General features: G+C 71.3%; 48 protein-coding genes (2 of these 48 running past the window's edge). 16 read left to right on the top strand and 32 right to left on the bottom strand.

Annotation, left to right across the window (positions count from 1 at the left end):
- The 3 genes from AB0C75_RS20400 to AB0C75_RS20390 form a co-directional block, all read left to right on the top strand.
- On the top strand, positions 1-1,695 hold the 3' portion of the coding sequence (locus AB0C75_RS20400) for an SDR family NAD(P)-dependent oxidoreductase (RefSeq protein WP_362892708.1). 4,290 nt of this gene lie to the left of the window's left edge; 1,695 of the gene's 5,985 nt are visible here — the last part of the coding sequence; its start codon lies off the left edge, out of view; its stop codon occupies positions 1,693-1,695.
- Between the two features lie 114 nt (positions 1,696-1,809).
- Positions 1,810-9,624, top strand: a complete 7,815-nt coding sequence (locus tag AB0C75_RS20395) for a beta-ketoacyl synthase N-terminal-like domain-containing protein (protein WP_362892706.1) — start codon at positions 1,810-1,812, stop codon at positions 9,622-9,624.
- 233 nt (positions 9,625-9,857) lie between these two features.
- Positions 9,858-10,610, top strand: a complete 753-nt coding sequence (locus AB0C75_RS20390) for a dienelactone hydrolase family protein (protein ID WP_362892704.1) — start codon at positions 9,858-9,860, stop codon at positions 10,608-10,610.
- Between the two features lie 305 nt (positions 10,611-10,915).
- Here the strand turns inward: AB0C75_RS20390 and AB0C75_RS20385 are convergent, their stop codons facing one another.
- The 4 genes from AB0C75_RS20385 to AB0C75_RS20370 form a co-directional block, all read right to left on the bottom strand.
- Complete coding sequence (locus AB0C75_RS20385) at positions 10,916-11,413, bottom strand: ATP-binding protein (RefSeq protein WP_362892702.1); 498 nt, start codon at positions 11,411-11,413, stop codon at positions 10,916-10,918.
- A gap of 135 nt (positions 11,414-11,548) precedes the next feature.
- On the bottom strand, positions 11,549-12,196 hold the full coding sequence (locus AB0C75_RS20380; RefSeq protein ID WP_362892700.1) for an iron-sulfur cluster-binding domain-containing protein: 648 nt from the start codon (positions 12,194-12,196) through the stop codon (positions 11,549-11,551).
- 5 nt (positions 12,197-12,201) lie between these two features.
- The gene (locus AB0C75_RS20375; protein WP_362892698.1) at positions 12,202-13,761 is read right to left on the bottom strand and encodes an FAD-binding oxidoreductase; all 1,560 of its coding nucleotides are present in this window, start codon (positions 13,759-13,761) and stop codon (positions 12,202-12,204) included.
- Positions 13,762-13,772: 11 nt separating this feature from the next.
- Positions 13,773-14,537 (bottom strand): siderophore-interacting protein, encoded by a 765-nt coding sequence (locus AB0C75_RS20370; RefSeq protein ID WP_362892696.1) that lies wholly within the window; start codon positions 14,535-14,537, stop codon positions 13,773-13,775.
- Positions 14,538-14,684: 147 nt separating this feature from the next.
- Between AB0C75_RS20370 and AB0C75_RS20365 the strand changes: the two genes are divergently transcribed.
- Positions 14,685-15,305 (top strand): TetR/AcrR family transcriptional regulator, encoded by a 621-nt coding sequence (locus AB0C75_RS20365; protein ID WP_362892694.1) that lies wholly within the window; start codon positions 14,685-14,687, stop codon positions 15,303-15,305.
- A gap of 16 nt (positions 15,306-15,321) precedes the next feature.
- Here the strand turns inward: AB0C75_RS20365 and AB0C75_RS20360 are convergent, their stop codons facing one another.
- Positions 15,322-15,936, bottom strand: a complete 615-nt coding sequence (locus tag AB0C75_RS20360) for a TetR/AcrR family transcriptional regulator (protein ID WP_362892692.1) — start codon at positions 15,934-15,936, stop codon at positions 15,322-15,324.
- 102 nt (positions 15,937-16,038) lie between these two features.
- Here AB0C75_RS20360 and AB0C75_RS20355 point away from each other — a divergent pair, with 102 nt between their 5' ends.
- Positions 16,039-16,692, top strand: coding sequence for a CatB-related O-acetyltransferase (locus AB0C75_RS20355; RefSeq protein ID WP_362892690.1), 654 nt, complete (start codon positions 16,039-16,041; stop codon positions 16,690-16,692).
- Between the two features lie 190 nt (positions 16,693-16,882).
- On the opposite strand, the gene AB0C75_RS20350 is transcribed toward AB0C75_RS20355, so the two are convergent.
- Positions 16,883-17,545 (bottom strand): class I SAM-dependent methyltransferase, encoded by a 663-nt coding sequence (locus AB0C75_RS20350; RefSeq protein WP_362892688.1) that lies wholly within the window; start codon positions 17,543-17,545, stop codon positions 16,883-16,885.
- Positions 17,546-17,573: 28 nt separating this feature from the next.
- Positions 17,574-18,710: an NAD(P)/FAD-dependent oxidoreductase gene (locus AB0C75_RS20345; RefSeq protein ID WP_362892686.1), complete on the bottom strand. Its 1,137-nt coding sequence runs from the start codon at positions 18,708-18,710 to the stop codon at positions 17,574-17,576.
- Positions 18,711-18,806: 96 nt separating this feature from the next.
- Here AB0C75_RS20345 and AB0C75_RS20340 point away from each other — a divergent pair, with 96 nt between their 5' ends.
- Together AB0C75_RS20340 and AB0C75_RS20335 are read left to right on the top strand one after the other, a co-directional pair.
- Positions 18,807-19,481 carry a TetR family transcriptional regulator gene (locus AB0C75_RS20340; RefSeq protein WP_362892684.1) on the top strand — a complete coding sequence of 225 codons (675 nt, stop codon included), beginning with the start codon at positions 18,807-18,809 and terminating at the stop codon, positions 19,479-19,481.
- A gap of 41 nt (positions 19,482-19,522) precedes the next feature.
- Positions 19,523-20,179 carry a maleylpyruvate isomerase N-terminal domain-containing protein gene (locus AB0C75_RS20335; RefSeq protein ID WP_362892826.1) on the top strand — a complete coding sequence of 219 codons (657 nt, stop codon included), beginning with the start codon at positions 19,523-19,525 and terminating at the stop codon, positions 20,177-20,179.
- Between the two features lie 14 nt (positions 20,180-20,193).
- Here AB0C75_RS20335 and AB0C75_RS20330 read toward each other — a convergent pair whose 3' ends face one another.
- From AB0C75_RS20330 to AB0C75_RS20310, 5 genes are all read right to left on the bottom strand, one after another.
- Complete coding sequence (locus AB0C75_RS20330) at positions 20,194-22,680, bottom strand: FUSC family protein (protein ID WP_362892682.1); 2,487 nt, start codon at positions 22,678-22,680, stop codon at positions 20,194-20,196.
- A 113-nt stretch (positions 22,681-22,793) separates the two neighbouring features.
- On the bottom strand, positions 22,794-23,264 hold the full coding sequence (locus tag AB0C75_RS20325) for a MarR family transcriptional regulator (RefSeq protein WP_362892680.1): 471 nt from the start codon (positions 23,262-23,264) through the stop codon (positions 22,794-22,796).
- A 78-nt stretch (positions 23,265-23,342) separates the two neighbouring features.
- Positions 23,343-24,521, bottom strand: coding sequence for a MalY/PatB family protein (locus AB0C75_RS20320; protein ID WP_362892678.1), 1,179 nt, complete (start codon positions 24,519-24,521; stop codon positions 23,343-23,345).
- Positions 24,522-24,523: 2 nt separating this feature from the next.
- The gene (gene malX / locus AB0C75_RS20315) at positions 24,524-26,149 is read right to left on the bottom strand and encodes a maltose/glucose-specific PTS transporter subunit IIBC (RefSeq protein WP_362892676.1); all 1,626 of its coding nucleotides are present in this window, start codon (positions 26,147-26,149) and stop codon (positions 24,524-24,526) included.
- 603 nt (positions 26,150-26,752) lie between these two features.
- Complete coding sequence (locus AB0C75_RS20310) at positions 26,753-27,460, bottom strand: DUF2470 domain-containing protein (protein ID WP_362892675.1); 708 nt, start codon at positions 27,458-27,460, stop codon at positions 26,753-26,755.
- 153 nt (positions 27,461-27,613) lie between these two features.
- Here AB0C75_RS20310 and AB0C75_RS20305 point away from each other — a divergent pair, with 153 nt between their 5' ends.
- Entirely contained in the window at positions 27,614-28,279 is a 666-nt protein-coding gene (locus tag AB0C75_RS20305; protein WP_362892674.1) for a class I SAM-dependent methyltransferase, read from the top strand.
- A gap of 2 nt (positions 28,280-28,281) precedes the next feature.
- Here the strand turns inward: AB0C75_RS20305 and AB0C75_RS20300 are convergent, their stop codons facing one another.
- The 10 genes from AB0C75_RS20300 to AB0C75_RS20255 all read right to left on the bottom strand — a co-directional run bounded on the left by AB0C75_RS20300 (position 28,282) and on the right by AB0C75_RS20255 (position 38,173).
- Positions 28,282-28,947, bottom strand: a complete 666-nt coding sequence (locus tag AB0C75_RS20300; RefSeq protein WP_362892672.1) for a 3-oxoacid CoA-transferase subunit B — start codon at positions 28,945-28,947, stop codon at positions 28,282-28,284.
- Entirely contained in the window at positions 28,947-29,696 is a 750-nt protein-coding gene (locus tag AB0C75_RS20295; protein ID WP_362892670.1) for a CoA transferase subunit A, read from the bottom strand. Before AB0C75_RS20295 ends, AB0C75_RS20300 begins: the two co-directional genes overlap by 1 nt.
- A gap of 4 nt (positions 29,697-29,700) precedes the next feature.
- Positions 29,701-30,915 (bottom strand): fumarylacetoacetase, encoded by a 1,215-nt coding sequence (gene fahA / locus AB0C75_RS20290; RefSeq protein ID WP_362892668.1) that lies wholly within the window; start codon positions 30,913-30,915, stop codon positions 29,701-29,703.
- A 16-nt stretch (positions 30,916-30,931) separates the two neighbouring features.
- On the bottom strand, positions 30,932-31,789 hold the full coding sequence (locus AB0C75_RS20285) for a hypothetical protein (RefSeq protein ID WP_362892666.1): 858 nt from the start codon (positions 31,787-31,789) through the stop codon (positions 30,932-30,934).
- A complete protein-coding gene (locus AB0C75_RS20280) occupies positions 31,786-32,988 on the bottom strand; it encodes a cupin domain-containing protein (RefSeq protein ID WP_362892664.1) in 1,203 nt (400 codons plus the stop codon). Before AB0C75_RS20280 ends, AB0C75_RS20285 begins: the two co-directional genes overlap by 4 nt.
- A gap of 40 nt (positions 32,989-33,028) precedes the next feature.
- Positions 33,029-34,375, bottom strand: coding sequence for an MFS transporter (locus tag AB0C75_RS20275; RefSeq protein ID WP_362892662.1), 1,347 nt, complete (start codon positions 34,373-34,375; stop codon positions 33,029-33,031).
- A gap of 35 nt (positions 34,376-34,410) precedes the next feature.
- Positions 34,411-35,832 (bottom strand): FAD-dependent oxidoreductase, encoded by a 1,422-nt coding sequence (locus AB0C75_RS20270; RefSeq protein WP_362892660.1) that lies wholly within the window; start codon positions 35,830-35,832, stop codon positions 34,411-34,413.
- Positions 35,832-36,602 (bottom strand): SDR family NAD(P)-dependent oxidoreductase, encoded by a 771-nt coding sequence (locus AB0C75_RS20265; protein WP_362892824.1) that lies wholly within the window; start codon positions 36,600-36,602, stop codon positions 35,832-35,834. Before AB0C75_RS20265 ends, AB0C75_RS20270 begins: the two co-directional genes overlap by 1 nt.
- A gap of 79 nt (positions 36,603-36,681) precedes the next feature.
- The gene (locus AB0C75_RS20260; protein ID WP_362892658.1) at positions 36,682-37,536 is read right to left on the bottom strand and encodes an SDR family oxidoreductase; all 855 of its coding nucleotides are present in this window, start codon (positions 37,534-37,536) and stop codon (positions 36,682-36,684) included.
- A gap of 181 nt (positions 37,537-37,717) precedes the next feature.
- Positions 37,718-38,173 carry a nuclear transport factor 2 family protein gene (locus tag AB0C75_RS20255; RefSeq protein WP_362892656.1) on the bottom strand — a complete coding sequence of 152 codons (456 nt, stop codon included), beginning with the start codon at positions 38,171-38,173 and terminating at the stop codon, positions 37,718-37,720.
- 201 nt (positions 38,174-38,374) lie between these two features.
- Here AB0C75_RS20255 and AB0C75_RS20250 point away from each other — a divergent pair, with 201 nt between their 5' ends.
- Entirely contained in the window at positions 38,375-39,037 is a 663-nt protein-coding gene (locus AB0C75_RS20250; protein ID WP_362892822.1) for a helix-turn-helix domain-containing protein, read from the top strand.
- A 145-nt stretch (positions 39,038-39,182) separates the two neighbouring features.
- Positions 39,183-40,649 (top strand): L-fucose/L-arabinose isomerase family protein, encoded by a 1,467-nt coding sequence (locus AB0C75_RS20245; RefSeq protein WP_362892654.1) that lies wholly within the window; start codon positions 39,183-39,185, stop codon positions 40,647-40,649.
- 39 nt (positions 40,650-40,688) lie between these two features.
- Here AB0C75_RS20245 and AB0C75_RS20240 read toward each other — a convergent pair whose 3' ends face one another.
- Positions 40,689-42,029: an MFS transporter gene (locus tag AB0C75_RS20240; protein WP_362892652.1), complete on the bottom strand. Its 1,341-nt coding sequence runs from the start codon at positions 42,027-42,029 to the stop codon at positions 40,689-40,691.
- Between the two features lie 55 nt (positions 42,030-42,084).
- On the opposite strand from AB0C75_RS20240, the gene AB0C75_RS20235 reads away from it, so the two are divergent.
- The gene (locus AB0C75_RS20235; RefSeq protein WP_362892650.1) at positions 42,085-42,846 is read left to right on the top strand and encodes an AraC family transcriptional regulator; all 762 of its coding nucleotides are present in this window, start codon (positions 42,085-42,087) and stop codon (positions 42,844-42,846) included.
- Between the two features lie 35 nt (positions 42,847-42,881).
- Here the strand turns inward: AB0C75_RS20235 and map are convergent, their stop codons facing one another.
- Positions 42,882-43,655 carry a type I methionyl aminopeptidase gene (gene map / locus AB0C75_RS20230; protein WP_362892649.1) on the bottom strand — a complete coding sequence of 258 codons (774 nt, stop codon included), beginning with the start codon at positions 43,653-43,655 and terminating at the stop codon, positions 42,882-42,884.
- 118 nt (positions 43,656-43,773) lie between these two features.
- Here map and AB0C75_RS20225 point away from each other — a divergent pair, with 118 nt between their 5' ends.
- Positions 43,774-44,742, top strand: coding sequence for a MerR family transcriptional regulator (locus tag AB0C75_RS20225; protein WP_362892647.1), 969 nt, complete (start codon positions 43,774-43,776; stop codon positions 44,740-44,742).
- Here the strand turns inward: AB0C75_RS20225 and AB0C75_RS20220 are convergent.
- The 6 genes from AB0C75_RS20220 to AB0C75_RS20195 all read right to left on the bottom strand — a co-directional run bounded on the left by AB0C75_RS20220 (position 44,724) and on the right by AB0C75_RS20195 (position 51,340).
- Entirely contained in the window at positions 44,724-45,335 is a 612-nt protein-coding gene (locus AB0C75_RS20220; RefSeq protein WP_362892645.1) for a dihydrofolate reductase family protein, read from the bottom strand. The genes AB0C75_RS20225 and AB0C75_RS20220 overlap by 19 nt on opposite strands.
- Before the next feature lie 126 nt (positions 45,336-45,461).
- The gene (locus tag AB0C75_RS20215) at positions 45,462-46,565 is read right to left on the bottom strand and encodes a serine hydrolase domain-containing protein (RefSeq protein WP_362892641.1); all 1,104 of its coding nucleotides are present in this window, start codon (positions 46,563-46,565) and stop codon (positions 45,462-45,464) included.
- A gap of 150 nt (positions 46,566-46,715) precedes the next feature.
- Positions 46,716-48,524, bottom strand: a complete 1,809-nt coding sequence (locus AB0C75_RS20210) for a SpoIIE family protein phosphatase (RefSeq protein ID WP_362892639.1) — start codon at positions 48,522-48,524, stop codon at positions 46,716-46,718.
- Positions 48,525-48,711: 187 nt separating this feature from the next.
- The gene (locus AB0C75_RS20205; protein WP_362892637.1) at positions 48,712-49,926 is read right to left on the bottom strand and encodes a thiolase family protein; all 1,215 of its coding nucleotides are present in this window, start codon (positions 49,924-49,926) and stop codon (positions 48,712-48,714) included.
- Complete coding sequence (locus AB0C75_RS20200; protein WP_362892635.1) at positions 49,923-50,570, bottom strand: CoA transferase subunit B; 648 nt, start codon at positions 50,568-50,570, stop codon at positions 49,923-49,925. Before AB0C75_RS20200 ends, AB0C75_RS20205 begins: the two co-directional genes overlap by 4 nt.
- Entirely contained in the window at positions 50,570-51,340 is a 771-nt protein-coding gene (locus AB0C75_RS20195) for a CoA transferase subunit A (protein WP_362892633.1), read from the bottom strand. The genes AB0C75_RS20200 and AB0C75_RS20195 overlap by 1 nt, the downstream gene beginning before the upstream one ends.
- Positions 51,341-51,486: 146 nt before the next feature.
- Between AB0C75_RS20195 and AB0C75_RS20190 the strand changes: the two genes are divergently transcribed.
- The 4 genes from AB0C75_RS20190 (at position 51,487) to AB0C75_RS20175 (ending at position 56,037) form a co-directional block, all read left to right on the top strand.
- Positions 51,487-53,151: an IclR family transcriptional regulator C-terminal domain-containing protein gene (locus tag AB0C75_RS20190; RefSeq protein WP_362892631.1), complete on the top strand. Its 1,665-nt coding sequence runs from the start codon at positions 51,487-51,489 to the stop codon at positions 53,149-53,151.
- Between the two features lie 141 nt (positions 53,152-53,292).
- Positions 53,293-54,090 carry a thymidylate synthase gene (locus AB0C75_RS20185; protein WP_362892629.1) on the top strand — a complete coding sequence of 266 codons (798 nt, stop codon included), beginning with the start codon at positions 53,293-53,295 and terminating at the stop codon, positions 54,088-54,090.
- Complete coding sequence (locus AB0C75_RS20180; RefSeq protein ID WP_362892627.1) at positions 54,087-54,596, top strand: dihydrofolate reductase; 510 nt, start codon at positions 54,087-54,089, stop codon at positions 54,594-54,596. The genes AB0C75_RS20185 and AB0C75_RS20180 overlap by 4 nt, the downstream gene beginning before the upstream one ends.
- A gap of 316 nt (positions 54,597-54,912) precedes the next feature.
- Complete coding sequence (locus tag AB0C75_RS20175; protein WP_362892626.1) at positions 54,913-56,037, top strand: NAD(P)/FAD-dependent oxidoreductase; 1,125 nt, start codon at positions 54,913-54,915, stop codon at positions 56,035-56,037.
- A 36-nt stretch (positions 56,038-56,073) separates the two neighbouring features.
- On the opposite strand, the gene AB0C75_RS20170 is transcribed toward AB0C75_RS20175, so the two are convergent.
- Positions 56,074-57,222, bottom strand: coding sequence for an NAD(P)/FAD-dependent oxidoreductase (locus tag AB0C75_RS20170; RefSeq protein ID WP_362892624.1), 1,149 nt, complete (start codon positions 57,220-57,222; stop codon positions 56,074-56,076).
- Between the two features lie 50 nt (positions 57,223-57,272).
- A protein-coding gene (locus AB0C75_RS20165; protein ID WP_362892622.1) for a TetR/AcrR family transcriptional regulator crosses the window boundary here: on the bottom strand, positions 57,273-57,372 show its final stretch. 584 nt of this gene lie beyond the right edge of the window; 100 of the gene's 684 nt are visible here — the last part of the coding sequence; its start codon lies off the right edge, out of view — the gene reads right to left on this strand; it ends in the stop codon at positions 57,273-57,275.

Below are 57,372 nucleotides of genomic sequence, written 5' to 3'. Positions count from 1 at the left end.
CGTACCACCCCTGTCGTGATTCCGGCACCGGCCGAACCAGGCAGGGCCACGCACATCGGCACCGACTCGGTCATCGTCGCCACCGGCGGAGCCCGCGGGGTGACGGCCGCCGCGCTGCTGGATCTCGCCAGGGCTCACAGGCCCCGCATGGTGCTGCTCGGCCGCACCGAGCTCGCCGATGAACCGCACGGCCTGGCGGGCGCGACCGACGAGGCCGCACTCACCCGGGCCCTCGCCGAACGCTCGGACGGAGCCACCCCCACCGTGATCGGCGCCGAGGCCCGACGGATCCTGGCGGCCCGTGAGGTCCGGTCCACCGTGGCGGCACTCCGGAGCGCCGGCTCCGAGGTCCGGTATCTGCCGGTGGACGTCCGGGACGGGGAATCCCTGCGCGGGGCACTGGAGGAGGTACGCCGCGACTGGGGGCCCGTCACCGGAATCGTGCACGGTGCCGGCGTACTGGCGGACAAGCTGATCGCCGACAAGACGGACGCACAGATCGACCAGGTCCTGGCCACCAAGACGGGGGGCCTGCGCGCGCTGCTCACGGCGACCGAGAAGGATCCGCTGGACACGATCGTCCTGTTCTCCTCCGTGGCCGCGGTATTCGGCAACGCCGGACAGAGCGACTACGCCATGGCCAACGAGGTGCTCAACCATGTGGCGTGCGCCGAGCGCGCCAGGAGGCCCGACTGCCTGGTGCGGTCGATCGCCTGGGGCCCGTGGCAGGGCGGCATGGTCACGCCCGCGCTCGCGGAGCACTTCGGCCGCTCCGGGGTGCCGCTCATCCCCGTCGGACAGGGCGCCGAGGCCTTCACCGCCGAGCTGGGCGCTCCGGGCACCGACACCAGGGTGGTCGTCATCGCAGCCGCGGACGGTCCGGACTCCCCATTGGCAGTGGCCACCGGACCGGTCGCCGCGCAGATGCGCGTCGACGGGCGTACGCACCCCTACCTCGCCGATCACGACATCGCCGGCGTCCCCGTCCTGCCGGTGGCGATGGCCCTGGACCGGTTCGTCGGCGCGGCCACGGCGTGGCGGCCGAACGCCGGCCACCTGGTGCTGCGGGACCTCCGCGTCTTCAGCAAGGTCGCCCTGCCGTACCTGGACGGCGCGGGCCACCGGCTCACCCTGACCGGTCGTCGGGCGGCGACCGGCTCGCCCTCCGCCCTGGAGGCCGAACTCGTCGGGGGCGAGGGCACACCGCACATCCGGGTCCAGATGGAGTTCGAGCCGACCCGGCCACGACCGGCGAGTTGGGACACCCCCTCAGGGCTCACCGCGTCGCAGGGCACCGAGATCTACGACGGCCGGGTGCTCTTCCACGGTCCGGGCTTCCACGCCCTTCGCGCTGTCCACGGCGTCGGCGCGGACGGCGCCGAGGCGACGGTGGCCGGCCTGACCGAGCTCGGCTGGGGCGGTGACCACTGGCAGCTCGACGCGGCTGCCACCGACGGTGCTCTCCAACTCGCCCTGCTGTGGGCGGACCACGCGCTCGGCGACGCCACCCTGCCGATGGGGGTCGCGGAGTGCCGGGTGCACAGGACCGGCCCCCTCCAGGGCACCGTGCGGTGCGTGGTGCGGGCCAGGAAGGTGCACGACACGGGAGCCCGCTGCGACGCGGCCCTCCTCGGCCCTGACGGTCTCCCCTCGGTGGAGCTGCTCGGCGTGGAGCTCGTACGACGCCCCTCCTGAGCCCGCGCCGACGCACCACCGCGGCCACTCACGGCACCACTGCGCAACCGCACCACCGCGCAACCGTGCCGCCGCGTCACCCGGATCGTCCGTGTTCGTGAAATGAGACCGGTAATGGGATTCGACCCGATCGCCATCGTCGGCCGTGGCTGTGTCCTCCCCGACGCACTCGGCCCCGATGCCTTCTGGGACAACATCGCCGCGCGACGGTGCAGCCTGGCACCGGTCCCGGACGGCCGGTGGCGTCTGCCGCACCGATGGGCCATGGGCACGGTCGATGACCATCTCGACCGTACGTGGACCGATGTCGGCGGCTACGTACGGGACTTCGGGCCGGTGTTCGACCCGACAGGGTTCCAGGTCGCACCTGAGGAGATCCTCGGCCTGGACGAGCTGTTCCACTGGGTGCTCCACGGCGCCCGGCAGGCGCTGCGCGAGGCCGGGCAGGAGGGACCCTCGCCGCGCGCGGGGCTGGTCCTGGGCAACCTGTCCTACCCCACCAGCTCGGGATCCGCCTACGCCGAGCACGTATGGCTGTCGGAAGGCGCGCCCTCCCTGCTGCCGGCGGCCGTACGCACCAGGCCCGACGCCCGCAACCGCTTCTCCTCGGGGCTTCCCGCGCACTTCGCGGCCAAGGCGCTCGGTCTTGGCGCGGGGGCCTTCGCGCTCGACGCGGCCTGTGCCTCCTCCCTGTACGCGATCAAACTGGCCTGTGACCGCCTGCACGACGGGACGGCGGACCTCATGGTGGCCGGCGCGGTCAACCGGGCCGACAGCCTGTTCCTGCACGTGGGGTTCTGCGGACTGTCCGCGGTGAGCCGTACCAGCCGCAGCCGCCCCTTCCACCGGGACGCCGACGGGCTGCTCCCCGGCGAGGGAGCAGGGTTCGTCGCACTGATGCGTCTGCGTGACGCCCTCGCGCAGGGTGCGCCGGTCCTGGGAGTCGTCCGGGGCGTCGGACTGTCCAACGACGGACGCGGCAGAGGGCTGCTCAGCCCCGCACAGGAAGGCCAGGAGCGGGCGATGCGCCTGGCGTACGCCATGGCGGACATCGCACCGCGGACCGTCTCGCTCGTGGAATGCCATGCGACCGGAACACCCGTCGGGGACGGGGAGGAGGTCCGCAGCATGGCGCGGATCTTCGCAGGAAGCCCCGATGTGCCCGTCGGCTCGGTGAAGTCCAACGTCGGACATCTGCTGGCCTCTGCCGGTGTGGGCGGGCTGCTCAAGGTGATCGGCGCGATGCGGGCGGGCGTCCGCCCCGCCACCCTCGCCGCCGAGGAGCCGCTGACCGAGCTCCACGGCACACCGCTGCGGGTACTGGGCGAGTCCGAGCAGTGGCCGGGCCTCCGTCGCGCGGCGGTCAGCGCCTTCGGGTTCGGCGGCACCAACGCCCATCTGATCGTGGACGCCTGGGACGGTACGGATGGCGCCCCGGCTGCGGCCCTGCCCTGCCCGCAGCGTCCGCAGCAGGGACAGCCGTTGGCGATCGTGGCGATGGCCGCCCGGGTCGGCGACGGAGCGCGTACCCAGGACTTCACCCGCGCGGTACTCGACGGCCACAGGAGCGGTCCGGCGACAGAGATCGATGTGGCCCTGCCGGGTCTGCGCTTTCCACCGCTGGCCGTCGGGCAGGCGCTGCCCCAGCAGATCCTGGTGCTGGAAGCCGCGCGGGAGGCGGCGCGGGACGTCACTCTGCCGCGGGACCGGACCATGGTCGTCGTCGGGACGGGTGTGGACACGCAGAACAGCCGTGCGTCCGCACGCTGGCGGGCGCCGTTCTGGCTGGAGGAATCCGGGGAATCCACCGGCCGACGATCCACCGGCCAGCGATCAACGGGCCAGCGATCCACCGATCAAGCCACTGCTCCAGGCCCTGCCGCGCGCTTGCGGGATGCCTTCAGCGCCCCCATGGGCGCGGAGAGGCTGGTCGGCACCCTCCCGAATCTCGTGGCCAACCGGATCAACACCCAGCTCGACCTTGGCGGCCCTGGCTACACCGTCTCTGCCGAAGAGGCCTCCGGCACGGTCGCGTTGGACCTCGCGGCACGCGCGCTCCGGGCCGGAGAGGCGGACGCGGCGCTCGTCGGCGCCGTCGACCTCTCCTGCGAACCGGTCCACCGGGCAGCCCTGCGCGAGCTCGGACGCGAAACCGTCCCGGGCGACGCCGCCGTGGTTCTCGTCCTCAAGCGCCTCGCCGACGCACGCCGTGACGGCGACACCGTGCTCGCCCTCCTCGACGCCGAGGCGACCGGCGAGCCGGACGTGGTGATCGGCGACGGCGCGGGCGCCGGATTCGACCCGGCGGGGCTGTTCGGCCGCGCCCACGCCGCCCAGGGGCTGCTCGCGGTCGCCGCCGCGGTGACAGCCCTGCGGCACCGCGCCCTGCCACGGACGGACGGACCCGCCGACGCGGCTCCGGGGCTGCGCACCGCGCACGCGGTGGTGTCACCGCTGGAGGCTCCCCCGCTGCGTGTCGGGCTGCGGGCGGCCGACGCCGGGTCATGGGCGACCGGACCGGCGCCCCGGCTGCACGTGTTCTCCGGGCGGGACCGTCAAGACGTCCTGGCTGCTCTGGAGTCGGGCGACGAGTCCAGCGAAGGACCCGCGAGGCTGGCCTTCGTGTCCGACGGAGACCCCCGTACGCACCGGGACGCCGCGCGCCTCTGGCTCGCCGGAGGCGGCGTCAAGCCACCCGGCGCCGCATACCGCGAGACACCCGTGCGGGGCGAGGTCGCCTTCGTGTTCACGAACGGGTCGGCCGCCTACGCGGGCATGGGCCGCGAGGCGCAGCTGGCCCTGCCCTCGCTCGGCGACACGGTGGCGGCCACGTACGGGAACGCCGTAGCGCGGCCCCAACCCGGTGAGGCGCCGACCGTGCTGGACCAGATCTGGGGTGCCGCCCGGCTGTCCGCGGTCCATGTCGAGCTGACCCGGGGTCTGCTCGGGCTGCGGCCGGACGCCGCCATCGGCTACTCCTCCGGCGAGTCCGCCGCCCTGGCCGCCCTGGGTGCCTGGCGCGACGTGGCCGCCCTCCACCGGGACACCCGGGACAGCGGCCTGTTCACCAGCGAACTCACCGGCGAGCTGCGAGGGGTACGCCGTGTCTGGGAGCGGCTCGGCGTGGACGGCGACCGGTGGGCGAGCTATCTGGTGACCGCACCCCTCGACCAGGTACGCGAAGCGCTGACGGACGAACGCGCTGTCCATCTGATGGCGGTCAACGCCCCCGGCGTGTGTGTGGTCGGAGGCGAGTCACGGGCCTGCGCGGCGGTGGTTGCGCGGCTCGGGACCGCGCACGCGATCCCGGTCGACTACGACCTGGCCGCCCACGCCCCCGAACTCTCAGAGGTCCGCGACCGGTGGTGGAGCCTCCACCACCGGCCCACCGACGCCGTACCCGGGGTGCGGTTCTACAGCGGTGCGACCACCCACTGGTACACCGCCACGGCCGAGCGGGCGGCCGACGCCGTCACCGCGCAGGGCATGGGGACGATCGACTTCGTGGGCACGGTCGAACGGGCGTGGGCCGACGGGGTCCGCGTGTTCGTCGAGCACGGGCCGCGCGGCCTGTGCACGGGATGGATCAAGCGGATCCTGGGCGAGCGCGAACATGTGGCTGTCGCACTCGACGCGGCGGACAGAGGGCTTGGCCCGCTCCACCTGGCCGTGGCGGAACTCGTCGCCGCCGGCGTACCCGTCCGGGCGGAGGCCCTCTTCGAGCACCTGCGGGCCGCGGTCGCCCCCTCGGCGGCCGATGAGACCCCCGCCATCACTGTTCCGGCCCACCGGGAGATCACCTTGCCGTCCCTCGAACAGCCCGCGGTGATCATGCCCAGGGCACCCCGGCTGGCCCAGGTCCCGGCCTGCCGACCCGCCGAACCCACGGCCGCCGAACCCACGGCCGCCGAACCCACGGCCACCGAACCCGTCGCGGCCGAGTCCGCCGCCGCCGCCGAACTCCTCGCCGAATCCGCCACGGAACCCGTCGCCGTCCCATCCGTCGCTGATTCCGTCGCCCCCGCGGCTCTCCCCGCCCCCATGGAACCGCGGGCGACGGACATGCGCACGCTGGTCGCACGGCAGACCCACCGGGTCATCGCCCTCCATCAGGACGTCATCGCCCAGCACCTCGAAGCGCACCAGAGGTTCCTGCGGACCAGGACCCAACTCGCCACCGCACTCGCACAGATCGCGGCCGGCACCGCGGTGCCGCCCTCGGCCGCCCCCGCTCCAGTTCCCGCCCCCGCTCCAGTTCCCGCAGTCGCCCCCGCTCCCGGCCCCCGGCCGGTCACCGTGTTCGACCGGGCGCAGCTCGAACACCTCGCCGTACAGCCGGTCTCCACCCTGTTCGGACCCAAGTTCGCCGGACAGGACGCCTACGAGGTGCAGACCAGGATGCCCGGCCCGCCGATGCTGCTCGCCGACCGGGTCACGGGCATCGACGCCGTCCCCGCTGCCCTCGCCGAACTCGGCCCGGAGCACGCCACCGGCACCATCCGGACCGAGACGGACGTCCGCCTCGACAGCTGGTACCTCGACTCCACCGGACGCATGCCGGCGGGCCTGATGATCGAGGCGGGCCAGGCGGACCTGTTGCTGATCAGCTGGCTCGGGGTCGATCTGCTCAACCGGGGCGCACGGGCCTACCGGCTGCTCGGCTGCGAGGTGACCTACCACGGCAGCCCGCCCGAGGCGGGCGAGACACTGCGCTACGAGATCCACATCGACCGGCACGCCGAACACGACGGTGTGCGCCTGTTCTTCTTCCACTACGACTGCTACGTCGGCGAAGAGCTCAGGCTGAGCGTCCGCGACGGGCAGGCGGGCTTCTTCACGAAGGCCGAACTCGACGACACGGACGGCGTCCGCTGGGACCCCGCCGTCAGCGCACCGGCTCCGGACCTGCCGTACGACGCCCCGGCAGCACACTGCGCACGGTCGTCCTTCACCGCCGAACAGGTACGGGCCTTCGCGGCCGGCCGTCCGGCGGACTGCTTCGGACCCGACTGGGACGTCACCAGATCACATGTGCGTTCACCCCGGCCGGACGAGGGCCGTCTGCTGCTCCTGCGTGAGGTCACCGCCTTCGACCCGGCCGGAGGGCCGTGGGGTCGCGGGTACCTCCGTGCGGAGACACCCGTCTCACCGGACGACTGGTTCTTCGAGGGGCACTTCACGAACGACCCCTGCATGCCGGGCACCCTCATGCTCCAGGCCGGCCTGCAGGCAATGGCGTTCCACCTGGCAGCGCTGGGCTTCACCGTCGCCAGGGACGGCTGGCGCTTCGAGCCGGTCACCGGGCGCGCCGGCACCGCCCGATGCCGTGGACAGGCCACCCCCGCGAGCCGCTGGATCGTGTACGAGGTGTTCGTGCGCGGTGTCTCGGCCGGCCCCGAACCGACGCTCTACGCCGACATCCTGGGCACCGTCGACGGCGTCAAGGCCTTCCACGGCCAGGACATCGCCCTCCGGCTCGTTCCGGACTGGCCCCTCTCGTACTGGGGGCAGCTCGGCGGGCACAGGGAGCAGACCAGCGGAACCCCGGTGCCACTGGCGTCACTCGGAGGGCTCGTCGGCCATAGCGAGCGCGGCGCGGCGGGGACTCCCGGCGCGGAGGTGACATCGGACGGGCCCGTCTTCGACCACCCGTCCCTGCTCGCATGCGCGTGGGGCAGGCCGAGTGCGGCATTCGGCCCCGGGGCGCGGATCTTCGACGGCACGCGCAGGATCGCGCGGCTGCCCGGGCCGCCCTATCACTTCATGACCCGCATCGCCTCCGTGGACGGTCCGCAGGGCGGCATGCGGCAGGGCAGCCGGGTGGCCGCCGAGTACGACGTACCCGACGAGGTCTGGTACTTCGAGCAGAACGCCGAACACGTCATGCCGTTCGCCGTACTCATGGAGACCGCCCTGCAGCCCTGCGGGTGGCTGGCCGCCTATGTGGGGTGCCCGCTGACCGCCGACACCGATCTGCTCTTCCGTAACCTCGACGGGAAGGGCACGGTCACCGGCGAGATCACGCCGTCGACCCGGACCGTCCGGACCGAGGCGGAGCTGACCTCGATCTCGCGCACCGGCGAGATGATCATCCTGTCCTTCACGATCCGGTGCCTCGCCGACGGCGAGGAGGTCTTCACCCTGTCCACGGTGTTCGGATTCTTCCCCCCGTCGGCCTTCGACCACCAGGCCGGGCTGCCCGTCCCGGAGAGCGACCGCGCCGCGCTGGACGCGCCGTGCGCGCGTACGGTCGATCTCACGACGAGGCCCGCCCGCTACTTCGCAGGCCCGGCCGCACTGCCGGGGCCGATGCTGCTGATGATCGACAGGGTCACCGGATACTGGCCCGAAGGGGGAAGCGCGGGGCTGGGCCGGCTGCGGTCGGAGAAGGACGTCGACGCGGGGGAGTGGTTCTTCAAGGCCCACTTCTTCCAGGACCCGGTCCAGCCGGGATCGCTCGGCATCGAGGCCATGTGCCAGCTGCTCAGGTTCTACCTGATCGAGCGGGGCCTCACCGAGAGCGTCCCCCACCCCCGCTTCGAGCCCGTCCTGACCGGCCAGGAGGTGGCATGGAAGTACCGCGGGCAGATCACCCCCGCCAACCGGCTCATCAGGATCGACCTGGAGATCCTGGAAGTCGGCCAGGACGCGCGCGGGCCCTACGCGCTGGCCGAGGCCAGGCTCTGGGGAGATGACATCTGCCTCTACCACGCCCGCGGAATCGGTGTCCGCGCCGTGCCCGGGGACGACGGTCCGTCCGGTGTGACGGACAGGACGCTCGATCCGGCCGTCGAGCGCTGGACGAGCGACCACCGGCCGACCTGGACGGTGCCCGCGCTGCCGATGATGTCCGTGGTCGACCGACTCGCACAGGCGGCAATGGATCAGACGGGCCGTCACGTCGTCGCCGTACGCGATGTCCAGCTACGGCGCTGGATTCCGCTCGCCGAACCGGTCCGGCTGCGCACGGAGGTGGTGGCCACGGAAGCGGGCCTGGACGTCACGCTGTTGGTGTGGCGTGAGGCGGCGAGGACAGAACTGTCCCGGTACGAGGAAGTGGCCCGTGGCACCGTGCTGGTGGGAGACCGGCCGGAGGGCCGCCCCGAGCGTTTCGCACCGCTGCCTGACGCCGTGGCGCAGCCGGATCCGTACGCCGCGGCCGAGCTGTTCCACGGGCCGGCGTTCCAGTATCTGACGTCGCTGGCCATCGGGGCGTCCGGGTCATCCGCGGTCGCCGACATCGCCCGTGGCTCGGTGCCCAGGGGATGTCTCCACCAGGGAGTCATGGACGCGCTCGTCCAGGCGATCCCGTCGGCCGGCCTGTGGCGGTGGTCCCCGGGGATCGGCGACGGCGTGGTCGGTTATCCGCTCCGGGTGGAGCGGCTGGAGCTGTTCGAAGCGCTGCCGGAGACCGGTGAGGTGGAGATCGAGGCCCGGTTCGGCGGGCTCCTCCCGGAGGAGGCGGGCCTCCGCCCCAGGTCCGTGATCGACATCCAGCTGTGTCTGGAGGGACGGGTCGCCGCCGAACTACGTCTGACCAGCGTCCTGTTGTCCGTCGGCCCGCTGGCAGGTGCCACGCTCGTCGAACGTCGTGACTTCCTGACTCACCGTCAACTCGCGCCGGGGGTGGGGCTGTGCGGATACGCCGACGGCACGACGGAGCTTCACGCCGACGAGATCGACGCAGTGGACTGGCTCAGAGGCACAGTCGCGCACGCCATGGGCCTCCCGCCCGGCTCCAGAGGCAGGGACCACCTGGAGGCGATCGCCGTCAAGGACCACGTCGGGCGACTGGCCGGCGTACATCCGCACACGGTGCGGCCGAGCGACGACCTGCGGTCCGCCCGCACCGCCTCAGGACAGGTCCACCGCGTCCTGGTCGTCCGGAGCGGAGACAGGGTCACCGTCCGCTCGGCGGACGAGGGGTGACCGAGGGCGAGGAGGAGCGGCTGGCGTCGATCCCGGCCGGTGAACTACGTTGTGGGGCGATGACGACCGGGACGACATTGCGCCACACACAGATTGATGACCCGGCACTCCTTTGAGTGCCGTACAGGCCGACGGCGGCCCGCTGCCGGTCGGACGGCCCGGCGCCGCCGCGCGGGCTCCGCCTCCTTTCGTGTTGATCACAGCTCGACACATCGACCACGACTGGAGACCCCATGCCCACCACGACGCTGCACATTCCCACCGCGGACGGCACGTCCGACGCGTTCGCCGCATTCCCCGACCAGGGCGGGCAGCACCCAGGGGTGCTGATGTACCCGGACGGCTTCGGTATCCGGCCGGTGTTGCGGGAGATGGCCGTCGAACTGGCCGCGCACGGGTACTACGTGCTCGTCCCCAACCCCTTCTACCGGAACGGCCCGACACCGGTGATCGAACTCCCCGAGTACATCGGGGAAGAGGCCCGGCCCGCGGTCATGTCCCAGCTGATGCCCCTGATCCACGCGCACACCACCGAACGCATCCTGAGTGACGCCGATGCCTACCTCGGCTTCCTCGCCGGCCGCCCCGAGGTCGCCGCGGGGCCCGTCGGGGTGACCGGATACTGCATCGGCGGTCTCCTGGCGATGCGCACAGCCGTGGCCCACCCCGGCCAGGTGGCCGCCGTCGCCACATTCCACGGTCCCGTGGGCGCCGAGGGTCCTGAGGACCTGCGCCGCCTCTTCTCCGGGCTCACCGCCAAGGTCCACCTGGGCCACGCCGAGAGCGACATCACGCCCGAGGCACTCGGTGAAATCAACGAGGCCCTGGACGCCGCGGGCGTCGACCACACGTCCGAGATCTACCCGGGCAGCGTCCACGGCTTCACCATGTCCGACACCGACGCCTTCGATCCCGCCGCACTCCAGCACCACTGGGACCGCCTGCTGCCCCTGCTGGACCGCGCCCTGGTCGCGCCGCGTCCATGACCGTAGCTTCGCCGGATTGCGGACCACCCAGAGACGGGTGACACGGCCGTCGGCGATCTCGAACGAGGCCATGGTCATGACGGTGGCGGCGTGCCGGGTCACCAGGCCCGGTGCGCCGTTCACCGGCCGCTCCAGCAGTTCGGGCGTCGCTGCCCTCCCCCGGGCGCCTGGCTGACGACGGTGACCGGCCGCATCTTCGGACACCAAGGCGTCCGGCACCAGGGAGTCCGACACCGGGGGGTGCGACACCGGGCGGTCCGACACCGGGGAGTCCGACACCGGGGAGTCCGTCACCAAGGAGCCCGTCACCAGGGAGAGAGGCCGACCGGAGCGTCGTCGTCCTCCGCGTCTTCGAGCAGCGAGATCTGTACGCGTACCCGCTTGCCCACCGGCTCGCGGCGTACCTCGAAGCTCCGGCAGAGCGCGAGCACGATCTCCAGGCCGTGCTGCCCCTCGCGTACGGGGTCGCCCCGGAGCGCGCTGGGGAGCACGGCGCCCGAGTCCCACATGGTGACGCTCAGCCGGTCGTCGCCGACTTCGAGATCCAGCAGGCACGGGCCGGGCGCGTACTTGCAGACATTCGTGGCCAGCTCACTCACGACCAGCTGCGCGACCTCCAGCGCCCGCGTGGGGACGTCCACACCTCGCAGCGTGCGCGCGTCGGACAGGAAGTCCCGGACGAAGGCACGGGCACGGGAGATCTCTCCCGAGTCCATGGCATACGCGGCGCTCCCCGCCATGACGCCCCCGCCGGCCCGCGGACAGTCCCGCTCGGGCCCGTACCTCGCCGCCAGCTGTTCCATGCCACATACCCCGTCACTCGGTCGCACCACCCGCCTCATACACCGCCCGCCTACCCCTCGTCCCACATTTCAGGCATACGTATCCGGGGCGAGGCCGTGGCCGCGAGTGTCACGCGACCGGCGGCCGGCAGGCAGTCACGGGTCCGTGATGTCGAGGGTGACCTTCGACAGGGGGCAGCCCACGCACGTCAGTACGTAGCCGTCGGCCTTCTGCTGTGGGGTGAGGCAGTTCGGCTCGTTCTGTGCGATCTCTCCGCCACGCAGCCGCACCATGCAGTCGCCGCAGTTCCCCACCGTGCAGGAGTGCGGCATCGGCAGCCCCGCGGCGAGTCCCGCGTCGAGCAGCGTCTGACCCGGCTCGACCACCACCGTGGCGACGGGGTGACCCTCCTGCTCGACGGTCATCTCCTGCGGGGCCGTCGCCGTGGGCCCCGTGTCCGCTCCGCTGGTGTAGTGCTCCTGATGCACCAGCTCCTCCAGGACCCCGAGCCCTGCCAGGACGCTCCGCACAGTGTCCATCAGGGGACCGGGACCACAGGTGTAGTAGTGGGCGTCGGCGGACGGCGAGAGGCGGGCGATCCACCGGCGCACGCCGTCCGCGTCGAGCCGTCCGTCCCGGCCGGTCAGTACATGGGTGACCGACAGCCGGCCCGGGGCGTCCTTCGCCAGCCGGGCCAGCTCGTCGGCGAAGATGACCTCGTCCGCGCCACGGCTGCTGCAGAGCAGCGCGATCCGGTCGGTGCCCTGCCGGACGGCGAGCCGCGCGCGGATCATGCTCATCATCGGTGTCACACGCTGCCCGCCGCGATGAGGACGATCTCGTCCGGGGGTTCCGGCTCGGCGTGGAAGGACCCCGAAGGACCGCGCACCGAGAGACGGTCCCCGACGCGGAGACCGTGGTGCACATGGGTGGAGAACCGGCCGCCGTCGATGTGCTTGACGGTGACCTCCAGCCGCGTGGAACCGGGCGCCGACGAGGCCGAATAGGCCCGTCGCACCGGGCGGGCGTCGATCTCGGCGACCAGCGTGAAGAACTGGCCGGGCCGGAAGTCGAAGGTTCCCGGGTCCCCTTCGGCGTCCTCCAGCGCGAGGGTGACCGCTCCCGGTGTCTCCTTGCGCACCCCGACGATGCGCACGTCCCGCAGGGCGTGCTCCGCCGTTGCCGCCGCTTCACCGGCGGCAGGATGCCCACCGTCCGCAGGGCGCCGGCGCAGGAAGCCGCGACGCCGCCTGCTCGCGACGGGCTCGGCGTCCTCGTAGCCCTCCTTGCGCAGCCCCGAGCGGTAGAGGCGGTCCGCCACAAGCCGCATGAGCCGGGGCGCCCCAGGAACCGCCCCGATCGCCTTCAACAGGAACGCGGGTGGAAGGCCCGAGGCGTCGGAGGAACGGGCAGCGAGATGCTCGCCCGCCAGCGCCATCAGGTCCGGCGTCGTGCCACGGGCGAGGTGCACACCTGGAGCCCACATCCGGGAGCGCGCCACGGCGTCGTTGCCACGCACCTCGGCGTGCTCGACATCGATGAGCAGCGCCAGGTGCGGAGACACCCCACGCAGGGCCATCGTCTCCAGGAGCTCCGGGTCGTCGGTGATCGCCCCACGACCCCGGATGTGCAGCACACCGCTGCGTCCAGGGACGAGCGCGGCGAGGGACAGCCGGTCGTCCCGCAGCAGATTGTGGAGCGTGTCGGCGCGCTTGTTGCCCTTGCGGTCGGGAATCGCGAGCGTCCGGCCGTCCAGGACGCGCGCGACCGCCTCCCTGTCCCCGCGCGGACTCGTGTCGCTCCCGCCGGACGAGTCCGCCGTGGACAGCGCGAGAAAGGGTGCCGCGGCCAGGAAGTCGGCGACACCGGGGCCGCGCAGCGGGCCATCACCCGTGATCCCAGCGGCAGGCACGGCAGCGAGGGCGGGCGGTTGCCACAGACGGGACCTGAGGACGGCCTGGGCGCAGTGCACGTACGCCTCCTGGACGTCGACGGTCAGCACCGCTTCCTTTCGCGTGGCCACCGAACCGTTGACGCGCAGGATCTCCCCGACACCCGGCAGGAGGAAGAAGAACGAGACCGGACCGTGCGGATCGCCGGGCCGGGGCAGGGAGAACGAGATCCGCGTGGGCGAGTGGACACGTACGAATCCCGCCCTGCCGCCGATGAAGGTCGTTCTGCTGGTGCCGTCGGCGTCCCGGTGGCCGAAGGCCGCGATCGGACACCTGGCCAGGACGGCCCGGCAGCCCTCGTCCAGGGCGCTGATCTGCTTGAGCATGACCGCGGGCGCCGGGTGCCCGACGGCCGCCCCGAGCTCGTCCACCGTCGTCAGCCGGTTCAGGCCGTTCCACTGCTCGGACTGCCGCATGAGATTTCCTTTCAGCCGGGCGTCGACCGGCCCAGGCGCCAATAGCCGACGAATGAGATGTCCCGCTTGGGCACGCCGCGGTCGTTGACCAGATGCCGCCGTACGGTCGTCGCCAGCCGGGACTCGCCGGCGACCCAGGTGTAGAAGGGACCGGCCGGAAGCGATGCCCGGCGTACGGCCTCCAGCGCTTGGGCGCCGGGCCGTAGGTGTCCGTCGTCGCGACTGAGCCAGTGGACGCGGACGCCGGCAGGTGCCTCGAAGGACCGGATGTCGGCCGAGGACGCCACCTCCACGTACGCCTCCGTGGCCTGCGAGGGCGGTGTTCCCTCGATGATCGACAGGATGGCGGGCAACGCACTCTCGTCGCCGACCAGCAGTTGTCCCTTCGCGTGCTCCGGCAGCCGGTACGTGGTGCCCATATCGAAGATCCCGGCCGGGTCGCCCGGTTCGGCCCGGCGTACCCAGGACGACATGGGTGAGTCGCCGTGCAGGGCGAACTCGATGTCGATCTCGTCGTCCGCGGGCCGTACGCGCCGGATGGTCAGGTTGCGCACCCACGGGCGGGTCGGCTTCGGCATCAGCAGGAGCTGGGCCATCCATGCCTCGTTCGAGACCGTCGGCATCCGCAGCGTGGTCTGTCCCTCGCGGGGGAAGAACAGGCGGACCGCCTGGTCGTTACCGGCGACGGTCAGGTCCCGCACGGCAGGACCGCCGAGGGTGACGCTCGCGAAGCCCGGGGTGAGGAAGGCGCGCCGACGCACCTCAAGCGTGATCATCGAACGGGACTCGGGTAGGTGCACCTTGGGGATCACGGCGCATCACCCGCTACAGGTGTGGCCTTGTTTCCGCAGCTCATGGCACTATTCTGAACAATCACTCAGTTTTTTGGCTACTCGCTTTTCCTGTCGTGAAAGGACCATCGGATGCCGTCGGCCGACCGCCGTCTACAGCCACGTCGCAAGCCCAGCCAGGTGCGGGCCGAGCTCACCCGCGAGCGCATCCTCACGGCAGCTGCTCACGTTTTCGCCGAGTACGGCTATGCCGCGGGCACCACCAACCGCATCGCGGAGCGCGCCCGGATCTCCATCGGTTCGCTGTACCAGTACTTCCCGAACAAGGACGCCGTCCTTGCCGAGCTGCTGGTGCGGCACATCGACCGTGGCAGGTGGATGCACGGGGACGAGCTCGACCTGTCCGTGGGGAGCCTGGAGACGATGGTGCGGGCACTGGTCCGCGATGCGATCGACAACCACCGCGACGATCCGCAGCTGCTGCGGATCATGTTCGAGGAGGCGCCGCTCTCGCAGGAGCTGCTCGACACGATCGACCGGCACCAGAAGAACCGTGTCGGCCAGGTGCGTGACCTCCTCGCCAGGCATCCGGATGTCCGCGTACAGGACCTCGACACCGCGGCCGAACTCATCGTCTTCACCGTCGAGGTGAACACGCACAAGCTGATGGCCGACCCGCGGACCATTCCGGTCGAGACGTTCGAGAAGGAACTGGTCGGCATGGTCACGCGGTACCTGCGCGGCGATCAGTGACCACTTCTCTCCGCGATCACGCGTCCTCCTCCCGACGGACGGCGAAGGCGCCGGCGACAGCCGCCAGCACCGCCGCCGCGGCTGCCCGTTCCGGGAGCCGTGGGTCGGGATCGGCGCGCAGGAGCATCAGCTGGTGGTAGAGCGGCGCCGTGGCGGCGATCAGCAAACTCCGGGCATCCGTGTCCTGCGCGGGGAGTTCGCCGCGCTCGACGGCGCGGTCGACCAGGATCTCGCACTGGGCGTACCGGTCTGCCCACAGCTGTGTCTGCGCCAGCGCGGCCTGTTCGGAGTGGAACGAGGCGGCCATCAGGGCGACGGCGAACGACGGCCGTACGACCAGGGACTCCTGGATCTCCTCGTTGAGGGCCGTCAGATCGCCGCGCAGGGAGCCGGTGTCCGGTGGTCGCCAGTCGGTCTCGCCGGCCGCGTCGATGACATCGACGAGCAGGCCTCCCACATCGCGCCAACGCCGGTAGACCGTGGCGCGGTGCACTCCCGCGCGGGTCGCGACACCCTCCATCGTGAGCCCTTCATGGCCACCTTCGGTGAGCTCGGCGCGTACCGCGTCGAGGACCTGGGCGCGGATACGGGCGGTCCGGCCGCCGGGCCTCGTGGCCGTCGGGTCTGTCATCGGCAATCCCATATCCGGTTGATCGACATGCTTCCGCTGTGCCAGCATCTTAAAGATACAGCTGTCGCACTAGTGGTCCACCCGAGAGGAATCGCCTCCACGATGCAGCCCGTTCCCGCCGACCCCACCGTGCTCCACCCGATGCCCGAGCACCCGCGCGTCGTCCTGCTCAAGCCGCTGGTGCGCTCGCCCCTGATCGAGATCGGTGACTACTCGTACTACGACGATCCGGACGACCCGACCGCCTTCGAGACGCGCAACGTCCTGTACCACTACGGGCCCGAGCGGCTCGTCATCGGCAAGTACTGTGCGCTGGGCACCGGCACGCGGTTCATCATGAACGGCGCCAACCACCGCATGGACGGACCGTCCACATTTCCCTTCCCCACCATGGGCGGCTCCTGGGCCGAGCACTTCGACCTGATCACCGGACTGCCCTGCCGGGGTGACACCGTCGTCGGCAACGACGTCTGGTTCGGGCACGGCGCCACGGTCATGCCCGGCGTACGGATCGGCCACGGCGCGATCATCGCCGCAGGCGCCGTGGTCACCGGCGACGTCCCCGACTACGGCATCGTCGGCGGCAACCCCGCCCAGCTCATCCGCACCCGCTACGACGCAGCGGACGTCGCCCGGCTTCTCGCCGTCGCGTGGTGGGACTGGCCCGTGCGGCACATCACCGCGCACGTACGGACGATCATGTCGGGGACCGTCGCCGACCTGGAGGAGGCCGCCCTGCGGACCGGCCGGCCCTGACAGCGCGTCCTCGTCACGCCCCTTCAGCTCCCGCCCCACGCGGCCCGCGGCGCCCGGTCCCGGCAGTTGCAGGCCGCAGCCCGGGCCGAGGGCGGTACCCCGTGCGCCGCCGGCCTCATCGAGGAGATGCCGGCCGCCGAGGCGCCCTGAGCTCCGGCTGTCCTGCGGCCTGCCGGGCGCCGCCCCCTGCTCACGGCTTGCGGGCCAGGAAGTACGCCTGCTGACCTTGTCGAGGCTTGTCCTGTTCCTTCGGCTCGGTGATCAGCCGGGCGTCCACCGTCAGGCCGGCCCGGCCCAGCAGCTCGGCGACGCGGTCGGGAGACATCCAGTAGACGTCGAGGGAGAGCTCGTGCCCGTATGCGTTCTCCAGGTGCTTGAGCTTGTCACCCGCCTTGAAGGCCATCAGCAGATGGCCCCCCGGGGCCAGCACGCGGTGGAACTCCGCGAACACGACCGGCAGCAGCTCCCAGGGGGTGTGGACGATCGAGTACCAGGCGATGATGCCGCCGAGGCTGCCGTCCGCCAGGTCCAGATCGGTCATCGACCCCTCGTCGAACCGCAGTTCCGGATGCCGGCGACGGGCGACCGCGACTGTCCCGGGGGACAGGTCGATGCCGAACGCGTCCACCCCGAGGGACCGGAGGTGCGCCGTCACATGGCCGGGCCCGCAGCCGAGATCGGCGACGGGCCCTGCGTCGGGAGCACGGGTGAGTTCGGCGAACGTGCCTATCATCGCGCGGCCGTGCAGGTCGCCCTCGAACGCTGGAGGCACGCGCTCCGCGTAGTTGACGGCAACGGTGTCGTAGGCCACCCGGGTCGCGTGCAGGGAGGCCGGCTCGCTCAGCTCGTTCATAGCCGGGGACACTAGCGCCCTCTGCGCTTCAGGACCCTTCCTGGGGTACGCCGTTGAAGAAGTCGATGAATCCGAACGGCGCGCGGTCGCCGAGGCAGAGGTCCAGGACCTCGTGCGCGTCCGCGTAGAAGGCCTTGCCGCGCGCGAACATCGCCTCCTCGTAGGCGGTGAGTGCCTCCTCGATGTCGTCGGGGCGGGCGGCTATGGCCTTGCCCAGCTCGGCGCCGTCGAACATCGCCAGGTTCGCGCCGTCGCCCGACGGCGGCATCAGGTGCCCGGCGTCACCCAGGAGCGTGACCCCGGGCACGCGGTCCCACCGGTGTCCGTCAGGGAGCGTGTGGAGCATGCGTGCGACCGGAGCCGTCTCGCCGTCCGTGATCAGCGCGGTGAGTTCCGGAGCCCAGCCCTCGAACTCGGCCGCGATCCGGGCACTCGCCGCTGCCCCGTCGGTGAAGTCGATGGCGGCGATCCACTCGGCCGCGCGGTTCAGCTCGACGTAGGTATGGAGGACGCCGCCCGCCTCGCGGTGCGCGACGATCCCCTTCCCCGGGGTCAGGGCGTACATGGCGCCCTTGCCGACGGCCGCTGCGGTCGCGGGGTGCCGGGTGTCCACGTCGTGGAGGTAGGTCTCGACGAACGTCGTGCCGACGTAGGCGGGCACGGCGTCCGAGAGCAGCGGCCTGATCTTCGACCAGGCGCCGTCGGCACCGACGAGGAGCCCGGTGGTCACGGTCGAGCCGTCGGAGAAGGCCAGTTCGTGCCGGCCGTCACCGAGGGGCCGGGCGCCGCCGACCTTGCACCCCCACCGGACCACCCCGTCGCGCAGGGAGTCGAGCAGGATCCGGCGCAGGTCTCCTCGCAGCACCTCGGGACGCGCCATCGAGTCGTCGCCGGGGATGTCGAGGAGCAGTGCGCCGTGCTCGTCGAGCACGCGTGCCGCGTCGGCGCCCTCATGGATGATCGCGTGGAACGCGTCGGTGAGGCCGGCGTCCGCGAGCGCGCGCTGTCCGTCGTCCTCGTGGATGTCGAGCTGGCCGCCCTGTGTGCGGGACTCGGGCGAGGGGTCGGACTCGTAAACCGTCGCGGCGATGCCGTGGACGTGGAGGACGCGCGCGAGGGTGAGGCCGCCCAGGCCGGCGCCGACGATCGTGATCGGTGCGGTCATCGTGATTCCTTTCCGAACCTGATGGGAACGTTGACTGGAACGCTGTTCCACGACTCCATGTTGGAACGACGTTCCAGACATGTCAAACTGGTGGACATGGCGACCAGGACACGACGGGCGGATCGGCGGACGGACGCGCTCTCGAAGGAGCGCATCGTCGAGGCCGCGATCGAGATCCTCGACAACGGCGGTGAGAGCGCTCTGACCTTCCGCGCGCTCGCCGCGAGCCTGGCCACAGGGAGCGGGGCGATCTACTGGCACGTGGCCAACAAGGACGAGCTGCTCGTGGCGGCCACCAACGACGTCATCGCCCGTGTCGTGACGGAGGTGCCCGGCGACACCGAGCCCCGGGAGACGATCCGGGCCCTCGCCCTGGGGGTCTTCGACGCGATCGACGTGCACCCGTGGGTGGGGGCCCAGCTCTCCCGGGCCACGTGGACGGTCGCGATGCCGCAGATCTTCGAGGGCATGGGCAGCCGGCTCCAGGCGCTCGGTGTTCCCGCGCAGGCGCAGTTCTACGCCACCTCGGCGCTCGTGAGCTACACCCTCGGTGTCGCCGGGCAGAACGCCGCGAACGCCCGTCTGTACCCGCCGGGCACCGACCGGGAGGCCGTCCTCGGCGCCGCCGCCGCACAGTGGGCGCAGCTCGACCCCGAGCGGTACCCGTTCGTGCACCAGGTCGCGGCCCAGCTGCCCGAACACGACGACCGTGAGCAGTTCCTGGCCGGCATCGACCTCATCCTGGCCGGCGTCGAGTCCACCCTGCCGTAGGTGCTTGTACGGCCGTGCCGCACCGCACTAGCGTGCTGATGGTGGATCTCTTCTCCCATACGTGGAGCGCGTTGCGCGCGGCGGTCGCCGGGCTCACGGACGAGGACTTCGCGCGGCCGTCCGGCTGCGCCGGGTGGCTCGTACGGGACCTGGTGTGCCATCTGGTCATCGATGCCCAGGACGTCCTGATCACCCTGGCGACACCCGCCGACACGGAACCGACCCGCGACGCGGCGACCTACTGGGAGGTCACCGGGACGCCGCCGAGCGGCGACGACCCGCTCGACGCGCTGACGGTCCGCCTCGCCGCCGCGTACGAGGAGCCCTGGCTGCTGAAGTTCCACCTGGACGATGTGGGGTCCGCCGCCGGCCGCGCGGCCGGACTCGTCCGTCCCGGCCTCAGGGTCGCCACGCGCGACGAGGTCCTGACGGTCGGCGACTACCTCACCACGTACGTCCTGGAGTGGACGTTGCACCACCTCGATCTGGTCGCCCATCTCCCGGGTGCCCCGGAAGCCACCGAGGAGGGGCTCCGCCGCTCCCGTCTGCTGCTGGAGGAGATCGCCGGGGCGCCCTTCCCCGCCTCACTCCCGGACAAGGACGCGCTGCTGGTCGGCACCGGACGGCGTCCCCCGGACGACACGGAGAGGGACGGACTGGGAGAACTGGCCGCGCGACTCCCGTTCGTCCTCGGCTGACCGCCGGTGTGAACCTACAGCCGCATGTCGTGGCTGACCGGGCGGGCCTCCCGCGCCTGAGGTACGTACAGGAACTCCGCGTGCGGAGCATGGGACGTCCCCGCCACGACGAGCGTGTGGCTTCCCGGCCGGAGCCCGCCGACGCGGTACCGGCCCGACCGTACGGGCCCTGCCGCGACCCTCTTCCCCCGTGCGTCGATCACGGTGAGCCATCCCGCACACCCGGCGGGGTGCGCGGCGCACCGGACGACACCGGTGACCGTCATCCCTCCGTGCGAGGCGGCCGGAGCGACAGGGACGTCGCTGTGCACGGTGAGCCCGCACCGCTCCGCGTACCCGGCGAGCGTCTCGTCGAGTGCGGCCAGCTCCCGCAGCGTCGTACGGATCCGCGATGCCCGGGGCCCCGGCGGCGCCTGATCGAGGTCTGCCCGCAGTTCCCGGACCAGCGGGCTCACCCGGTGCCAGTCACCCTCGGGCTCACCTGTGGTCAGCGAGCGGTCCAGGGTGTGCAGGGAACGGCTGAGCGTCGTGGTGATCCGGGCGAACCGTTCGGCTGACGCGGGGGCCAGGTCGATGTCGATGTCCGCGGCAGCGGCGAGGGCGCGGGCATGGCCCGTCGCCGTGGTGAGCAGCGCGGTGCGGTTCTCGGCGTCGCGCCCCCGCAGACCGCGCGGCATCCGCACCAGCGGTCGCGCCAGGCTCACGACCTCGAACAGGGCGGAGTCCACCGCACGGGCGGCCCCGCGCAGCCGGACAGGTGCCTCGGGGTCCTCCCAGCGCAGGGCGAGCTGCGAGACCAGGGCGTCGACGGTGGACACATAGCCGCGCTCCGCCTCCCGCGTGATCCTTCGGCTGGACAGCGGGAAGATCAGCGCGGCGCACACCGTCGCCACGAGTATCCCGAGGCCGTTGTCCAGCAGCCGCTCGCCGAGCAGATGGTCCATGCCGCCGTAGGACGTCGTCAGCCCGTACAACTGCACCAGCGCGACGACGAGTCCGACGACCCAGAGGGCGTACGCACGCTGCATCCCCCAGGCCCCGAGGGTGAGGCCCGCCACGATGACCGTCAGCGTCCCGTAGACATGGCCGTGGCCCATGAGGCGGAGCAGAACGATGCCGATCACCGCACCGGCCACGGTGCCCGCCATGCGGTGGCCGAGCTTACGCAGGCGCTCGTGCGTCGTGTTCGTGCCGAAGAGGGTGATCATCACGCCGACCAGACCCCAGTAGAAGCGCTGCGGGTCGATCGCGTCGGTGATGGGGCAGACGATGGCGGCGGCGATCCCCGCGTGCAGCGGTGCGCGTACGAACGGGATGGCGCGTCGCCAGCTCTTCTCCGTCCGCGAGGCGAGCAGGCGCTTCGTCGCGGCGGCCGACCCGGCGGGACGGTCGCGCTCCAGGGCCACGGTCGGCTGGAAGGGGACCCGGGCAGGACATTCGGGGGAGTCCCAGCCCAGCGCGAGCCAGTGGGAGAGCGAGTCGGCCAGGGAGTCCAGGAGCTGGGCCACGCGACAGGCCGGCTCCACGGTCTCCGCCTGCCCGTCGCCGGCCACGGAAGTGCCGAGCACGAGGTGTGCCTGACGGCGGATGCGTTCGGCGGCCGGGCGCAGGCCCTGGGCACTGCCGAGCGGGGTGTCCCGCGCGATGACGAGGCCGACGGCCACCGCCTCGCGCAGCTGTGGTGACGCGTCGAGGCGGGCCAGGTCCTGCACGGCCCGGCCGATACCGCGCAGGGCGAGCTCGGCGTCGAAGAGGTGGCGGTGCAGCAGCTCGGCCATGCCGGGGTCGGCGGCGACCTCGGGCTGGGCGAGCCGGCCGTCGATGGTGACGGTGGTGACGTTGAGGTGGTGCAGGGCGCGCGTCATACGGCGCACGGCCCGCTCCCGGTCGGCATCGGGGTCCAGCGTCTCGACGGCCGCGTCGGCCACCCGGCGTGCTTCCACGACGAAGGCGCGCTGGGTGCGCAGCAGGTCCTCACGCGGCATCGGGTAGCAGAACACCAGCCGTGTCGCGAGCACCGCGGCGGCGGACACCAGGGCGACGACGAACGCCTTGCCCGACATGGACGCGGGGATGTCCGCCATCATGCCGACCATCAGGCCGTTGAACAGCATCATGCCTGTGAGCAGGGACAGTTGCCCGAACCTGGCGAGGAAGAAGGTCAGCGCGAGTGCCGCGACCATCAGGCTGATCTCCAGCCCGCGGTCGTCGTGCAGCTCGGCCGCCAGCCACAGGACGGCGGCGTAGGGGAACGGCATCCACAGGATGGCGCGGCCGAGCCGCTGCCAGGTGTTCTCGGCGACGGCGAAGGCGCTCATCAGGCCCATCATCCCGCCGACCATCATGCCGATCATGGCCGGGACGTCCAGGGCGCGCGCCATCCCGTAGCCGACCGCGAGCGAGGTCACCATCGCGACGAGCGTGCGCCATCCCGCCTGGAGCTGCCCGAGGCCGGGGTCAGCCGCGAGTATCCAGTCCCAGCGGCGCCGTGGCCCGCCCACCCGGTGCGGTGCTACGGCACGCGCGGGACCTGTCGCGGGTGCGGGGCTCGTGGGGGGAGGTGCGGAGGGCGCGAGTTCCGGCGCCGTGTCCGACGGCGCGGTACCTGGGCTGATCAACTGGGCTCCGAATCCATCGCGTCGAGCAGGGTGGTGAGGGCGTCGCGGGCGGCGCTCACGGCGCGCTCGGAGTCGTCGACGCCTGCGTCGAGACCACGCAGCAGCGCTGCTGCCATGCGCCGGCGCCCGCGCTCGAACAGGTCCCGGCCGGCCGGGGTCAGGGAGGCCTCCACGACTCGCCGGTCGGCGGCGCGGCGCTCGCGCGTGGCCAGGCCGCGCTCTTCGAGACTCTGCAGGACCACGGTCACGCGGGGCTGCGCCATGCCTGTGTACGCGGCGAGTGCGGTCACCCGCCGGGGGCCGTCCTCCAGGGCGTCGAGCACGGCCACCTGGCTGCGGCTGAGCCCGAAATCACCGGTGCGGAAGAGCGTCTGCGAGAGCCGCCCGATGCCTCTGAGGAGGCCCCGGGCGGCGCTTTCGATGCGCTGCTCGTCGGTGGGGCCTGCCAGGGACGGCAATTGATGCATATTGCAATTATATATATGTCAAGAGCCGGTGCGGAACCATGTGCGGGCAAAATGCCCGGACGGCCCCGGCGCGGCCCCCTACTGCCGGTGCAGTGCGCGCACCAGTGCCTCGACACCCTGGACAGCCTTGGACCGCGGGCAACCCACGTTGAGCCGGACCAGCCCTGGGGAGCCGTACGCCGCTCCCGGCATGATGGCCACCTTCTCCACCTCGACGAGCTCGCGCTGCAGCAGGTCGTCGTCGACGCCGAGCGGCCGCAGGTCGATCCAGGCCAGGTACCCCGCCTGCGGGGGCTCCCAGCCGAGCTGCGGGAACTCCGTGCGGAGCCGCTCGGCGACCATCGCGAGGTTGCCCGCGAGATACGTGCGCAGTGCGTCCAGCCAGGGCGCACCTTCCCTGTACGCGGCGATGTGGCCGACCAGCGACAGCACCGCGGGGGAGGAGAGGCCGTCGGCCTCCTTGAGCTGCCTCAGGTAGGCGTCGCGCGAGGGGGGATCGCCGATGATCCCGTAACTCCCGGTCAGGGCAGGGATGTTGAACGACTTGGACGCCGAGGTGATCATGGCCCACCGGCCCTCGCCGCCGTGCCGGGACCAGGGGCGGTGGACGTGCGGCGGGTGGGCCAGGTCGGAATGGATCTCATCACTGATGACGGCCACACCGTGCCGGGCGCACAGCCGCGCCATCGAGTCCAGCTCGTCCGCGGACCAGACCCGGCCCGTCGGGTTGTGCGGAGAGCACAGGAGCAGCACGGCCGTGTCCGGCAGTGCCAGGAGCCGCTCCAGCTCCGCCGGGTCGTCGAGGGGGCACTCCAGGAGCCGGCGCCCGTGGGCCGCCACGGTCTTGGGGAACGCGTCGTACATGGGGGTGTGCGCGACCACTCCGTCACCGGGGCGCGACCACAGTCGGAGCAGCTGCGACAACTGGTAGACGACGGAGGGCGCGTAGACGACCGACCCGGGGTCGACGGCCGTCGCGTGCCGTGTCGCGTACCAGTGGACGATCGCGGAGAGGAAGTCGTCCTGCCGCCACCGTGAATAGCCGAGCACGCCGTGGTCAAGACGGCCGCGCAGCGCCGCCAGGATCTCCGGGGCCGTCTCGAAGTCCATGTCGGAGATCGTGAACGGCAGCAGATCCGGCACGCCGAAGCGGTCCTCGACGTAGTCCCACTGCGTGCACCACGTGCCGTGCCTGTCCACCACGGTGTCGAAGCCGTACGGATCCCGGCCGGACGGGGAGTGGGAAGGGGCGGTCATGGTCAGCCCACCGGGATCATGGCGGCGATGGCGTCCTTCACCGACTGGACCTGCGGTCCGATGACGACCTGCACGGTGTGACCGTCGAGCTTGATCACACCGATGGCACCGAGCTTCTTGAGCCGCGCCTCGTCCACCTGCTCGGCGTCATCCACGGTCATGCGCAGGCGGGTGATGCAGTTGTCCAGCGACCGGATGTTGTCGCCGCCGCCGATCGCGTCGAGGATGGCGACGGCGTCGTACTTCCCCGCGACCAGCTCACGGGCGGGCTCCGTCGCCGCGTCGGGGTCGGTGGGCTCGGCGCTCCCGTCCCCCTCGGCGCCCTCTTCCCCTTCGTCCGGTTCCGCCTCGCGGCCAGGGGTCTTGAGGTCGAAACGGTTGATCGCCCAGCGGAACAGGAAGTAGTACACGGCGAACCACACCGCCGCGATCACCGGCACCAGATACCACTTGGTCGTCGACCCCTGAAGGACACCGAAGACCAGCCAGTCGATGACGTTGCCGTCCGTGTTCCCGATGAAGACCCCGAGCAAGGCCGCCGTGAGGAAGCCGAGCCCGACCAGGACCGCGTGGATGGCGTACAGCCACGGTGCGACGAACAGGAACAGGAACTCCAGCGGCTCCGTGATCCCGCCGACCACGCAGGCCACCACGCCCGACACCAGCAGGGCCTTGATCTCCGGGCGCATCTTCCTGTTCGCGCAGTGGTACATCGCGAGAGCCGCGCCCGGGAGGCCACCCAGATAGGCCGCCATCTTGCCCTGGGAGAGGAAGTGCGTCGCGTCGGTGACGGCGGCGTTCGGGGCGCCGGCGCAGTCCAGGTGTGCGTAGAACATGTTCAGAGCCCCGGAGACGTTGTCCCCGCAGACGGCCCCCGACCCGCCGACGTCGGTGAACCGGAACATGGCCACCAGGATGTGGTGCAGCCCGATCGGCCGCAGCAGCACCTCACCCATGCCGAAGAAGAACGGCCCGAACACACCGGTGTGCCCGATACCGCGGCCCACGGCGGTGATCCAGCCGTTGAAGGTCGGCCACACCAGCGGGATGAGCAGACCGAGCACGCTCAGGACGAGGGCGGAGATGATCGGGACGAAGCGCAGCCCGCCGAAGAAGGCCAGTGCGTCAGGCATCCGCTGGGTACGAAAGCGCTGGTGGAGGAGGCTGACAACGATGCCAACGGCTACCGCTCCGAGCAGTCCCGTATCGATGGACTGGACACCGAGCACATCGGCGATGCCGTAGTGCTCGATCGCGGCTTCGTCCTCGACGTCGACACCCTTGGCGGTCAGATAGAAGTTCACCGCGAGATTCATGGCGGCGAAGCCGACGAAACCCGAGAACGCGGCCACGCCCTTGTCCTCGCGGGCGAGACCCAGCGGGATCGCCATCGCGAAGAGGACGGGCAGGAAGGTGAAGGCGACCAGCCCCGTGTTGGCCATCCAGGTGAAGACGAGGTGGAAGCCCTCGGCCTTCAGGAAGGGGAGGTTGTCGGTGACGGCCTCGCTGGAGAGCGAGGAGCCGATGCCCAGCATGATGCCGCAGAACGCGAGCAGGGCCACGGGGAGCATGAACGTCTTGCCGAGCCCCTGGAGGAATTCCCAGAGTGCGGCCTTGGTCTTCTGCATGTGTACGGAACTTTCGAGCCGGGGGGACGGACCCGGGCGCTCGCCGTGGCGATGCGGGGACCCACGGGTGATCGCGCGGCGGAAGGTGGGGCCGTTCCGCCGCACCGGATCACATCACAACGGGTCGACGGCTGTCCATGGAGGAAGGGACGGCCGGCCCGCCGGCGCGGACCACACCTGCTGCCGCACACCGTGACGTACGCCACCTGTCCGGATCCGCGTCGGGTGTTTGCCGACACGTCGCTGGGTAAGGGGCCCTTTGATCACCGGAGCTGACAATCCGGCGGATAGGGTGCACAAACTACCGACTCAGGAGGTTCGATGTCCTCGAAGCGACGTCGCAAGAAGAAGGCCCGCCGCAAGAACGGCGCGAACCACGGCAGCCGTCCCCAGACCTGAGGACGCGCCGACAGGACCGGGAGGTGGCAGAAGCCGCCTCCCGGACGTGTTTTCCGGCCGAGGACAGCTCGGCGGCCGGGGCGAGCGCGGGATGCAGGACGCCGCCGCCCGGCTGCGGCAGCGGCTCCCCGGCCTCTTCTCGAAGATCGTGAACGATTCCGAACGGGCGGGGGTGCGTCCCACGCGTGGGACGCACCCCCGAGGTCAGGTGAGCAGCTGATTGCGGTGGGACGCACGCCGGGCCGCGGCGAGCAGGGCGTGGATCTGGGGGCCGGCCTGGTCGAGCCGGGCGACGGGCTTCGCGAACGGCAGGCGTACGTCGCGGTGGGTGCCGGGGTACTCCAGACGCAGGGTCACGCCGTAGCGGTCCATCCCCAGCGGGAGGACGCGCGTCACGCCCTTCTCCGGCTGCGGCTGCACGAGACGCAGGAGCAGGGGGACGAGCTCGCCGTGGTCGTCCACGAGGTGCGTCAGCATCGCCGCCTCGCTGGTGGCGATGGGGTCGGGGTCGGTCTCCTGCAGCGTGTCCAGCGTGACGAACGAGCGGCCCCTGTGGTCCTCGAAGACCGCCTGGCCGAACTCCATGCAGGTGCTTTCCTCGGTGTCCGTGCTGTACGGGGCCGCCAGCAGGCCGGTCACCGTGACGCGGGCGCGCGTGCGGTCGCGCACGGGGGTCGGCGCGATGTCGGTGAACTCCAGCCGGACGGGGATGCGGAGGCCCGGTGAGGGAGTGCCGGACCCGGACGGTTCGTGCAGGTGGATATGGCCCATCGCGGCCGTGCCGTCGAGGCGGTGCACCTCGACGGGGTCGAGCCCGTCGCTCACCACGGTCATCGAGTGGGCCGCGGTCAGGATGGACAGCACGCGTTCGACGGGGGTGGGCTGTGTGGCGCGGGAGTTGAATGGACGCATCCAAGTTCTCCAGAGGAGCGGGCGGGGAGGCCTCATGACGGCTACTTAGGTATGCCTAACCTAACCCATGACGCGGAGATCGGGTAGCCGAACCCCACTCCCTGTCGGGGGCCCGCGCTGTGACGCACCGTCGGGACTTGATGGACTGGGCGGATGAAGATTCTCCCGCCCCGTGTCCTGAGGGCTCTGGAACGATTCAATGCCGCGTATCCCTGGGACCACAACGCCCACTACCACCGATGGATCCTTCGGCAGCTGCCAAGACGCTTCGGTGACGCCCTGGACGCCGGGGCCGGGAGCGGGGACCTGGCGAGGCTCCTGGCCGGACGTGGGGTGACCGTGACGGCGATCGACTCCGATCCGGTGATCACCGTCCGGGCCCAGGAGCTGACCCCCGCCACGCTGCCCGTGACCTTCACCGTCGCGGACCTGCCGGCCGAGTTCCCTGCCGGCTCCTACGACGTCATCACCTGCGTCGCCACGATCCACCATCTGCCGTTCGCTCAGGCGCTCACGTGTTTCCGGCGTCACCTGGCGCCCGGAGGGACCCTGGTCGTCCTCGGGCTGTTCCGCGCACGGACCCCCGTGGATCACCTTCTCGGCGCGGTCGCCGTTCCTGCCAACGCCGCGATGGGCTGGCTGAAGAACAGGGGCCGCCCCTCCGCCCGGCCCGCCGCCATGACGGCCCGTACCCGCGCCGCGGAGATGACCTTCGACGAGATCGTCAGGGCGGCCGGCGACGTCCTCCCCGGCGCGAGACTGCGGCGACGGCTGTTCTGGCGCTACTCGCTGGTCTGGCAGTCACCGACCGGCCCTTGATCTCACGACCGTGTCCGCTGCCCGTCGGAGAGGGTGGGGGAGGTGACGACATCGGCGTCGGTGGCCGCGCGGACCTGGGAGAGGGTCACGCCGGGCGCGAGTTCGACGACGGTCAGGGTGGGTGTGGTGACGTCGAACACCCCGAGGTCGGTGATGACGCGGTTCACGCACGCCCTGCCCGTGAGCGGAAGTGTGCAACTGCGCACGATCTTGGGGCCACCGTCCTTGGTGGTGTGGTCCATCAGCACGATCACCTGACGGGCGCCGTGCACCAGGTCCATCGCCCCGCCCATGCCCTTGATCATCTTGCCGGGTACGGTCCAGTTGGCGAGGTCGCCGCCGGTCGAGACCTGGAGGCCGCCGAGAATCGCGGTGTCCAGGTGTCCGCCGCGGATCATGCCGAAGGACAGCGCCGAGTCGAAGAACGAGGCGCCCGGCCTCAGCGTGACCGTCTCCTTGCCCGCGTTGATGAGATCCGGATCGATCGCGTCGGCGTGAGGGTAGGGACCGACGCCGAGTATGCCGTTCTCGGAGTGCAGTACGACGTCGACGCCGTCCGGGATGTGGTTGGGCACCAGTGTGGGCAGGCCGATGCCGAGGTTGACGTAGGAGCCGTCGGCCAGTTCGGCCGCGGCGCGGGCTGCCATGTCGTCACGGTTCCAGGGCATCAGCGCACCGTCACTTTCTCGACCGACTTGTCAGCTGCCTGCTCGGGGGTGAGCGGCAGCACCCGCTGGACGAAGACACCCGGCAGATGCACCTCGTCCGGAGGCAGTGTGCCGTCGACCAGTTCTTCGACCTCGGCGACGGTGACACCGCCGGCCATCGCGGCCAGGGGGTTGAAGTTGCGCGCGGAGCGGTGGAAGACGAGATTGCCGTACCGGTCACCGCGTGCGGCGCGTACCAGCGCGAAGTCCGTGGTGACCGACTCCTCCAGTACATAGGTGCGGTCCCCGAACGCGCGCTGCTCCTTGCGCGGAGAGGCCACCGCCACCGTGCCGTCGGCGGTGTACCTCCACGGCAGGCCACCGTCCGCGACCTGGGTGCCGACGCCGGCGGGTGTGTAGAAGGCGGGGATGCCGCAGCCCCCGGCACGCAGCCGTTCCGACAGCGTGCCCTGAGGGATCAGCTCCACCTCGAGTTCACCGCCCAGGTACTGGCGGGCGAACTCCTTGTTCTCACCGACGTACGAGGCCGTCACCCGGCTGATCCGGCCGTCGGTGAGCAGAAGTCCCAGGCCGTGGCCGTCGGTCCCGCAGTTGTTGGACACCACCCGCAGCCCTTCGACACCGCTCTCGTGCAGCGCGCCCAGCAGCGCCGTGGGAATGCCGCACAGCCCGAAGCCGCCGACCGCGAGCGAGGCACCGCCGCCGACGTCGGCCACGGCCTCCCGCGCACTGGCGATCACCTTGTCCATGTCCTCAGCCCTCCAGCCCGGCGTCGGAACCGGCGACGATCCGGCCCCGGACCTCGCCGAAGCCGATGCGGGTACCGTCCGGTCCTGGCGCCGTCGCCGTGATGGTGACCTCGTCACCGTCCTCCAGGAACGTACGGGTGGAACCGTCGGGCAGCTCCACGGGCTCCCGGCCGTTCGAGGTGAGCTCCATCAGACATCCGCGCTCCTGTTCGCCGGGTCCGCTGACCGTGCCCGAGGCGTAGAAGTCACCGGTGCGCAGGGAGGCGCCGTTGACCGTCATGTGTGCCAGCATCTGCGCCGGCGTCCAGTACATCGAGGTGAACGAAGGGCGGGAGACGACCTGGCCGTTGAGACGGACCTCCAGTGCGAGATCGAGACCCCAGTCCTCTCCGTCACGCAGGTAGGGCCGCAGCTCCTCGGTGCGCTCCGGCGGAGCGGTACGGGCCGCCTCCAGCGCGTCCAGCGGCACGATCCACGGTGACACCGACGTGGCGAACGACTTGGCGAGGAAGGGGCCGAGCGGCACGTACTCCCACGCCTGGAGGTCACGGGCGCTCCAGTCGTTGACCAGACACACGCCGAAGACATGGTCGGCGAAGTCGTCGACGCCGACCCGGGTGCCCTGCCGGGACGGGGTGCCGACGACGAAGCCCACCTCGGCCTCGATGTCGAGCCGCAGGGACGGACCGAACGGCGGGTCGCCGCCGTCGGCGGGCCGGGTCTGCCCCCAGGGCCTGACCACGTCCGTGCCGGAGACCACCAGCGTCCCGGCCCTGCCGTGGTAGCCGATCGGCAGGTGCTTCCACTGCGGGGTCAGCGGTTCCTGACCCGGGCGCAGGATCCGGCCGATGTTCGCCGCGTGGTGCTCGGAGGCGTAGAAGTCGACATAATCGGCCGGTTCGAACGGCAGGAGCATCCGCACCCGGTCGGCACGGTGCAGGGCGGGTTCCACAGCGTCCCGTCGGCCGGCGTCGGTGAGCAGGTCGGTGACGAGCGTGCGGACCTCGCGCCAGCGGGCGCGGCCCTGGGCAAGGAAGGCGTTCAGGCTGGGACGCGCGAACGTGCTGTCGTCGAGCGCCCTGGCCAGGTCCAGGACATGGTCGCCGATGGCGACACCGACCCGGGGCGCGCCGCCCTCCGGGGCGAACACACCGTAGGGAAGGGTGTGCGGGGTGAACGGCGAGCCGTCGGGCACCGGGACCCAGCTGGGGGAAGTCATGTGCGGAGCAGTCCTTTCAGGGGGCGTCGAGGAGAGTGCGGGCCTCGGACACCGGTGTACTGGTGGAACAGGAGCCGTAGGAGATGAGCAGGGCGCGGGCGGCGGTCCGCGCCGGTCGGGGCAGCGCGCCCAGGGCTTCGGTCAGGGAGTCGGCCGACGTCGTCTCCAGCGCACGCAGCACCGCCGCGGGGTCCACGGGGCCGGTCGCGGCCAGCGCGGCGGCCAGCAGGAGATTCAGGTAGCCGTGGTGCGTGAATCCGGTCGCCGGGTCCAGGTGCCGTACCGCGTGGTGCAGTCCGGCGGTCGCCTTGAACGGAACGCCGGCCCGCGCGCACGCCGTGACGAAGTGCGCGACCTCGGCGGGGGAGGGGAACAGTTCGGCCCGTACGCCGCCGCAGCGCAGCTTGGCGCCCAGGCCGGGTGCGCCGAGGGCGGTCACCGTCTCGAGCAGGGCGTCGATGTCCGACGGGGAGGCGGGCTCAACGAACAGGGGCACCCGGCTGTCGGCGGTGGCGGCCAGTACGGCGGGTACCGCCGACGCCGGATCAGCGCCGAACACGGCGAGCGGTGCCTCCACCAGCGCGGTCTCCAGACGGGTGTCCGCGGCCACGGTGGCCAGCGCACCGCCCAGCCTGCCGCCGGGATCGTCCGGCCCCGCGGCGTCCGCGATCAGGCCGAGCCGCAGCCGGTCGCCCGGCCGTAGTTCCGCCCGGATCTCCTCCAGCCGTCCGACCGGGACGAGGAACCGCAGGGCGTGCATCGGATGACAGGCGGCCCGGTCCCGGCGGTGCCGGGCCACCGCATCGGCCGGCGGCAGCGAGGTCGGCGGAAACAGACCCGCGTCGTCGACGAGCCCGGCGAGCAGTGTGTTCACGAGGCCGGCCCCCGGCCTGCCCATGTCCAGGCGTAGCCCGGGTCCTCGGCGGCGAGCGCGCCCTCACCCAGCTCCAGCGGGCGGAAGGTGTCGACCATGACGGCCAGTTCGTCGAAGAACTCGGCGCCGATGGACCGCTCGTAGGCGCCGGGCTGCGGTCCGTGCGCGTGCCCGCCCGGGTGCAGGGAGACGGAGCCCTGCCCGATACCTGAGCCCTTACGGGCCTCGTAGTCGCCCCCGCAGTAGAACATCACCTCGTCGCTGTCCACGTTGGAGTGGTAGTACGGAACCGGGACGGCCAGCGGGTGGTAATCCACCTTGCGGGGCACGAAGTTGCAGATCACGAAGTTGTCGCCCTCGAAGACCTGGTGCGCGGGCGGCGGCTGGTGCACGCGTCCGGTCAGCGGCTCGAAGTCGTGGACGCTGAAGGTGTACGGGTACAGGCAGCCGTCCCAGCCGACCACGTCGAAGGGATGCGTGGCCTGGGTGAAGACGGTGCCCAGCACCTCGCCCCGCGGCCCGCGGTGCTTGACGTACACGTCCACGTCGGTGCCGGTGGCCGACAGCGGTTCGCCGGGGCCGTGCAGGTCGCGCTCGCAGAACGGGGCGTGTTCCAGCAGCTGCCCGTTACGGGAGAGATAGCGGCGGGCCGGGGAGATGTGCGAATTGGCCTCCACGCAGTACAGCCTCAGAGGCTCGTCGCCTTCGGGCAGCCACCGGTGAGTGGTTGCCCGGGGCAGCAGTACGTAGTCCCCGGCGCGGGCGGTCAGCTTCCCGAACACGGTCTCCACCACGGCCGTACCGGCCTCGACGTACACGCATTCGTCGCCGATGCCGTTGCGGTAGAGCGGCGAGGTGGCGCCGGCGACGACGTAGGAGATGCGTACGTCGCCGTTGCCGAGCAGCATCCGTCGTCCGGTCACCGCGTCGGTGTCGCGCCAGTCATCACCCGGCCACAGGTCGTGCAACTTCACATGGCGTGGTTTCAAAGGGTGGTTGGCGACCGTCTCCTGGCCGGTCAACTGCCACGGGCGGGAGTCCGTGATGGCCGACGGGATCTCGCGGTGGTAGAGCAGCGAGGAGTCGGAGGAGAACCCCTCCTCGCCCATGAGCTCCTCGAAGCGCAGACGGCCCCCCGCGTCACGGTGCTGGGTGTGCCGCTTGGGAGGGATGTCTCCGACACTGCGGTAATACGGCATGGCTGTTCCTTGCGTCGTGGTGGCGTGACGTCCTGGCGGTTCAGACGCCCGCGGTGGTGCGAGGCCCGAGGGCGTCGGCGGGCCGGCGTTCCCGGGGGACCTTCAGGAAGGCGAGCATCACGGCGCACACCACGAGACAGGCGATGGGGAAGTACAGGCCGACGGTGACATCGTCCGCCGTGGCGTTCCTGCCGATGATGTACGGGCTGAAGAAGCCGCCCAGCGCCGCGATGGAGTTGATGCCCGCCAGGCCGACGGCGGTCTGCTCGCGCGGCAGGATGCGCGCTGCGAGCGCCCAGTACGGCGCCATGTAACCGAGCACGCCGACGGCGACCAGCGACAGGCAGACCATCGCGGGCACCGGGTCGTGCCGGAAGACGATCGTGCCGGCCAGGCCGACCGCGCCCAGCAGCATCAGGCCGATGATGTGGAAGCGGCGCTCGCCCGTGCGGTCGGAGTTGCGCGCCACCAGCAGCATGCCGGCCGCGCCCACCAGGTAGGGGATGGTGCCGAGCAGCCCGATGTTGGTGGCCGAGTACGAGGGATCCAGCTGCTGGACGATCTTCGGCAGGAAGAAGGAGAAACCGTACAGGCCGCACGCGGCGAAGAAGTTGGCGAACGCGAGGTAGAGCACCCTGCCGTTCTTCATCGCCCGCAACTGGTCGCGGACGGTCTCCTTGTGGGCGGAGCCTGCCGTGTACTCCTTGTCGATCTCCTTCTGCAGCCAACGGCTCTCGTCCGACGTCAGGAACCGGGCGTCGGACGGCCGGTCCGGCAGCCAGATCAGCGTGACCAGGCCGATCAGCACCGCGGGTGCGCCCTGGAGGATGAACACCCAGCGCCAGCCGCTCATACCGAGCCAGTCGACGTGGTCGAGGATCCACCCGCCGGTCATGGAGCCGAGGATCATCGCGACCGGCTGCGCCAGCGCCAGCAGTGCGATGGCACGGCCCCGCTCCCGGCCGCGGTACCAGAACGTCAGGTACAGCAGGAGACCGGGGAAGAGCCCGGCCTCCGCGATGCCCAGTGCGATGCGCGCGACGTACAGATGGGTGACGGTGTGGACGAAGCCGGTGACCGCCGTGACCAGACCCCAGCTGATGGCGATCCGGGCCAGCCACAGACGGGCCCCGACCTTCTTCAGCATCATGTTGCTGGGAATCTCCAGGACCACGTAGGCCAGGAAGAAGATCGCGGCGACCGCGCCGAACGTGGCCGTGGTGATGCCCAGTTCATGCTCCATACCGAGCTGGGCGTAGCTGATGTTGGACCGGTCCATGTAGTTGAACACGTACAACAGGCCCACGATGGGGAAGATCCGGTACGAGACCTTCCGGGTGACCCTGCTGCCCAGGGCGGTGTCCTCGGCGTTGAGGTGCGCTCCCATGACTGCTCCTGAGGGGATTGAGGGAAGGGGGAGGGTCAGCGCCCGCGGGCCGCGTTGCGGCCTGCGAGGCGCCCCATGGTGAGGGCGTTGGCGATGGCGTTGCCGCCCCCGACGTAGCGCATGCCGAGAACTCCGCCGCCGGCCTCACCGGCGGCGAACAGCCCGGGCACGGTCGTACCGGTGCGGTCCAGGACCGCGGCGTCCCGGTCGATCTCCAGACCGGTATGTGTGCACACCAGCTCGGTGGGCAGCACCCGGGCGGCGTGGAACGGTGCGACGGCCAGGGGCTCGGGCGCCTGCGGGGAACCCTTCGCGGCGAGCGACTCCTCGCGCAGGAAGTCCGGGTCCTCCCCGGTCGTGGCGAGGTTGGCGTTCCACCGTGCGACCGTGGCGCTCAGCGCGTCGGCCGGTACGTCCATGGCTTCGGCCAGTCGGCCCAGGGAGCCGGCGCTCAGCAGCCGCCCGGCGCGCACCTCGTCGGCGATGCGCTCGGGCGTCCAGTCCGCGTACCCGGCCGGCAGCCCCAGCCTGGCCTTTTCGTCGAACACCGCCCACACGGGACCGTCCTGGGCGAGGATGATGCCGCTGGACACGGCGTACGAGGCGTCCTCGTCCATGAAGCGCCGCCCGGCACTGTTGACGTACACCCGGGACTTCGGCGGGAACCCGGCCTGCCAGTGGTGGTACCGCTGGAAGTAGGCGGTCGGCAGCATCAAGCCCCAGCCGTGCCCGGTGAGCGCGCTGCCGGTCTGCTCCGCGAAACCCAGGTGGTCGCCGCGGCTGCCCGGGGCCGCCACCACGAACAGCGCCTCGCCCGCGGCGTGCGCCTGCGGGTAGTGACGGTCGAGCAGCTCCGGACTGCGGGCGAAGCCACCACTGGCCACGACCACCGCACCGGCCCGGACCTCGATGCCGTCGGCGACCACGCCCACGACCCGGCCATCCTCGAACAGCAGTCGCTCCACCCGGGTGTCGAGGACGGCCTCGACACCGCGCTCGCGCCGTGCCCTGTCGAGCACCCGCACCAGGCCGTAGCCCTGGTCGCGTGGCACGTGCCCGCGCCAGACGTCCTCCACTCCGGCCCGGCACAGGCCCGGGGTGTGAGCGTCCGGTGACACGGCGGCCGGGACGTCCAGGCCCAGAGCCAGCATCCACTCCAGGGTGGGACCTGCGGCGGCACAGAACGCCCGGATCAGACCCGGCTTGAGCTGCCACTGGTTGAGGTCCATGTAGTGCTGGAAGTGACGCTCGGCGGTGTCCTCCACATCCAGGCCGCGCTGCACACTGGTGCCGGCCGCGGTGAACATGCCCGCGGACAGCTGGGTGGAGCCGCCCAGCTCGCGTTCGGACTCGAAGAGCGCGACCTGCGCGCCGCCCTCGGCGGCGGCCACCGCCGCGGCCAGGCCCGCTCCGCCACCGCCCACCACGATCACGTCGAGCGCGTCGAAGTCGGTCATCACAGTGCTCCTTCGGCGTCATCGAGGATGCGGTGGTACAGCCCGTTGGAGACGAGTCCGCCGTCGAGGGTGAGCTCGCTGCCGGTCATGTAGGAGCTGCGGTCGGACAGCAGGAACAGCACCGCGTCGGTGACCTCGTCCACCGCGCCGAGCCGCCCGGCGGGGACGCTGCGCAGCGCCGACTCCACGAAGGCGTCCGACCCGGCGAGCAGTCCGGTGCCGACCAGCCCCGGATGCAGGGAGTTGACCCGGATCCGCCAGGCGGCCAGCTCACCGGCCGCGGACTTGGACAGCCCGGTCAGACCCCACTTGCTCGCCGAGTACGACGGTGAGAAGTAGCCGATCTGTCCGGAGACCGAGGAGATGTTGACGATGGAACCGCCGCCGCTGTCGCGCATGAGGGGCGCGACGGTCCGGATACCGTGGAACGGGCCGTGGAGGTTGATCCGAAGGACCCGGTCCCACACCTCCTCGGTGGTGTCCATGAACCGCAGCCTGCGGGAGACCCCCGCGTTGTTGACCAGCCCGTCCAGACGGCCGTCGGCGCTCCGTACGGCGTCCACGACCGTGCGCCAGCCGGCCGGGTCCGTGACGTCCAGGGCGTGCCCGGTGGCCCGGCCGCCCGCCTCGGTGATCTCCCGCACCAGGGGCGTGCAGTCGGCGATGTCGGCGAGGTGCACGTGGCTGCCGCGGCGGGCCAGGGCGCGGGCGTGCTCGGCGCCCATCCCGGCCGCGGCCCCCGTGATCAGGACGACCGACGGGTAGCGCACCGTCTCGCGGTGCCCACCGGACAGGTCGGCGGCCGGTGCGGGCGTCCGGGGGTTCGCCTCCGAACCGGCAGGAGTCGACTCAGACATGGCGGGAGCCACCGTCGACGGCGATGCCGTGCCCGGTCACGTAGCGGGCGCTGTCGGAGAGCAGGAACAGCAGCACGCCCAGCACCTCCTGCGGCGAGCCGAGGCGGTGCAGCGGCACACTGTCCAGCGCGTGCTTCAGCGCGGCCGGGTCCTCCTGCACCCACCGGGTCATCTCGGTGTCGATGTAACCGGGCGCGATCGAGTTGACCCGCAGCCCCTGGTCACCGAGTTCCACGGCCAGCGACTCGGTCAGATGGGCCACCGACGCCTTGGACGCGCAGTACGCGGCCCGCCCCTTGCGCACCCGGACCGCGGACACCGAGGACATGTTGACGATCGCGCCGCCGGGCAGCATGTGCCGAGCGGCGGCCTGCGAACCGAACAGCACGCCCTGCACGTTGACCTTCAGTACGGCGTCGATCTGCTCGGGCGGGATGTCCCCCACGAAGGCGTGCGGAAAGATGCCGGCGTTGTTGATCCAGTGGTCAAGGCGGCCGAACTCGCTGTGCGCGAGCCGGGCCAGCTCCTCGTGCGCGGCCGCCTCGACCACGTCCACGGCGGCCGGGACGACCCGTCCGCGGGCCGAGTCCAGGGGCAGCGCTTCCTGCTGTGCGTTGATCTCCCCGGCGGTCGCCTTCATCGCGTCGAGGTCGATGTCCGCGGCGATGACGTTCACCCCGCGCAGTGCCAGGCCCTCGCTGAAGACGGCGCCCATGCCCCGGGCGGCGCCGGTGACGACAGCCGTGGTGCCGGCCAGTTCGGGATACACGGCGGCGGGCTGCCTGCCGACCACACGTCCGGGCCCATCGGCGCCGGGGACCTGCGGGTATGCGGTGTTGTCGCTCATCGGTGGTTCCGTTTTCCTTCGTCGTTGAAGCGTGTTCGTTGAAGCCTGCTCGTCGCAGCGCGGTCGTCGGAGCACGCTCGTCGAGGTGCGGGTGCGGGTTTGCGGTCCCGGCATCGGCGACGGCCGCGAGGAGACGGCCCGTACGGCCAGGAGAGGGTGGCCCGCAGGGTCGTGGGAGGGATCAGGACGGCGTGTCGCCGTCCGTGTCGTCCCGGCGCACGGTCCGGGAGGCGATCCGCCAGCGGTCGCCGTCACGGACGACCTGATCGGTGAGGGTGGTGAACCGCTCGATGCGGGGAGTGCCACCCCGGGGTGTCGCGACGATCTGTAGGTACGCCTCCACCCGTAGCCCTCCGTCCCCGTCGCCGCCGGTCACGGCCACGTTCCCGACCACGTGCCGTCGCACCGTGCCCTCGGCGGCACAGCCTGCGGCGAACCGCTCGGCGAACGAGGTCAGCGCGGCCGTGCCGGTCACCGGCTCCGGGTACGTGGGGGAATCGAAGGAGCCGTCCGCGGTGAAGGTGGCGGCCCATTCCGAGGCGCGGCCTCCGTCGATGAGGTGGCTCTGGAGGTGGTAGAGCTGATGGATTCCGGCCAGCTGGGCACTGGCGGGAAGCGCGGGCGTGCTGGGGTCCATGCGGGCGTCCCTTCGGCTCGTGCTCCCGCTCCGACGGCTGTCCCGAGAGCCGGAGGGGAGCTTGCCGCACGGTGAGTAAGCGTGCGATAATCGCACTCACTGTGCGAATAATGCGAGCATAGGCAACGTGGCTGAAACCCGTCAAGGGATGGATTCATGAACACACCACCGACCCGGTCGGCCCCCGAGCTCGACACCGGCATGTCGAAGACGCTCCACCACGGACTGCTGATCCTCAGGGTGCTGGCGGAGCGCCCGCAGGGCCTCACCGTCAGCGAGCTGGCGGATGCCGTGGAAGTGCACCGCACGGTCGCGCACCGCCTGGTGCGGACCCTGGAGGCGCATCAGCTCTGCCGCCGTGACCACCGGCGTCGTATCGTGCTGGACACGGGCCTGGTCGCTCTGGCCGAACCCGTCCAGCAGGACCTGCGCACACTGGCGGGCCCGATCCTGGACGAGCTGGCGGAGGCCACCCGCGCCACCGCGCACCTGCTGGTCCGGGAGGGGCCCGCCGAGATGCGGGCGCTCGTGGTGGTGGAACCGCGCGAAGCCCTGGTCCATGTGTCGTTCCGGCCCGGTCAGACCCATCCCGTCGAGCAGGGGTCGGGCGGCCTCGCCCTGCTCGGCCATGGCCCGTACCGCGAGGGCGAGCGCCCCGAGGTCACCGAGGCCCGCTCCAAGGGGTACGCCGTCACGAGGGGTGAGGTCATTCCGGCGGTGACCGGCATCTCCGCCGCGGTGCCCTCCCGGGGCGGCGAGGCGACCGTCAGTATCGGCATCTCGGTCTTCGAGGTCACCGGCCTCGACGCACTGGGCGAGACCGTCGTCCGCTCCGCCGCGCGACTGGGGGAGCTGCTCGACTGACCTGGGGTGCGCGGAGCGGTCGTGCGGAGCGAGACGCATGGGCGCGAGCAGGGCCGGCGCCGGATTGATACGTTTCAACTCCTTGTCGGTGTGCCTCGGCGCTGTCTAGTCTCACGGGCGTGAAACCTTCAGGAAGGTGCGCTTGATGACGGACGACACTGCCTCCGACGTGCTCGACGCAGCGCCGGCCCGGGTGCGCCGACGGCCCACCCGTGTCGGGCTGGTGTCGGGTGGGCTCGGTGCGTACTGGCCGCAGTTCCCCGGCCTCCTCGACCAGTTGCGGGAGTCGGCGCTCTTCGTCACCGGGCGGTTCGAGGAGATGGGCTGCGAGGTGGTCGACGCCGGCTTCATCTCCGATCCGCAGGAGGCCGCCACGGCCGCGGAGGAGCTGCGCAGGGCCGACTGCGACATCGTCGTCACGTTCCTGACGACCTATCTGACCGCCTCGATGGTGCTGCCGGTCGCCCAGCGCACCCACACGCCCGTCCTGGTCATCGACCTCCAGCCGACCGAGGCGATGGACCACCCGAACACCGACACGGGCCGGTGGCTGGCCTACTGCGGGCAGTGCCCGCTCCCCGAGGTCGCCAACGTGTTCCGGCGCAGCGGTATCCCCTTCCGTTCGGTCTCCGGCCATCTGCACGACGAGAACGCCTGGACCCGGATCGGCCGGTGGATCTCGGCGGCGGGTGTGCGCGGTGTGACGCGCCACGGGCGGCACGGTCTGATGGGGCACCTGTATCCAGGCATGCTGGACGTCTCCACCGACATGACCCTGGTGTCCGGCCAGCTCGGTGGGCACGTGGAGGTGCTGGAATTCGACGACCTGCGCGTCAGGGTCGCCGCCGTGACCGACGAGCAGGCCGCCGAACGCGTCGCCCTGGCGCGGAAGGTCTTCACTCTCGACGCTTCCGTGAACGAGGTGGACCTCGACTGGGCCGCCAGGGTCTCCGTGGGACTCGACCGCCTGGTGGAGGACTTCGGACTCGACAGCCTCGCGTACTACCACCGTGGCCTCGACGGCGAGATCCATGAGCGGCTCGGCGCGGGCATGATCCTCGGCGCCTCCCTGCTGACCGCCCGCGGGATCCCGGTCGCGGGTGAGTACGAACTCCGCACCAGCCTGGCCATGCTGATCGCCGACACGCTCGGCGCCGGCGGGTCGTTCACCGAGCTCCAGGCGCTCAACTTCCGTGACGGGGTGGTCGAGATGGGCCACGACGGGCCGGCCCACCTCGCCATCTCGTCCACCGGCCCGCTCCTTCGGGGACTCGGCGTCTACCACGGCAAGCGCGGCTGGGGAGTCAGCGTGGAGTCCGATGTGCGGCACGGGCCGGTCACCACCTTCGGTATCGGCCAGGAGGCGGACGGCACCTTCTGCTTCATCGTCTCCGAGGGCGAGGTCGTCCCTGGGCCCCTGCTGGAGATCGGCAACACCACCTCGCGCGTCGCCTTCGGCTTCGATCCGGGGGAGTGGACGGACGCCTGGTCCGCGACCGGAATCGGCCACCACTGGGCCCTTTGTACGGGCCACCGTGCCAAGGACTTCAAGGCCGCGGCCGACCTGCTCGGCCTTCCCTTCCGCAGGGTCGACGGCCCCGGCGAGCTGTGAACCCGGCCCGGCCCCGGAGGCGGTGACGCACTGTCGGTGCTACTGCTGATGTGCGGCTTCGGGGCTCGTCGCCGACTGCGACTGTGCAGGCGTGGCGGTGTAGCGCCAGAACGGCCGTACGAGCAGTGCGCCGGCGATGACGACGACCATGCAGAGCAGCGCGCTGCCTGTCCACGCGACACCGAGACCGGTGGCCGACGCCATGGCGCCGGCGCGCAGGTCCCCGAGGCGTGGGCCGCCGGCGACGACGACGGTGAAGACACCTTGCAGACGGCCCCGCATGGCGTCGGGCGCGTAGGTCTGCAGAATCGTCTCGCGGTAGACCGCGCTGACGAGGTCCGCCGCTCCGGCGGCGGCCAGCAGGACCGCGGCGGCGAGGAGTTGGTGGACGGTGCCCGCGAGTGCGATGGCAGCCGCCCAGGCGGTGACGGCGACGGCCAGCGCCCGGCCCTGGCGGCGTACGCGTCCGATCCAACCGCTGAACAGCCCCGCCGCGACCGACCCGATGGCGATGGACGAGTGCAGCAGGCCCACTCCTCCGCCGTAGCGCAGGTGTGCCGCCGCGGGGAACAGGGCGGTCGGCATGGCCAGGGTCATCGCCGCGATATCGACCGCGAAGGACATCCAGAGCACGGGGGCAGCGGCGATGAACCGCAGCCCGTCGAAGACGGAGCGCAGGCCCCCCGCCCCGCCACCCGCGCCGGTCGGCATGATCGACGGCAGGCGGAGGGCGGAGTACAGCAGGACGGAGAACAGCACGGCATCGGCGCCGTACGCCCAGCAGTAGCCGTTCGGCAGTGAGATCAGTACGCCCGCGACGAGGGGCCCGGCGACCTGCCCGACATTGCCGACGGTGAAGTACAGGGTGTTCGCGGCGGGTATCAGGGGGGTGGGAACGATACGGGGAATGATCGCGCCCCGGGCGGCGGACGACACGGCGAAGGAACCGGCCTGTACGGCGACGAGGGCGAGGACGAGAGGCACCGACCGCAGATCGGCCAAGGCCTGGAACAGCAGGGCGAGTGTGACCGCCCAGGTGACGGACGCCGACGCCAGGTAGAGCGCCCGGCGGTCGAACCGGTCGGCGATCGCGCCGCCGTACAGGCCGAAGACCACGAGCGGTACGAGGCCGGCGAGTCCCGTCATCCCCACGGCGAGCGACGACCGCGTCAGCGCGTACACCTGCACCGGGATGGTGACGCCGGTGACCATGGTTCCGACGTACGCCGCGCCCTGTCCGATCAGCAGGCGGCGGAAGACGGGGACCGCGAGCGGGCGGGTGTCGAGGGCGACGCCGCGCAGCCCTGAGGCCAGCCGGGCCCTCAGCCTCGGAGGAGCGGCGGGAGGAAGATCACGCGGGGTGTGGGACGTCTCGGGCATGGTCATCACGCTGTCAGGACCGCACGGTGCGCCGCTTCCGTTATTCTGACGACGTATGTCGGAAAACAGTCAGGCGGAGATGGGGACGGAGGAGCCCAGAAGCTCCACCCACGCCCACCTCGCCGGTGACGTCATCGGCCGTCACCAGCACGGCTACCACCAGCTCCTCTACGTCAGCTCCGGTGTGCTGGCGGTGCATACGGGGGAGGCCTCCCGGGTGGCGTCCAGTGCGCGCGCCGTGTGGATTCCGGCGGGCACCTGGCATCAGCACCGTGTGCACGGGCACAGCTCCGTGCACACGCTCGGTTTCCCCGTCCACGACGACCTTCTGGCGTCCCGGACGCCGGTCGTCGTCGCTGTGGACGCCCTGGTGCGCGAGCTGATCATCGCGTGCAGCGAACCGTCCCTCCCGCAGGAGGAGGCACGCCATCTGCGCGCCGTCCTGCGGGACCGGCTGCGGCGGGCCCTGGTGGAGCCGTTGACGGTGCCCACCCCTGACAGTCCCCTGCTGCGACAGGCGTGCACGCTGGTGACCGACGATCTGCGGCAGCCGCGGACCGCCGCCTGGCTCGCCCGGAGCGTCGGAGTGAGCGAACGCACCCTGGCCCGGCTGTTCAGGAGCGAGTTCGGTATGACCTATCCGCAGTGGAGGACCAATGTCCGGGTGTTCCACGCCATGGTGCTGCTGGCGGAAGGGGTCACCGTGAGTGAAACGGGACGACGATGCGGATGGGCCACGACCAGTGCGTTCATCGACGCGTTCGGCAGCACCATGGGCCGGACGCCGGGGACCTGTCGCATCGCACCGGGCGGGTGATCCGCCCTGTTCCGCCCTGATCCGGACGAGAGGCCCTATCTCTTCGGCAGGGTGAGGATGTCGGCTCCGTCCTCGGTGATGGCGATCGTGTGCTCGCTGTGTGCCGTCCGGCAGCCCGTCGCGCTGCGCAGTGTCCATCCGTCGGCGTCCGTGACGAGCTCGGCGGTGTCCGCCATGATCCACGGCTCCAGTGCCAGCAGCAGCCCGGGGCGCAACGTGTATCCACGGCCGGGCCGACCGGTGTTCGGGACGTGCGGGTCCTGATGCATCGTCGATCCGATGCCATGACCTCCGAACTCGGTGTTGACCGGGTAGCCCGCCTCGCCGAGGACCGTGCCGATGGCGTGGGAGATGTCGCCGATGCGGGCCCCGGGCCCGGCGACGGCGATCCCCGCCGCCAGTGCGCGTTCCGTCGTGCTGATCATCGCGGCGCTCTCCGGGGCCTTCGCGTCGCCCACGACGAAGCTGATGGCGGAGTCCGCGGCGACTCCGGCCTTGGACACGGCGAGGTCGAGTGTCAGCAGATCGCCGTCCGCGAGCTTGTAGTCGTGGGGCAGCCCGTGGAGTACGGCGTCGTTGACGGCCGTGCAGATGTAGTGGCCGAAGGGCCCGCGTCCGAAGGATGGCGCGTAGTCGACGTAGCAGGACTGCGCTCCCGCCTCGACGATCATGGCCTTGGTCCACCGGTCGATGTCCAGAAGGTTCGTGCCGACCGTGCTGCGGCTCTTCAGTGTCTGCAGGATGTCGGCCACCAGTGTGCCCGTGTCCTTCGCTCGGGCGAGCAGGGTGGAATTCAGGATCTCGATCATGCGGCGTCCTTCTCGTGCAACCAATAACTATACCGGCCATACTATACCGGTACTTGAATTGGGGGTCATGAGCCACCCCCTTGAGTCTCCACCGACTGGAGACCGCAGAGTGGGGGACATGGACGACGTCACGACCCTCTACTCGATCGGGGAGCTCTCCCGGCGGACCGGCTTGTCCGTGAGGACCATCCGGTTCTACTCCGACTCGGGGGCGGTGGCGCCGACCACCCGAAGTCCCGCCGGTTATCGGCTCTACGACCTCGACGCACTGCTTCGTCTGGAACTCCTGCGCACACTGCGCGAGCTGGGCATGGACCTGGCCACGATCAAACGGGTGCTGGACCGGGAGCTCTCGGTGGCAGACGTCGCCGCGGCGCACGCCGACGCCCTGGACGTCCAGATCCGGGTGCTGCGACTGCGCCGGAGCGTGCTGCGTGTCGTGGCCGGACGTGGATCCGATCTTGAGGAGACCAAGCTCATGCACAGAATCACCCAGTTGTCCGGTGAGGAACGCCGACGTCTGATCGACGACTTCGTGGTCGGCACCTTCGGCTCGGATGCCGACCCCGCCGCGGTGGCCATGGTGCGCGCCGCCACTCCCGATCTCCCCGACGACCCCTCGGGGGAACAGGTCGCCGCGTGGGTGGAGCTCGCCGAGCTGGTCGGCGACGAGGACTTCCGGATCCGGATGAGGCGGACGGCCGTGCGCCAGGCCGCCGGAGGTGCGCTCGGCATCGAGAGCGAGGCCGGCGAGGAACTGATGGACCACACCCGCCGGAAGGTGTCCGGGGCGATGGAGTCGGGTGTCGACCCGCTCGGCAGCGGGGCCGCACCCGTCATCGACGACCTGGTGCACCGCTTCGCCGAGGTGTTCGCGCGCACCCCTGACACGGAGTTCCGGAACTGGCTGGCCGAGCGGTTCGAGGAGGCGCACGATCCCAGGGTCGACCGGTACTGGCGACTGGTGTGGATCGTCAACGGCTGGCAGGTGATGCCGCGTCTGCTCCCGGTGTACCCCTGGCTCGCGCAGGCCCTGCGAAATGACGGCGACGCGGCGGAGGGCTCCCGTCAGACGCCGCCCCCGTAGACCCCTGGTTGCGGAAGGTCCGTCGATTCGAAGGTGTGGACCGACAGCCCTGGTGCTGTCCTGCGGTGGCTGACGAGCCGCAGGCCGGCCGGGGCACCGCCGTCCGGGAAGAGCCCCCGGCCGTGGCCCAGCACGACCGGGGCGATCACGAGCCGCAGTTCGTCGACCAGGCCCGCGGCGAGCAGGGACTGGGACAGCCGGGCGCTTCCATGGATCTGCAGGTCGCGGCCCGGCTGTTGTTTCAGTGCGGCGACCTGGGCAGGAACATCCCCGCTCAGGACCGTCGTCGGGTTCCAGCTGCCCGCGTCGAGGCTCTGGGATGCGACGTACTTGGGGAGGCCGTTCATGACGGGTGCGAAGGGGTGCTCGGTCATCTTCGGCCAGTCCCGTGCGAAGTTCTCGTAGGTACGGCGGCCGAACAGCAGGGCGTCCGCCGTGCCGAGCCAGGTGGCTGCCACCTCCTCGAACTCCTCGTCCAGGTACGGCACGAACCAGCCACCCTGTTCGAAGCCGTCGCTGCGGTCCTCGTCCGGAGCCCCGGGGCCCTGGGAGACACCGTCGAGGGTCAGGAACTCCTGTACGACAAGTCTCATCGCGCATCACTCTCTTCCGCCGGCCGTCGGCCGCTGTCGGCTCTTCGGCTCTTCGGTACAGGAGACGACTGTGCCACGGACGCGGGCCGGTGCCCGGGACGTCGACGCGGCGTCCCGGGCCCGGGTTCAGCCGCGGTCCTCGGCGCACAGCGCCGCGTCCACCGCGCCCTGGAGGTGGCCCAGGCTGTCGCCCTCGGCCGCCCAGGTCGTGGTGTAGACGGTCACGGTGCCCCGGCCGCCCGTGGCCCGGCCGCCGCCCACCGAGTCACCGGGCAGGTCGCCGCCGTGGCCCCAGTAGACGCCGCCGCAGCTGAGCGGGATCGAGGCGACGCCGTAGCCGTAGCGGCTGCCTTCGGGGTAGACGTCCTGGCCGCCGATGTCGGTGGTGTCCCCGGTCATCAGGCGCAGCGCCCAGCCGGGCAGGAGCCTGCCGCCGAACAGGCCGTCCCAGAAGGCGTTGAGGTCCTCGGGAGTGGAGACGAGCCCGCCGGACGCGCCGAACTCGTACCCGGGGAGCTCCGTCACGTCGGTGACGCCTGCCTCGGGGGAGGCGGGGTGGACGCCGTAGTTGCGGGCGTGCGGTCCGCGCAGGGTCAGCTCGCCGGGAGCGGGCCAGTAGGTGTCGTCCAGGTGCAGCGGACGCAGGACCGTACGCTCGACGTAGGAGCGGTAGCCGACTCCCGAGGCCTTGTCGATCACCATGCCGAGCACCAGGTAGTTGGTGTTGGAGTAGCCCCAGTCCTGCCCGGGCTCGAAGACGGGCTCCGCGTCGAGCGCCAGCGCCAGATACTCCTGCTCCGTGCCGGCCTCCGTCCAGTCGACCAGTGCGCTGTACTCCGGCAGCCCACTGGTCTGCTTCAGCAACTGCCTTACGGTGATGGGGCTTTCGGCGAGCTGCGGCACGTAGGTCCCGGCGCGGTCGTCGAGGTGTATCCGTCCGTCAGCCACCAGGCGCATGACGGCCGTCGCGGTGAACGCCTTGGTGTCGCTGGCCAGCCTGAACCGGCCCTGGGCGCCCGGCATCCGACGGCCGGACTCCAGGTCGGCGACCCCGGCCGTGCGGGTCTTCCCACCGTCGTACGCGAGGGCGCCGGGAACACCGTCCCGGTCCACGAGCAGATCCAGTTGTCTCTGCACCGGGTCCGACGGGCGCGCCGCGGCCACCGGGGCGAGTGCCCCGGTCAGTGTGGCGGCGAGCAGGGCTGCGGCGGCGATGCGCTTGCGGTGCATGGGTCTTCCCCCTGAGTCATGGCCCGGATCCCGCCGGACCGATCGATCGCTCACCGACGACCCTGCCAAGCTTCTGACGTGAGATCAGTACGCCCCGGACCCGAATCGGAAGTGGCGTCAGCCCCCTTGCCGGAACGTTCGGGGTATGCGTCAGGCCGACTCGGAGGTGTCCCTGACGGGGCTGTCCTCGATCCTGGAGCCGGGTGCCGCGCGGTTCGGGGCAGCCGGGTTGTGCGCGTGCTGCGCCGGTGCCGGGTCGATGACGGCGCCCGCCGCCGGGGTGCGCAGGACCAGCAGGGCGACATCGTCGCCGCTCGGCTGGATACGGATGAGGAGTTCGTCGAGGAAGTCCTCGACATCGCGGCGGGCCAGGGCAGCGGCGTGCCGGCGCAGTGTGTCGAGGCCCTCTCCGATGTCACGGTTGCGGCTCTCGACGAGCCCGTCGGTGTACAGCAGGAGCGTCGAGCGGGGCGGGATCTCCGCGTGGGCGTCGGGCCACCCAAGACCCATGTGCAGGGCCGAGCTCAGACCGAGGAGCGGGCCGTGGCCGGCTTCGAGGAAGCGGGTGTGCCCGTCGTCGGTGATCAGGAGGGGCGGCGGATGGCCGGCGTTGACCCAGTGGAACTCCCAGGGCCCGCCCTCGTCGCCCTCGATACGGGCGAAGACACAGGTGGCCATGGGGGCGTCACTCGTGTGGGTCATGGCCTCGTCCAGACGGCGCATGATCAGGCTGGGAGGTTCGGTCCGGTCCCAGGCCAGGGCGCGCAGCATGTTGCGTACCTCGGCCATGTGGGCGGCGGCCTTCAGATCGTGGCCCACCACGTCGCCGATGATCATTGTCAGGACGCCGTCGCCGAGGAGGAAGGAGTCGTACCAGTCCCCGCCGATCTCCGTGGCGCTCTCGGCGGGCAGATAGCGGGCCGCCAGCTTCAGGTGGTCGACCTGCGGCAGGGGAGTGAGGAGCTGGCGCTGCATGGTCTCGGCGACATGGCGCTGCTGCTCGAACAGTTCGGCGGCTTCCATGACCAGGCCGGCACGGCGCGCGATGTCGGCGAGCACGAAGACCTCGGCCTCGGAGTAGGAGGAGCCGGGGGCGGTCCTGGCCATGGTCAGGACGCCGAAGACGTGCCGCCGGGTGTGCAGGGGGACCACGACGCCGCAGCATCCTCCCAGCCGGTCGAACAGCTCCCGGTGGGCGAGCGCGAGCGGGCTGTCCGGCTGCCTGGCGAGTGCGTCCGCGTCCAGCACGACGGGCTCGGCGCTTCGCAGGGCCTGGACCACGGCCGAGCGCGTGGCGTCGGGAAGGGGCGGCAGCGGACCCCTGAGCGATTGCGCCGCCAGGTGGCCGCGAGGGGCGTGGACGGCGACGCGCCGCATCTCGCCCGCCGTGTGTACGTCGATCGCCGCCCAGTCACCCATGTCGGGCACGAGCAGCCCGGCCAGCCTGTTCAGCATCTCCGGGGTGTCCAGGGAGGAGATCAGGACCGTCGAGACCTCGGACACCATCGTCAGCCGGGCCGTGAGCCCCTCCAGGGCGGCGAGGTGGGCTGCGGTCTGTTCGGCGGCGTCACGGTGCAGGCTGAAATCGTGGAAGACCACGACCGAGCCTTCCACGCGACCCTCGTGGCGCAACGGGGTGGCCGCCCAGATGATCGGCACCAGACTTCCGTCCCCGCGCAGGAAGAGTTCGTCGCTGCCCTCCGCGGGCAGGCCGTCCTCCAGGACGGTCAGCATGTCGCACTCGCTCCGTGGGACCGTGCCGCCGTCCGGTCCTCGGTGCAGCAGGTCGTGCAGGTCATGACCGAGCATCTCGTCCTGCGGAAGCTCCAGGAGCAGACGCGCGCGTGGATTGGAGGCAGTGAGCCGGCCGGTGGTGTCGGTGACGAGCACGCCTGCCCCGAGGCTGTCGAACACCGCGCGCACGAGGCCGATCTCCAGCAGCCCGTCGGGAGACCTCATCGAGCAGCCCTTGCCGGCCCCGGGCGGAGCTCCACGCCCGTCGTCGCGGTCATCACATCGTCCGGCACGCCCGGCGCAGAGGCCGGACGGCACTCGCGGCACCACAGCATCTGTTCATCATTCATCCGGCGGGCCCGTTCCGCCGCTCGGGAGGGGCCCGCCGGATGAGAGCGCCGTCGCCCCCGGGCTACCGCTCCAGCACCAGTGCCGAGCCCTGGCCCACGCCGATGCACAGCGTCGCCACACCGACCCCGGACCCGGCGGCCTTGAGCTGGTGGGCGACGGCCCCGGCGAGGCGGGCCCCCGACGCGCCGAGGGGGTGGCCGATCGCGATGGCTCCGCCGCGCGGGTTGAGCACGGACGGGTCGAGGTCGGGCCACTCGGCGACGCAGCCCAGCACCTGGGCGGCGAAGGCCTCGTTGAGTTCGAGGGTGGTGAGGTCCGCGAAGCTCCTGCCCGACCTGTCCAGCGCCCTGTTCACGGCCTCGACGGGGGCGAGACCGAAGTAGTGCGGCTCGTTGGCCGAGACGGCGGAGGCCGTGATCCGGGCCAGCGGCTCACGGCCGGTGGCCCGCAGCCCCTCCTCGTCGGCCAGCAGCAGGGCCGAGGCGCCGTCGTTCAGCGGGGAGGAGTTGCCCGCGGTGACGGTCCCGTCCTCCGGACGGAAGGACGGGCGGAGCTTCGCCATCGCCTCCAGCGAAGCGTCGTCCCGGATGCACTCGTCCCGGTCGACTACGGCCGGGTCGCCCTTGCGGCGCGGGATGGTCAGAGGAGCGATCTCCGCGTCGAACAGCCCCGCCGCTCGCGCGGCCGACGCCTTCCGGTGGGAGGCAAGGGCGAACTCGTCCTGCTGTTCACGGCTGATGGAGTGCTTCTCGGCGATCAGCTCCGCGCTCTCGCCGAGCGGCACCGTCCACTGAGGATCCATCCGGGGGTTGACCATGCGCCAGCCCAGGGTGGTCGAGTACATCTCGGTGTGCCCGGCAGGGAAGGCTCGGTCGCTCTTGGGCAGGACGTACGGGGCGCGGGTCATCGACTCGACACCGCCGGCCACGACGAGCGAGTGGTCACCGAGCGCCACGGCACGGGCCGCGTGCACGACGGCTTCGAGGCCGGAGGCGCACAGCCGGTTGACCGTCACGCCGGGCACGGAGACCGGCAGACCCGCGAGGAGCGCGGCCATCCTGCCGACGTTGCGGTTCTCCTCGCCCGCGCCGTTGGCGTTGCCGAGGACGACGTCACCGATGCGCGCGGGGTCGAGCTCCGGGGTGCGGTCGAGCAGCGCGCGGATCGCGTGGGCGGCGAGGTCGTCGGGGCGAACCTGCGCCAGGGCCCCGTTGTACCTGCCGATCGGGGTGCGGACGGCGTCGACGATGTACACGTCGTGGGGGCGGAAGCTCATGACGTGATCCTTTCGGCTGTACGGACCGGAGCGGCCGTCCGCTCCAGGACCTCGGCGGCACTGACCCCGGGGGCGGTCTCCACCAGGACCAGGCCGCCGTCGGTCACATCGAGCACGGCGAGGTCCGTGATCACACGGTCGACGCACGCCTTGCCGGTCAGCGGCAGGGTGCACTCCTCGACGATCTTCGGGCTGCCGTCCTTGGCGGTGTGCGTCATGGTCACGATGACGCGGCGGGCGCCGTGCACCAGGTCCATGGCTCCACCGATGCCGGTCACCATCTTCCCCGGCACCGCCCAGTTGGCGAGGTCGCCCCGGGCCGACACCTGCATGGCCCCGAGGACGGCGGCGTCGATGTGTCCGCCGCGGATCATGCCGAAGGAGAGCGACGAGTCGAAGAACGACGCGCCGGGCCTGACCGTCACCGTCTCCTTGCCCGCGTTGATCAGATCGGGGTCCACGTCCTCCTCGTACGGGAAGGCGCCGGTGCCCAGGATGCCGTTCTCGGACTCCAGGACGACGTGCACGCCATCGGGCAGGTGGTTGGGGATCAGCGTCGGCAGCCCGATGCCGAGGTTGACGTACTCGCCGTCGCGCAGCTCCGTCGCCGCCCTGGCGGCCATCTCGTTCCTGTTCCAGGCCATCAGCCCTGTGCCCCCCGCTCCGTGATCGTCCGCTTCTCGACCTGCTTGTCCCCGGCCTGCTCGGGGGTCAGCGCGACCACCCGCTGCACGAAGATGCCCGGCAGGTGCACCTGGTCCGGGTCGATCTCGCCCGGCTCGACCAGCTCCTCGACCTCCGCGACGGTGATGCGGCCCGCCATGGCGGCGAGCGGGTTGAAGTTGCGTGCGGACCTGTTGAAGACGAGGTTGCCGTGCCGGTCGCCCTTCGCCGCCCTGACCAAGGCGAAGTCGGTGCGGATGCTCCGCTCCAGGACGTACTCGGTACCGTCGAAGTCGCGGACTTCCTTGGCGGGGGAGGCCAGCGCCACCCCGCCCTCGCCGTCGTAGCGCCAGGGGAGGCCGCCGTCGGCGACCTGCGTGCCCACGCCGGCCGGGGTGTAGAACGCGGGTATGCCGGCCCCACCGGCCCGAAGCCGCTCGGCCAGGGTGCCCTGCGGGATCAGTTCGAGCTCCAGCTCACCGCCGAGGTACTGCCGGGCGAACTCCTTGTTCGCGCCGATGTACGAGCCGGTCACCCGGCCGATCCGGCCGGCGGAGAGCAGCACCGAGAGACCGGAGTCCATCGCTCCGCAGTTGTTCGACACGACACCGAGCCCGCTGACACCGCTCGCGTGCAGGGCGTCGATCAACACGTTCGGCACACCGCTGAGGCCGAAGCCCCCCACCGCCACCGACGCGCCGTCCGGCACGTCGGCGACGGCCAGCGCCGCTGACGCGACCACCTTGTCCATGGGACCGTCCATCCACTAGTGTTCGCATGGTGAAGTTTCCTTCACTATGATGTCCATGAGTTTGCCGCCCGGGCCGGAGCTGTGTCAACGGTCCGTGCCCCTGCCGGTCCCATTTCCGGCAGGGACCACACCCGAGGGAGGGACAGATGCCACCGACCGGGACCGCCGGGACCGGCACCCAGGTGCCCGCGGAGGCCGTGGCGCCGCTGATGCGCGGTATCGCCGTGCTGCGCCGGCTGACCGACGCGGACGGCTCCCTCAGCCTCAGTGACCTGGAGCGCGCCACCGGACTGGCCCGCTCGACCGTCGACCGGGTCACGTTCACGCTCGCCCGCACGGGATACGTCCGTATCGACGGCAGGACCGTCACCCTCGCGCCACGCCTGATGGAGCTGGGCAACGCCTACCTCGCGTCGGTCCGCATCCCCGGGCTCCTGGGGGACCGGGTGGACGCCCTCGCGGACGAGCTCGACGAGTCCGTGTCCCTCGCCGTGCCCGACGGCGGGGGTATCCGCTTCGTGCATCAGGCCACCCGCCGGCGCCCGATGTCCCTGCGTCTGCGCATCGGCGACCTGCTGCCCGCCGAACGCACCGCGCCCGGCACCCTGTTCGCCACCGGCTGGGGAGCCGATGAGTGGGCGGCCTGGCGGGAGCGGCGGACATCCGACCCCGAGGGGGAGGGCTTCCCGTCCCTGTCGCTGCGCCCCTGCCCGGCGGACGACCTGTTCGAGGAGCGGGTGGAGGCGGCCAGGTCGGACGACTGGGCGGTGGACGACCAGCTGATCGAGCCCGGCCTCCTCGCACTCGCCGTGCCCGTGAGGGACCCGGGCGGCGGTATCGGATGCGTGCTGAGCGTGGTCAGCCACACCAGCAGGCACACCGCGCACGGGCTCCGCGACGACCTGCTGTCCCGGCTGCGCGAGGCCGCCTCGGCGATGGAGCGCCGGCTGCGCGACACACCCCCCGAAGACCCCTCGCCCTCCTCGGGGCCCCTCGCCTCGTGGACGGCGGCTTCCAAGCAGGAGCTCGGCCGTGGCTTCGTCGAGTCCCTCGCCCGCGGCCTGACCGTCATCACCGCCGTCGGGGACGGCGGTGCGGCCCCGACGCTCAGCGACGTCGCGCGCGCGACGGGCCTCTCACGCGCCTCCGCGCGCCGCGCCCTGATCACCCTCGAACACCTCGGCTATGTCACGGCCGATGGCCGTGAGCACCGGCTGACACCACGCGTCCTGGCCCTCGGGTACCCACCGCTCTCCCACGTCACCCTGGCGCGGATCGCCGATCCGCACCTCTCCGCGCTGGCGGGGCGGATCCAGGATTCCGCGTCCCTCGCCGTCCTCGTCGACGACTCCGTGCAGTACGTGGCGCGTGCGGCCACCCACCGCATCATGAACGTCGACATCACCGTCGGCACCCGCTTCCCCGCCTACGCCACCTCGCTGGGCCGTGTCCTGCTGGCCGGCCTGCCCGCCGGCGAGCGCGGGTCCCTCCTCGACCATGCGGAGCTGCGTCCCCTCGCCCCGCACACCGTCGTCGAGCGCACCGAACTCGAAGCGGTGCTGGAGCGTGTGGTCTCCGATGGCTACGCCCTGGCGGACGAGGAGCTGGAAGCAGGCCTGCGCTCCATCGCCGTACCCGTGCGCGACCGGGCAGGCGCCGCGGTGGCATCCGTCAACGTCGCCATGCACAGCAGCAGCCGGACGATCGAAGCGTGCCTGGAGCAGGTGCTGCCCGAGCTGCGCCTGACCGCGGGGCGCATCGAGTCCGAGCTGCACACGGCGGCCCGCTTCACGCATGTGACGGTGATGTGAGCCGGTCCGCACCGGAGGAATCAGGCCTTGCCGCGGTGACTCCACCGGCGCCCCGTCCGGCAAGAGGAGTTGACAATATTGTTGACAATGGAGTCGTCAGTGACGGTGGACCCGGGCCGCGGGCCGGTAGACTCGACGCCTGTGGCGGACACCCAGTACGAAGACCTTTTGCGGATGGCACTCACCTCGGGGACGGCCAAGGCCGACCGGACGGGCACCGGCACCCGAAGCATCTTCGGCCACCAGCTGCGCTACGACCTCTCGCAGGGGTTCCCGCTGGTCACCACCAAGAAAGTGCACCTGAGATCCATCGTGTACGAACTGCTGTGGTTCCTGCGCGGCGACTCGAACGTCGGCTGGCTGCAGGAGCACGGCGTCACCATCTGGGACGAGTGGGCCGACGCGAACGGCGAGCTCGGCCCGGTCTACGGCAGGCAGTGGCGCTCCTGGCCCACCCCGGACGGCAGGCACATCGACCAGATCAGCGAGGTCCTCGCCACGCTGCGCACCGACCCCGACTCCCGCCGGATGATCGTCTCCGCCTGGAACGTCGGCGAGCTGGCCGAGATGGCGCTCGCGCCGTGTCACGCCCTCTTCCAGTTCCATGTCGCCGACGGCAAGCTCTCCTGCCAGCTCTACCAGCGCAGCGCGGACCTGTTCCTCGGCGTCCCGTTCAACATCGCCGGCTACGCGCTGCTCACGCATCTGGTGGCTCAGCAGGCCGGCCTCGAACCCGGCAGCTTCATCTGGACCGGCGGCGACTGCCACATCTACGACAACCATGTCGAGCAGGTCACCGAGCAGCTCTCGCGCACCCCGTTCGAGTTCCCCGAGCTGCGTCTGCGCCGGGCCGACTCGCTCTTCGACTACGCCTACTCCGCTGTGGAAGTGCTCGGCTACCGGCACCACCCGGCGATCAAGGCCCCGGTAGCGGTGTGAACATCGGACTGATCTGGGCGCAGACCCCTGCCGGGGTGATCGGCGCGGACAACGCGATCCCCTGGCGTGTACCCGAGGACATGGCGCATTTCAAGGCGACCACCCTCGGTCATCCGGTGGTGATGGGGCGCAGGACATGGGATTCGCTGCCCGCACGCTTCCGTCCGCTGGACGGCCGACGCAACATCGTGGTGACACGCGACCCGCACTGGGCGGCCGAGGGTGCTGAGCGTGCCGGTTCGGTCGCCGAGGCGCTGGCACGCGCGGGCGAGCCGCAGGAGCCGGCCGTCCCCACCGAGACCTGGGTGATCGGCGGTGGTGAGATCTACAGTGCCGCGATCGGGTACGCCACGACGCTCTCGGTGACCGAGGTCGAATCGACGGTGCGCGGCGACGTCCACGCCCCGGTACCGGGCCCGGCGTGGAAGGTCACCGATGACCGGGGCTGGAGGACCTCCAGGTCCGGGCTGCGCTACCGCATCCGCGGATACACCCGGTCGGCCTGAGGGGGCGGATGGGCGAATCCGAGCGCGTTCACCGACGCGTTCGCCACGCTTGTGGGACAGACGCCCGGCCAGTACCAACGCTCGCCCGGCGAGGACGCAAGGACAGCAGGGGCAGCAGGGCGCGGCGGTGCCGACCAGGCCGGTCAGGTCCGTTAGCCGACAGGGACCGGCGGCCGACCGGCGGCCCGGTCGCCGGTGTCGGTCGGGTGTCGGCGCTTTCGGTCCGGCGTCGGAGGTCTGTCGGACGAGGTCAGGACCCTTGTCGCAGATCCTGCCGGTGCCCGTCCGGCAGGCGTGCGACAAGCGAGGAATCAGCATGACCACTGACGTCACGATCATCGGCGCCGGACTCGGCGGCCTCACGCTCGCCCGCGTCCTGCACGTCCACGGCATCCCTGTCACCGTCCACGAGGCCGAGGCCTCACCGACCGCTCGTACCCAGGGCGGGATGCTCGACATCCACGACTACAACGGCCAACTGGCTGTGCGGGCGGCCGGCCTGACGGACGAGTTCCGCGGCATCATCCTGGAGGGCCGTCAGGCGATGCGGGTCCTCGACCGGGACGGCAACGTCCTGCTCGACCAGGGCGACGACGGCACGGGCGGACGTCCCGAGGTGCAGCGCGGCGAGCTGCGGCAGATGCTGCTCGACTCGCTCCCGGCCGGCACCGTCCGGTGGGGGCGGAAGGTCAGCGGTGTACGTGGCCTGGGCGGCGGCCGCCACGAGGTGGCGTTCGCCGACGGCGGCACCGTCACCACGCGCCTGCTGGTCGGCGCTGACGGCGCATGGTCGAGGGTGCGGCCGCTGCTCTCCGGCGCCGAGCCCGAGTACACCGGCACGTCGTTCGTCGAGACCTGCCTGTTCGACGCCGACACACGGCATCCCGCTGCCGCGAAAGCGGTCGGTGGCGGGTCGATGTTCGCACTCGAACCGGGAGAGAGGCAGATCGGGGCCCACCGGGAGAAGGGCGGGACCCTCCACACCTACGTGATGCTGACCAAGCCGCAGGACTGGTTCGACGGCATCGACCTGACCGATCCCGCCGGTGCCGTGGCGCGGATCGCGCAGGAGTTCGCCGGCTGGGCCCCGGAACTCACCGCCCTGATCACCGAAAGCGACACCGTGCCGGTCGTGCGCCCCCACCACACGCTGCCGGTGGGGCACCGGTGGGACCGGGTGCCGGGGGTGACCCTGGTCGGCGACGCCGCCCACCTCATCCCCCCGAACGGCGAAGGTGCCAATCTGGCCATGCTGGACGGTGCTTCACTCGGTGAGGCGCTCGCCGCCCACCCCGGTGACACCGAGGCCGCCCTCACCGCGTACGAGGAAGCGATGTTCCCTCGCAGTGCCGCGGTCGCCGAGGCCGAGGCCGAAACCCCTGACAACCCCACGCTCGACGACGTCATCGGCTTCTTCGCCCGGGACGAGCAGGCCATCTGAGGCCGCCCTGCCGTGGCCGCGACGCCGCGGGGCAGGTCACGCTCCGAATGAGGCGAACATGTCGAGGAGCGGCTGCGGTGCACGGTCGTGGAACAGCGTCTCCTGGCTCTGCGCCGATTCCCTGGCCATCCGCTCGCTCCGGGGGAACAGGACCGACTCGTAGGCCGACAGGGCGGCCTCGACGTCTCCCGGGTGCGCGGCCAGGGCCTGGCCCAGCTCCGCGCCGTCGATCATGGCGAGGTTGGCGCCCTCACCGGCGAAGGGCGACATCAGGTGGGCGGCGTCGCCGAGCAGGGTGACCCCCGGCACCCGGTCCCACCGGTGCTCGACCGGGAGAGCGTGGATGAGCCGCGGGGTCAGCGGGCCGTCCGCCTCGGAGATCAGCTCGCGCAGACCGGGGGACCAGGTGGTGAAGTGCTCCAGCAGAGCGGCCTTCGCGGCTCCGGTGTCGGTGAAGTCGATCGTGGACAGCCAGTCCTCCGCCGAGCGCCTGGCCGTGTAGACATGCAGGCTGCAGTCCGTCTCGCGGTGGGCGAGGAACCCCTGGTGGTCACCGAGCGCGAAGAACATCCCGCCCCCGATCAGCTCGGCGCACGCGGGGTGACGGACGTCGGCGTCGAGGAGATCCAGCTCGACGAAGGAGATGCCGGTGTAGGCGGGCCGGGCGTCGGAGAGCAGCGGCCGGATCCTCGACCAGGCGCCGTCCGCGCCGATGAGCAGGCCGGTGGTGAACGTGGTGCCGTCGGCGAGGGTCACCCGATGGCGCGCGCCGTCGAGCGGCGTGGCCTCCGTGACCTTGCTGCCCCAGCGGACGGTGCCGTCGGGAAGCCCGTCGAGCAGGAGTTCGCGCAGATCACCCCGGTCGATCTCGGGGCGGCCGCCGTCGCCGTCGTCCTTCTCCTCCAGGAGGACGGCTGCCTGCTTGTCGAGCACGCGGAGAGCCTCGCCGCCGGGGTGCACCCTGGCCCGGAACTCCTCGTGCAGCCCCGCGGCGCGCAGCGCCGCCTGCCCGGTCTCCTCGTGGATGTCGAGCATGCCGCCCTGGGTACGCGCCTCCCGGCCGGTGTCCAGGTCGAAGACGGCGCACTCGATCCCGTGCACATGGAGGACCCGGGCGAGGACCAGGCCACCGAGGCCTGCCCCGACGACGGCGACGGGGTGGTGTGCGTGTGCGGTGGTGTTCATGGTGGTGCCTCCGCTTTCTGCTGGGAGTCCGAGTGGGACGGGGGTGGCGTTCAGCGGGGGGTCGTCGCCGTGCCGTTGACGACCGCCCGGAAGATCCAGGCCAGACGCTGGTGCGGGGTTCCGGACGCCAGGTCGGAGCCGAGTGCGGCG

The sequence above is a fragment of the Streptomyces sp. NPDC048565 genome, assembly GCF_040650935.1.
Lineage (GTDB): Bacteria > Actinomycetota > Actinomycetes > Streptomycetales > Streptomycetaceae > Streptomyces.
Note: the sequence above shows the minus strand (reverse complement) of the source record. Positions and strands in the feature narration are given on the sequence as shown.

Coding starts and splice junctions, on each gene's coding strand:
- AB0C75_RS20395 (WP_362892706.1), top strand. CDS start 1,810: ATGGGATTCGACCCGATCGCCATCGTCGGCCGTGGCTGTGTCCTCCCC.
- AB0C75_RS20390 (WP_362892704.1), top strand. CDS start 9,858: ATGCCCACCACGACGCTGCACATTCCCACCGCGGACGGCACGTCCGAC.
- AB0C75_RS20385 (WP_362892702.1), bottom strand. CDS start 11,413: ATGGAACAGCTGGCGGCGAGGTACGGGCCCGAGCGGGACTGTCCGCGG.
- AB0C75_RS20380 (WP_362892700.1), bottom strand. CDS start 12,196: ATGATGAGCATGATCCGCGCGCGGCTCGCCGTCCGGCAGGGCACCGAC.
- AB0C75_RS20375 (WP_362892698.1), bottom strand. CDS start 13,761: ATGCGGCAGTCCGAGCAGTGGAACGGCCTGAACCGGCTGACGACGGTG.
- AB0C75_RS20370 (WP_362892696.1), bottom strand. CDS start 14,537: ATGATCACGCTTGAGGTGCGTCGGCGCGCCTTCCTCACCCCGGGCTTC.
- AB0C75_RS20365 (WP_362892694.1), top strand. CDS start 14,685: ATGCCGTCGGCCGACCGCCGTCTACAGCCACGTCGCAAGCCCAGCCAG.
- AB0C75_RS20360 (WP_362892692.1), bottom strand. CDS start 15,936: ATGACAGACCCGACGGCCACGAGGCCCGGCGGCCGGACCGCCCGTATC.
- AB0C75_RS20355 (WP_362892690.1), top strand. CDS start 16,039: ATGCAGCCCGTTCCCGCCGACCCCACCGTGCTCCACCCGATGCCCGAG.
- AB0C75_RS20350 (WP_362892688.1), bottom strand. CDS start 17,545: ATGAACGAGCTGAGCGAGCCGGCCTCCCTGCACGCGACCCGGGTGGCC.
- AB0C75_RS20345 (WP_362892686.1), bottom strand. CDS start 18,710: ATGACCGCACCGATCACGATCGTCGGCGCCGGCCTGGGCGGCCTCACC.
- AB0C75_RS20340 (WP_362892684.1), top strand. CDS start 18,807: ATGGCGACCAGGACACGACGGGCGGATCGGCGGACGGACGCGCTCTCG.
- AB0C75_RS20325 (WP_362892680.1), bottom strand. CDS start 23,264: ATGCATCAATTGCCGTCCCTGGCAGGCCCCACCGACGAGCAGCGCATC.
- AB0C75_RS20320 (WP_362892678.1), bottom strand. CDS start 24,521: ATGACCGCCCCTTCCCACTCCCCGTCCGGCCGGGATCCGTACGGCTTC.
- malX (WP_362892676.1), bottom strand. CDS start 26,149: ATGCAGAAGACCAAGGCCGCACTCTGGGAATTCCTCCAGGGGCTCGGC.
- AB0C75_RS20310 (WP_362892675.1), bottom strand. CDS start 27,460: ATGCGTCCATTCAACTCCCGCGCCACACAGCCCACCCCCGTCGAACGC.
- AB0C75_RS20305 (WP_362892674.1), top strand. CDS start 27,614: ATGAAGATTCTCCCGCCCCGTGTCCTGAGGGCTCTGGAACGATTCAAT.
- AB0C75_RS20300 (WP_362892672.1), bottom strand. CDS start 28,947: ATGCCCTGGAACCGTGACGACATGGCAGCCCGCGCCGCGGCCGAACTG.
- AB0C75_RS20295 (WP_362892670.1), bottom strand. CDS start 29,696: ATGGACAAGGTGATCGCCAGTGCGCGGGAGGCCGTGGCCGACGTCGGC.
- fahA (WP_362892668.1), bottom strand. CDS start 30,915: ATGACTTCCCCCAGCTGGGTCCCGGTGCCCGACGGCTCGCCGTTCACC.
- AB0C75_RS20280 (WP_362892664.1), bottom strand. CDS start 32,988: ATGCCGTATTACCGCAGTGTCGGAGACATCCCTCCCAAGCGGCACACC.
- AB0C75_RS20275 (WP_362892662.1), bottom strand. CDS start 34,375: ATGGGAGCGCACCTCAACGCCGAGGACACCGCCCTGGGCAGCAGGGTC.
- AB0C75_RS20270 (WP_362892660.1), bottom strand. CDS start 35,832: ATGACCGACTTCGACGCGCTCGACGTGATCGTGGTGGGCGGTGGCGGA.
- AB0C75_RS20260 (WP_362892658.1), bottom strand. CDS start 37,536: ATGAGCGACAACACCGCATACCCGCAGGTCCCCGGCGCCGATGGGCCC.
- AB0C75_RS20255 (WP_362892656.1), bottom strand. CDS start 38,173: ATGGACCCCAGCACGCCCGCGCTTCCCGCCAGTGCCCAGCTGGCCGGA.
- AB0C75_RS20250 (WP_362892822.1), top strand. CDS start 38,375: ATGTCGAAGACGCTCCACCACGGACTGCTGATCCTCAGGGTGCTGGCG.
- AB0C75_RS20245 (WP_362892654.1), top strand. CDS start 39,183: ATGACGGACGACACTGCCTCCGACGTGCTCGACGCAGCGCCGGCCCGG.
- AB0C75_RS20240 (WP_362892652.1), bottom strand. CDS start 42,029: ATGCCCGAGACGTCCCACACCCCGCGTGATCTTCCTCCCGCCGCTCCT.
- AB0C75_RS20235 (WP_362892650.1), top strand. CDS start 42,085: ATGTCGGAAAACAGTCAGGCGGAGATGGGGACGGAGGAGCCCAGAAGC.
- map (WP_362892649.1), bottom strand. CDS start 43,655: ATGATCGAGATCCTGAATTCCACCCTGCTCGCCCGAGCGAAGGACACG.
- AB0C75_RS20225 (WP_362892647.1), top strand. CDS start 43,774: ATGGACGACGTCACGACCCTCTACTCGATCGGGGAGCTCTCCCGGCGG.
- AB0C75_RS20220 (WP_362892645.1), bottom strand. CDS start 45,335: ATGAGACTTGTCGTACAGGAGTTCCTGACCCTCGACGGTGTCTCCCAG.
- AB0C75_RS20215 (WP_362892641.1), bottom strand. CDS start 46,565: ATGCACCGCAAGCGCATCGCCGCCGCAGCCCTGCTCGCCGCCACACTG.
- AB0C75_RS20210 (WP_362892639.1), bottom strand. CDS start 48,524: ATGAGGTCTCCCGACGGGCTGCTGGAGATCGGCCTCGTGCGCGCGGTG.
- AB0C75_RS20205 (WP_362892637.1), bottom strand. CDS start 49,926: ATGAGCTTCCGCCCCCACGACGTGTACATCGTCGACGCCGTCCGCACC.
- AB0C75_RS20200 (WP_362892635.1), bottom strand. CDS start 50,570: ATGGCCTGGAACAGGAACGAGATGGCCGCCAGGGCGGCGACGGAGCTG.
- AB0C75_RS20195 (WP_362892633.1), bottom strand. CDS start 51,340: ATGGACAAGGTGGTCGCGTCAGCGGCGCTGGCCGTCGCCGACGTGCCG.
- AB0C75_RS20190 (WP_362892631.1), top strand. CDS start 51,487: ATGCCACCGACCGGGACCGCCGGGACCGGCACCCAGGTGCCCGCGGAG.
- AB0C75_RS20175 (WP_362892626.1), top strand. CDS start 54,913: ATGACCACTGACGTCACGATCATCGGCGCCGGACTCGGCGGCCTCACG.
- AB0C75_RS20170 (WP_362892624.1), bottom strand. CDS start 57,222: ATGAACACCACCGCACACGCACACCACCCCGTCGCCGTCGTCGGGGCA.